At 64.0% G+C, this 45,102-nt stretch carries 42 protein-coding genes and 4 pseudogenes (1 of these 46 running past the window's edge); 28 read left to right on the top strand and 18 right to left on the bottom strand.

Going from position 1 to position 45,102, the window contains the following annotated elements:
* Window positions 1–235: the 5' portion of a hypothetical protein gene (locus JGU71_RS18220; RefSeq protein WP_199705680.1), read on the bottom strand. The gene continues 125 nt to the left of window position 1, outside the view; the window shows 235 of its 360 coding nt (coding positions 1–235); the start codon lies at window positions 233–235; its stop codon lies off the left edge, out of view.
* Window positions 236–337: 102 nt separating this feature from the next.
* On the opposite strand from JGU71_RS18220, the gene JGU71_RS18225 reads away from it, so the two are divergent.
* A complete protein-coding gene (locus JGU71_RS18225) occupies window positions 338–760 on the top strand; it encodes an ArsR/SmtB family transcription factor (RefSeq protein WP_199705681.1) in 423 nt (140 codons plus the stop codon).
* Window positions 757–1,881 (top strand): cation diffusion facilitator family transporter, encoded by a 1,125-nt coding sequence (locus JGU71_RS18230; protein WP_199705682.1) that lies wholly within the window; start codon window positions 757–759, stop codon window positions 1,879–1,881. The genes JGU71_RS18225 and JGU71_RS18230 overlap by 4 nt, the downstream gene beginning before the upstream one ends.
* Here the strand turns inward: JGU71_RS18230 and JGU71_RS18235 are convergent.
* Window positions 1,869–2,272, bottom strand: a pseudogene (locus tag JGU71_RS18235) (multicopper oxidase domain-containing protein); the annotation flags it as partial. The gene JGU71_RS18230 and the pseudogene JGU71_RS18235 overlap by 13 nt on opposite strands.
* Window positions 2,273–2,384: 112 nt before the next feature.
* Here JGU71_RS18235 and JGU71_RS30595 point away from each other — a divergent pair.
* A complete protein-coding gene (locus JGU71_RS30595) occupies window positions 2,385–2,570 on the top strand; it encodes an SRPBCC family protein (protein WP_372433199.1) in 186 nt (61 codons plus the stop codon).
* Here the strand turns inward: JGU71_RS30595 and JGU71_RS18245 are convergent.
* Both JGU71_RS18245 and JGU71_RS18250 read right to left on the bottom strand, forming a co-directional pair.
* Window positions 2,567–3,865, bottom strand: a complete 1,299-nt coding sequence (locus JGU71_RS18245) for an MFS transporter (protein ID WP_199705683.1) — start codon at window positions 3,863–3,865, stop codon at window positions 2,567–2,569. The genes JGU71_RS30595 and JGU71_RS18245 overlap by 4 nt on opposite strands.
* Complete coding sequence (locus JGU71_RS18250; protein ID WP_199705684.1) at window positions 3,862–5,223, bottom strand: MBL fold metallo-hydrolase; 1,362 nt, start codon at window positions 5,221–5,223, stop codon at window positions 3,862–3,864. Before JGU71_RS18250 ends, JGU71_RS18245 begins: the two co-directional genes overlap by 4 nt.
* A gap of 86 nt (window positions 5,224–5,309) precedes the next feature.
* Between JGU71_RS18250 and JGU71_RS18255 the strand changes: the two genes are divergently transcribed.
* Window positions 5,310–5,963 (top strand): ArsR/SmtB family transcription factor, encoded by a 654-nt coding sequence (locus JGU71_RS18255; RefSeq protein WP_199705685.1) that lies wholly within the window; start codon window positions 5,310–5,312, stop codon window positions 5,961–5,963.
* A gap of 40 nt (window positions 5,964–6,003) precedes the next feature.
* Here JGU71_RS18255 and JGU71_RS18260 read toward each other — a convergent pair whose 3' ends face one another.
* Window positions 6,004–6,255 carry a hypothetical protein gene (locus JGU71_RS18260; RefSeq protein ID WP_199705686.1) on the bottom strand — a complete coding sequence of 84 codons (252 nt, stop codon included), beginning with the start codon at window positions 6,253–6,255 and terminating at the stop codon, window positions 6,004–6,006.
* 286 nt (window positions 6,256–6,541) lie between these two features.
* Between JGU71_RS18260 and JGU71_RS18265 the strand changes: the two genes are divergently transcribed.
* From JGU71_RS18265 to JGU71_RS18280, 4 genes are all read left to right on the top strand, one after another.
* Entirely contained in the window at window positions 6,542–6,748 is a 207-nt protein-coding gene (locus JGU71_RS18265) for a heavy-metal-associated domain-containing protein (protein WP_199705687.1), read from the top strand.
* A 78-nt stretch (window positions 6,749–6,826) separates the two neighbouring features.
* Entirely contained in the window at window positions 6,827–7,762 is a 936-nt protein-coding gene (locus JGU71_RS18270; protein ID WP_199705688.1) for a DUF8832 domain-containing protein, read from the top strand.
* Between the two features lie 30 nt (window positions 7,763–7,792).
* On the top strand, window positions 7,793–10,063 hold the full coding sequence (locus tag JGU71_RS18275; RefSeq protein ID WP_199705689.1) for a heavy metal translocating P-type ATPase: 2,271 nt from the start codon (window positions 7,793–7,795) through the stop codon (window positions 10,061–10,063).
* Between the two features lie 103 nt (window positions 10,064–10,166).
* Window positions 10,167–12,374 carry a heavy metal translocating P-type ATPase gene (locus tag JGU71_RS18280; protein ID WP_233529569.1) on the top strand — a complete coding sequence of 736 codons (2,208 nt, stop codon included), beginning with the start codon at window positions 10,167–10,169 and terminating at the stop codon, window positions 12,372–12,374.
* 65 nt (window positions 12,375–12,439) lie between these two features.
* On the opposite strand, the pseudogene JGU71_RS30600 reads toward JGU71_RS18280, so the two are convergent.
* Window positions 12,440–12,563, bottom strand: a pseudogene (locus JGU71_RS30600) (DUF305 domain-containing protein); the annotation flags it as partial.
* A 102-nt stretch (window positions 12,564–12,665) separates the two neighbouring features.
* Here JGU71_RS30600 and JGU71_RS29935 point away from each other — a divergent pair.
* Both JGU71_RS29935 and JGU71_RS18290 read left to right on the top strand, forming a co-directional pair.
* The gene (locus tag JGU71_RS29935; RefSeq protein ID WP_307829710.1) at window positions 12,666–13,085 is read left to right on the top strand and encodes a DUF6153 family protein; all 420 of its coding nucleotides are present in this window, start codon (window positions 12,666–12,668) and stop codon (window positions 13,083–13,085) included.
* Between the two features lie 345 nt (window positions 13,086–13,430).
* Window positions 13,431–14,132, top strand: coding sequence for a GNAT family N-acetyltransferase (locus tag JGU71_RS18290; protein WP_199705690.1), 702 nt, complete (start codon window positions 13,431–13,433; stop codon window positions 14,130–14,132).
* 211 nt (window positions 14,133–14,343) lie between these two features.
* Here the strand turns inward: JGU71_RS18290 and JGU71_RS18295 are convergent, their stop codons facing one another.
* The 5 genes from JGU71_RS18295 to JGU71_RS18315 form a co-directional block, all read right to left on the bottom strand.
* Window positions 14,344–16,272: a copper resistance CopC/CopD family protein gene (locus JGU71_RS18295; protein WP_199705691.1), complete on the bottom strand. Its 1,929-nt coding sequence runs from the start codon at window positions 16,270–16,272 to the stop codon at window positions 14,344–14,346.
* Window positions 16,273–16,277: 5 nt separating this feature from the next.
* Window positions 16,278–17,108, bottom strand: a complete 831-nt coding sequence (locus JGU71_RS18300; RefSeq protein ID WP_199705692.1) for a F510_1955 family glycosylhydrolase — start codon at window positions 17,106–17,108, stop codon at window positions 16,278–16,280.
* Between the two features lie 56 nt (window positions 17,109–17,164).
* Entirely contained in the window at window positions 17,165–18,394 is a 1,230-nt protein-coding gene (locus tag JGU71_RS18305; protein ID WP_199705693.1) for a L,D-transpeptidase, read from the bottom strand.
* Between the two features lie 91 nt (window positions 18,395–18,485).
* Entirely contained in the window at window positions 18,486–19,115 is a 630-nt protein-coding gene (locus tag JGU71_RS18310) for a DUF305 domain-containing protein (RefSeq protein ID WP_199705694.1), read from the bottom strand.
* A 90-nt stretch (window positions 19,116–19,205) separates the two neighbouring features.
* Window positions 19,206–19,652, bottom strand: a complete 447-nt coding sequence (locus tag JGU71_RS18315; RefSeq protein WP_199705695.1) for a DUF6153 family protein — start codon at window positions 19,650–19,652, stop codon at window positions 19,206–19,208.
* Window positions 19,653–19,984: 332 nt separating this feature from the next.
* On the opposite strand from JGU71_RS18315, the gene JGU71_RS18320 reads away from it, so the two are divergent.
* The 13 genes from JGU71_RS18320 to JGU71_RS18370 all read left to right on the top strand — a co-directional run bounded on the left by JGU71_RS18320 (window position 19,985) and on the right by JGU71_RS18370 (window position 32,246).
* Window positions 19,985–20,986: a M23 family metallopeptidase gene (locus tag JGU71_RS18320; RefSeq protein WP_199705696.1), complete on the top strand. Its 1,002-nt coding sequence runs from the start codon at window positions 19,985–19,987 to the stop codon at window positions 20,984–20,986.
* A gap of 560 nt (window positions 20,987–21,546) precedes the next feature.
* Window positions 21,547–21,957: a putative copper homeostasis (lipo)protein LpqS gene (gene lpqS / locus JGU71_RS30715; RefSeq protein WP_504739554.1), complete on the top strand. Its 411-nt coding sequence runs from the start codon at window positions 21,547–21,549 to the stop codon at window positions 21,955–21,957.
* A gap of 91 nt (window positions 21,958–22,048) precedes the next feature.
* The gene (locus JGU71_RS18325) at window positions 22,049–23,170 is read left to right on the top strand and encodes a PLP-dependent cysteine synthase family protein (protein ID WP_199705697.1); all 1,122 of its coding nucleotides are present in this window, start codon (window positions 22,049–22,051) and stop codon (window positions 23,168–23,170) included.
* Window positions 23,167–24,438 (top strand): MFS transporter, encoded by a 1,272-nt coding sequence (locus tag JGU71_RS18330; RefSeq protein ID WP_199705698.1) that lies wholly within the window; start codon window positions 23,167–23,169, stop codon window positions 24,436–24,438. The genes JGU71_RS18325 and JGU71_RS18330 overlap by 4 nt, the downstream gene beginning before the upstream one ends.
* 131 nt (window positions 24,439–24,569) lie before the next feature.
* Window positions 24,570–25,220, top strand: coding sequence for a YcnI family copper-binding membrane protein (locus tag JGU71_RS18335; RefSeq protein WP_199705699.1), 651 nt, complete (start codon window positions 24,570–24,572; stop codon window positions 25,218–25,220).
* A 2-nt stretch (window positions 25,221–25,222) separates the two neighbouring features.
* Window positions 25,223–26,026 carry an alpha/beta fold hydrolase gene (locus JGU71_RS18340; RefSeq protein WP_233529571.1) on the top strand — a complete coding sequence of 268 codons (804 nt, stop codon included), beginning with the start codon at window positions 25,223–25,225 and terminating at the stop codon, window positions 26,024–26,026.
* Between the two features lie 396 nt (window positions 26,027–26,422).
* Window positions 26,423–26,701 (top strand): DUF8730 family Cys-rich protein, encoded by a 279-nt coding sequence (locus JGU71_RS30720; protein ID WP_504739555.1) that lies wholly within the window; start codon window positions 26,423–26,425, stop codon window positions 26,699–26,701.
* Window positions 26,702–26,781: 80 nt separating this feature from the next.
* Complete coding sequence (locus JGU71_RS18345; protein ID WP_199705700.1) at window positions 26,782–28,938, top strand: MMPL family transporter; 2,157 nt, start codon at window positions 26,782–26,784, stop codon at window positions 28,936–28,938.
* 25 nt (window positions 28,939–28,963) lie between these two features.
* Complete coding sequence (locus JGU71_RS18350) at window positions 28,964–29,215, top strand: YgaP-like transmembrane domain (RefSeq protein ID WP_199705701.1); 252 nt, start codon at window positions 28,964–28,966, stop codon at window positions 29,213–29,215.
* A 70-nt stretch (window positions 29,216–29,285) separates the two neighbouring features.
* Window positions 29,286–29,702 carry a DUF302 domain-containing protein gene (locus JGU71_RS18355; RefSeq protein ID WP_199705702.1) on the top strand — a complete coding sequence of 139 codons (417 nt, stop codon included), beginning with the start codon at window positions 29,286–29,288 and terminating at the stop codon, window positions 29,700–29,702.
* Window positions 29,702–30,475: a sulfite exporter TauE/SafE family protein gene (locus JGU71_RS18360; RefSeq protein ID WP_199705703.1), complete on the top strand. Its 774-nt coding sequence runs from the start codon at window positions 29,702–29,704 to the stop codon at window positions 30,473–30,475. The genes JGU71_RS18355 and JGU71_RS18360 overlap by 1 nt, the downstream gene beginning before the upstream one ends.
* A 76-nt stretch (window positions 30,476–30,551) precedes the next feature.
* Window positions 30,552–30,821, top strand: a complete 270-nt coding sequence (locus JGU71_RS18365; protein ID WP_199705704.1) for a metal-sensitive transcriptional regulator — start codon at window positions 30,552–30,554, stop codon at window positions 30,819–30,821.
* Window positions 30,822–30,878: 57 nt separating this feature from the next.
* A complete protein-coding gene (locus JGU71_RS18370) occupies window positions 30,879–32,246 on the top strand; it encodes an MBL fold metallo-hydrolase (RefSeq protein ID WP_199705705.1) in 1,368 nt (455 codons plus the stop codon).
* A gap of 759 nt (window positions 32,247–33,005) precedes the next feature.
* On the opposite strand, the pseudogene JGU71_RS29945 reads toward JGU71_RS18370, so the two are convergent.
* Window positions 33,006–33,329: pseudogene (locus JGU71_RS29945) on the bottom strand (site-specific integrase); the annotation flags it as partial.
* Window positions 33,330–33,411: 82 nt separating this feature from the next.
* Here JGU71_RS29945 and JGU71_RS18380 point away from each other — a divergent pair.
* Together JGU71_RS18380 and JGU71_RS18385 are read left to right on the top strand one after the other, a co-directional pair.
* Complete coding sequence (locus JGU71_RS18380; RefSeq protein ID WP_199705706.1) at window positions 33,412–33,819, top strand: hypothetical protein; 408 nt, start codon at window positions 33,412–33,414, stop codon at window positions 33,817–33,819.
* Window positions 33,816–34,358, top strand: coding sequence for a DNA helicase (locus JGU71_RS18385; protein WP_199705707.1), 543 nt, complete (start codon window positions 33,816–33,818; stop codon window positions 34,356–34,358). Before JGU71_RS18380 ends, JGU71_RS18385 begins: the two co-directional genes overlap by 4 nt.
* A 464-nt stretch (window positions 34,359–34,822) precedes the next feature.
* Here the strand turns inward: JGU71_RS18385 and JGU71_RS18390 are convergent, their stop codons facing one another.
* Entirely contained in the window at window positions 34,823–37,180 is a 2,358-nt protein-coding gene (locus JGU71_RS18390; protein ID WP_199705708.1) for a putative bifunctional diguanylate cyclase/phosphodiesterase, read from the bottom strand.
* 402 nt (window positions 37,181–37,582) lie between these two features.
* On the opposite strand from JGU71_RS18390, the gene JGU71_RS18395 reads away from it, so the two are divergent.
* Entirely contained in the window at window positions 37,583–38,044 is a 462-nt protein-coding gene (locus JGU71_RS18395; protein WP_307829711.1) for an FHA domain-containing protein, read from the top strand.
* A gap of 904 nt (window positions 38,045–38,948) precedes the next feature.
* Here the strand turns inward: JGU71_RS18395 and istB are convergent.
* From istB to JGU71_RS18410, 3 genes are all read right to left on the bottom strand, one after another.
* Window positions 38,949–39,743, bottom strand: a complete 795-nt coding sequence (istB, locus tag JGU71_RS18400) for an IS21-like element helper ATPase IstB (RefSeq protein ID WP_199705709.1) — start codon at window positions 39,741–39,743, stop codon at window positions 38,949–38,951.
* Entirely contained in the window at window positions 39,740–41,410 is a 1,671-nt protein-coding gene (gene istA, locus JGU71_RS18405) for an IS21 family transposase (RefSeq protein WP_199705710.1), read from the bottom strand. Before istA ends, istB begins: the two co-directional genes overlap by 4 nt.
* 225 nt (window positions 41,411–41,635) lie before the next feature.
* The gene (locus JGU71_RS18410; protein ID WP_233529736.1) at window positions 41,636–42,421 is read right to left on the bottom strand and encodes an alpha/beta fold hydrolase; all 786 of its coding nucleotides are present in this window, start codon (window positions 42,419–42,421) and stop codon (window positions 41,636–41,638) included.
* Window positions 42,422–42,616: 195 nt separating this feature from the next.
* Between JGU71_RS18410 and JGU71_RS18415 the strand changes: the two genes are divergently transcribed.
* The gene (locus JGU71_RS18415; RefSeq protein WP_199705712.1) at window positions 42,617–43,270 is read left to right on the top strand and encodes a winged helix-turn-helix transcriptional regulator; all 654 of its coding nucleotides are present in this window, start codon (window positions 42,617–42,619) and stop codon (window positions 43,268–43,270) included.
* Window positions 43,271–43,450: 180 nt separating this feature from the next.
* Window positions 43,451–43,894 (top strand): hypothetical protein, encoded by a 444-nt coding sequence (locus tag JGU71_RS18420; RefSeq protein WP_199705713.1) that lies wholly within the window; start codon window positions 43,451–43,453, stop codon window positions 43,892–43,894.
* Window positions 43,895–44,125: 231 nt separating this feature from the next.
* Here JGU71_RS18420 and JGU71_RS18425 read toward each other — a convergent pair whose 3' ends face one another.
* Window positions 44,126–44,533: a DUF6262 family protein gene (locus tag JGU71_RS18425; protein ID WP_199705714.1), complete on the bottom strand. Its 408-nt coding sequence runs from the start codon at window positions 44,531–44,533 to the stop codon at window positions 44,126–44,128.
* Window positions 44,530–45,102, bottom strand: a pseudogene (locus JGU71_RS18430) (tyrosine-type recombinase/integrase); the annotation flags it as partial. The gene JGU71_RS18425 and the pseudogene JGU71_RS18430, both read right to left, overlap by 4 nt.

Raw genomic sequence — 45,102 nt, forward strand, 5'->3', positions numbered from 1 at the left:
CGAATGCAAACGTGAAGAACGAGCAGCACCGCGTCTCCCGGTCGGCGAGATCACGAGCAGCCGCCTCGGCATCAGCGGAGATGATCAGACTCAACCGTGTCCCGAACGGGCGGGCAAACCGCTGCACTGCGTCCCGGAACAGCAAGTCGAACTCCGCAACCCGCAGCGGCTGGTCGACCGTCGGCAACGTGCACGCCTGCGGAACCCACTCGTCACTCGCTCTCGCTATCGTCATAAGACAACGGTAAACCCGGACCTTGGTACGGAATGCAACCTCCAATCCCTGCCCACACACTCAGAATTTCGTATCCCATCGTCAGTACTTTAGTATCTACGTATGAATGCGGATAGTAAGTCCCGCCGGCGACCATTGCCCGACGATCAGGTGAATCTGGTGGTCGAGGTGTTCCGGATGCTCGCCGACGTCACCCGGGTGCAGGTGTTGTGGGCACTTGTCGGCCGGGAGATGTCGGTCAACGACCTCGCCGAACACATCGGCAAACCGGCGGCGTCGGTGTCACAACATCTAGCAAAGCTGCGGATGGCGAGACTGGTCCGCACCCGCCGCGAAGCCACCACCATCTTCTACAGTCTGGAAAACGACCACGTGGCCCAGTTGGTCACCGACGCCGTCCACAATGCCGAACACGCCGGCCCCGGCGTCCCAGGCCACCACCGCAGCACAGATCAGCTGCGAGAACTGCACGCCGACAACGATGTTGACGTAGTGCCCGAGCCCACGACCGGATCAGGCGCATGAGCCACCACGATCACGACCATGCCCCGAATGGGCACGGCCATGGACACGGACATAAAGACATTGGTTGGGGCCGAAGGTTCGGTGCCGCAATTCGGGAGGTGTTCGCGCCGCACAGCCACGACGCTGCCGACAGCATCGACGGCGCGCTGGAATCCAGCGCTGCCGGGATCCGTGCGGTCAAGATCAGCCTCGTCGCCCTCGGCGCCACCGCGATCGCACAACTGGTGATCGTGTTGATCTCGGGCTCGGTCGCGTTGCTCGCCGACACAGTCCACAACGTCTCCGACGCAATGACTGCGATCCCGCTCTGGATTGCGTTCGTGCTCGGCCGTCGCACCGCTACCCGCCGTTACACCTACGGGTTCGGCCGCGCCGAAGACCTCGCCGGCTTGTTCGTCGTCGCGATGATCACGCTATCTGCCATCGTCGCGGCGATCGAGTCGGTCCGCCGCTTGATCAATCCGGTTCCGATCGAGCACCTCGCCTGGGTCGCCGCCGCCGGGTTCGTCGGATTCGTCGGCAACGAACTTGTCGCCGTCTACCGAATCCGCGTCGGTCGTCAGATCGGTTCCGCAGCACTCGTCGCCGACGGACTGCACGCTCGCACAGACGGATTCACCTCGCTCGCCGTCCTCGTCGGCGCTGCTGGTGTAGCGCTCGGCTACCCGATCGCGGACCCGATCATCGGACTACTCATCACGATCGCGATCCTGGCTGTACTCCGCACCGCGGCCCGGGACGTGTTCCGACGTTTGATGGACGGAGTCGACCCCGAACTAGTCGATACAGCCGAAAAGACCCTGGCGGACGAACCCCTGGTGCGAGGCGTGCGCAGCGTGAAAATGCGCTGGATCGGACATCGCCTGCACGTGGACGCCGAACTCGACATCGACCCCGCCACCAGCCTCACCGACGCCCACCGCATCGCACACGACGCCGAACACAGCCTCACCCATGCGGTGCCCAAACTCGACAGCGCGCTCATCCACGCTTACCCCGCACGCGACGGAGAATCTGATCATCCCGAAAGATCACAGGCGATGCGACCACACGTTTCACTCCCACACCAGACGAGTGCAATCACGGCCAAACAGGAAAGCAATCCGGGTCAAGTGGTGTAGTCGAGCTGAGTCATCATGCCCGCGTCCATGTGGTACCCGTTGTGGCAGTGCAGCATCCAGTCACGGGGGGTGTCCGCGACGAGGTCTACGGCGACGGCTCGCATGGGCAGGACGATGACGGTGTCCTTGCGTGGACCCGGGGACCCGTCGGGTTTGATCACTGGAAGGTGTGCCCGTGCAGGTGCATTGGATGCCACATCATTGTCTTGTTGTCGTACGTCAGGCGGGCGCGCGCCCCTTGCCGGATCGTCAGCGGTTCGGTGTTGTCGAAGGTGCGACCGTTGATAGTCCAGTTGTAGCTCATCTTGTCCGCGCCGAGATCGGCATTCAGGTTCACGTCGGGCCGGCGTCGTGGCAGCATCACCGTCTCGGTGGCCACAAAGTCGTCGACGGCCGGCGTATCGGGGTCGCTGAGCGGCGGGCTGTTTCCGAACTCACGCATCGACGCGCCCCGAACCTGGGGCGTACGTGGCACCGACGGCCCGATCCGCGCCATCGTGAATGTGACCGTCGACCCGCTCGACTCCGGCACCCGCTCGAAGGTGACGATCGACGTCGACTTCCAAGGCCCCGGAATCGGAAAGCTGCTCGTACCGCTCGCTGTGCGCCCGCAGGCCCGCAAAGAGATGCCGACCAACCTCGCGATACTCAAACAACAACTGGAAGCCCAACCAACACAGCCGATTTAGACGCCGGTCTTCGAGGTCGGTTGCGGGGCGGGCCGCGATGAGTGGGTTTCATACATGCGTGCGGCGACGACAAACCCGGAGGTGGCGGTGAGGGCGGCGACGATCCAGATGGCGGCGCGCAGACCCCACAGGTCAGCGGTGATGCCGGCAAGCAGGGCACCGACAGCGAATCCAGCGTCACGCCAGAGCCGGTAGACCCCGACGGCCCGTGCCCGCCACGCCGGATGGGCAACATCGCCGATGGTCGCGAGCAGGGTGGGATACACCATCGCGGTGCCGGCGCCGAGCCCCACCGCCGCCACCGCCCACAGGGTGAAGGTGTCGGCGGAGGCGAACAGGCCGAGTGCGGCGGCTTGGGTCAGCATGCCCGCGGTGATGAGATGTTTACGGCCCCACCGGTCGGAGAGTTGGCCGGTGATCAGTTGCCCGAAGCCCCACACCGCCAGGATGAGCGAGGCCAGGACCCCGATCTGCCCGACCGCCAGGCCGGCGCTGGCGAACAGGATCGGGAACAACCCCCAGGCAAGGCCGTCGTTGAGGTTGTTGACCATCCCCGCCTGGCTCGCGGCGGACAGCGCGGGTTCGCGGAAGCTGGTGTGGATGAACACTTCTCGGTTGCTCAGGTCTGCGTGCAGGTGATCGTGTCGCCCATCCTCGCGGACGGTGTGGGTGTCAGCTTCCAGTCGTGCGTAGTCCCGGGTTTCGCGGACGAAGAACAGTGACAGTCCGAGACCGAGTGCCACATAGGACAGTCCGAGCAGGAACGGTGCCGGTCGCAGCCCGTAGCGGGCGGCGAGGTATCCGGTGGCCAGCGCGGTCGCGGCGGCGGCAACGTAGCCGGCGGCTTCGTTGAGGCCCATCGCGAGTCCGCGACGCTTCGGACCGGCGAGGTCGATCTTCATGATCACGGTAGTGGACCAGGTCAGGCCCTGGTTCATCCCGAGCAGCACGTTTGCGGCGACGACCCAGCTCCAGGTCGGTGCCCAGATCAGCAGCAGCGGCACGGGGATCGCGATCAGCCAGCCGACGAGCAGGACCGGTTTGCGGCCGTAGCGGTCCGACCAGGTGCCGGCGAAATAGTTGGTCGCCGCCTTGGTGACACCGAACGCCAGGATGTAGGTCAACGCGGAGGTGCAGGCAGCGAGATGGAACTCGCGTTCGGCCAACAGAGGCAGCACGGTGCGCTCCTGGCCCAGGACGCCACCGACGAGGGCGTTGACCGCGACGAGCAGGCTGAACTGGGCGATGTTGGGGCGCAACCCGAGTCGCATCGGTCGGGCGCTGGAGGTCTTCATCGGCCCGTGTCCAACGATCGACCGGTGGCGTGCACCCAGTCGTCGGGGCCGCCCGCGAGGACGGACACATCTCGGTGCCCGGCCTGTTCCAGCAGGCTGGCCGCACCCATCGCCCGCTCGCCGTGCCCGCACATCACCACCGTGGGCTCGTGCGGCAGATCCTCGGCGCGGGCAGCAATATCGCCGAGTTCGATGTGCACAGCGCCCGGCACATGGCCGGACACGAATTCCGGTGTCTGGCGAATGTCGAGGACACGGACACCGTCGACCTGGTCGGGACCGACCAGGTTGGTGCGGGTCAGTTCGAGACCGGCGGCCGACCACGCGTCCACGCCGCCGGCGAGCTCCCCGATCAGGTTGTCGTAGCCGATCTTCGCGGCCTGCCACACGATCTCGGTGAGGTCCTGCTCGGTGTCGCGGACGATGATGATCGGGCGATCGGCCGGTGCGAGCCAGCCCAGCCAGGTCGCGAAGACAGGCCGTAGCGGGATCGACAGTGATCCGGGAATGTGGCCGGCCGCGAACCGAGCGAGGGGCCGCACATCGATGAGCACCGCCCCGTCATCCACGTGCCGGTGTGTGGCTTCGCCGTCCAGCGCCGCGATCCCAGCGATGTCGGGAAGCAGTGCCGGACCGCGTCGGTTGAGTTCACCGAGCCGTAGAAAATAGGGTGGAAAGCTACCGAGGGAACCGAGCAGCGCGGTGACGAACGCGTCCTCGTCCGCGGCGGCGAGCAACGGGTTGCTCGCGCGCTCGCGGGCGATGGTGCTCGTGCGTTCGGCTCCCGGCGGGGCCGAGCAGAACGAACCAGCACCGTGGGTCGGCCACACCTCGACCTCACCGGGCAGTGCGGCCAGACGATGCAACGACGCGTACTGGGAACGGGCCAGGGCCTCCGTGCGGTCCGGGGCCACCAGGTCGGTGCGGGCAGCCGAGCCGACCAGCAACGAGCCCCCGGTGAACACCCCCACCTCTCGCTCGCCGTCGAGCAGCAGGAACGCGAGGTGCTCGTGGGTGTGGCCCGGTGTGGTCAACGCCCGCAGCCGCAGACCACCCAGATCGACCTCGTCGCCGTCGGACAGCCCGGTGTGGGTGAATTCGCGGCCCCCGTTCGCCGACGCCAACACCCGCGCCCCGACAGTCGCGCCGAGTTGATGTGCGCCGGACAGGAAGTCGGCGTGCAGATGGGTATCGGCAGCAAAGGCCACCGTGAGCCCGCGTTTGTTCGCGGCGGCGTGCACCGCACGCAGGTCCCGGCTGACATCGACCACCAGCGCGCGGCCATCGCCCAGGTCGACCAGGTAGGCCGAATTTCCCAACCCCTCGTCGACCAATGGAACAAGATCGATCCCGGTCATCAGCTGACTCCTCACACCAAAGGGGCTGTGGTACCACCGCCCGACGAATCTGTTCTACACTATTCCAAAGATGATTGGAGAATGCGATGGGTGATCGGATCGCGAAGACCGAGATGTTCGACCAGTTCGCGCGGGTGGGCAAGGCGTTGAGCAACGGCAAACGACTGGAACTACTCGACCTGCTCGCCCAGGGAGAACGACCGGTCGAGGCGCTGGCTCAGGCGTGCGAGCTCGGACTGACAACAGCCTCCGCGCATCTGCAGACCCTCAAGCAGGCCAACCTCGTCGCGACCAGACGGGACGGCACGAAGGTGTTCTACCGGCTCGCCGGCGCCGACATCGCCGCCCTCTTCGCCCTGATGCGCACAGTCGCATACACCCATCTACCCGACGTCGAGGCCGCGGCGGCCGCCTATCTCGGACCGGATACCGCGCACATCAGCCGCGACGAACTGCTGTCTCGGATAAAGGCGGGGACGGTCACCATCCTGGACGTGCGGCCCCGCACGGAATACGACGCCGGACACATTCCCGGAGCACTGTCGATCCCCCTCGAGGAACTCGAAGACCGCCTCGCCGAACTACCAGCAGGCAATCAGATCGTCGCTTACTGTCGCGGCGCGTACTGCGTGCTGGCCCACGACGCGGTCCGACTGCTCACCGACCACGAACGACCCTCAGCCCGGCTCGCCGACGGCATGCTCGAGTGGCGCCTGGCCGACCTAGCGGTGGCCGGCTGAGGAAAACCACGCAATACACACTGCAGCAGAATGCAGCCCATCAGCCCGCGGGATCTGCAGCTTTCGTCAAAATGCGTGACGACGACCCAGAAGCCGCCACCAGGGTGTCCACCTCCCCGAAGGAAGAATTGCGGTCGGACTCTTCGGTCCGGCCTCGATCCCCGGCGGTCACGCGGCTGGCGATGGCAATCACAACCTCTGTTTCCACAGGTTTCGATGTATGCATTGCAGCGGCGGCGATGACCGCACCCGCCATCGCGAATTCGGCGGTGATCGATCCGCTCGAGGCCATGAGGTCAGGTTCTTTACGTGTACGGGGTATGGGAGGACCGGACGGACGGTGACATACCTGTGACCGCCGCCCGGTCGGGCTCGCCGTCTCCTGCTCGATCACTCCTCGCAGGTGGCGAACCATATTCGGTCGACTACACGGTGCACATGTCGTCCTCCTGACCCTGGGCTCGGTTGCCAACTCTTGCATACCCTAGGGGGGTATGGTAAATATTGCAATGGGTTCGAACGATGAACCCGAGCACCGCGATCCGCGAGATCTACCGCCCCGAGAAGAGGAACTCCCTATGAGCACAGCCACCGTCACCGTCGTCGGAATGACCTGCGGCCACTGCGTGTCCTCGGTACGCGAGGAGGTCGGCACCATTGACGGCGTCACGTCCGTGGACGTCGATCTCGCCAGCGGCCGGGTCGTGATCGACAGCACCGAACCTGTCGACCGCGACGTCATCAAGGGCGCAGTCCACGAGGCCGGATTCCGACTAGCCGACTGATCGTCGGTCCCCACGACCCCTTCCGGCCGGACTTGATTCAGCGGGTTCGGCCGGGAGGCCACCAGGAGCACATCGACCATGAACACGGCACAGAAAATTGCCGGCTTCACCGCCGGACTCGCGGTGATCTTCGCCGCCGCACTCGGGACCGGCGCGGTCGTCGGTCCCACCGACAGCCCCGCCCCGGCACACACCCCCGGCACACACCCCGAGGAACTGCCCGCCGAGGCGGCAAGCCCGGATTCAGCACCTGGAGGACTGATGGTCACCGACAGCCGATACACGTTGCAGCTCGAGACACCGCAGACGCCCACGGGGACCGACGTGTCGCTGCGATTCCGAATCGTCGACCCCGCCGGAACACCGCTGACGCGATACGCCGCGAGCCACGGCAAACAACTACACCTCATCGTCGTGCGTCGCGACATGGTCGGCTATCAGCACGTGCACCCCGTGCTCGACCCGGCCGGAATTTGGAGTGTCCCACTGGATCTCACCCGCGCCGGAACTTATCGCGTCTTTGCCGACTTCACCCCCGAAGGCGGCGAAGGTCTCACCTTGGGCGCAGACCTTCACGTCGCCGGCACTTTCGACCCGCAACCGCTACCGGCCGCGACCGGCACCATCGAGATCGACGGCTACACCGTCACCCTGCACGGCAACCTGGTTCCGGGACAGGCCTCCAAACTCACCCTGTCTGTCACCAAGGACGGCCGACCGGTCACCGATCTACAGCCGTATCTCGGTGCCTACGGCCATCTCGTCGCCCTGCGCAGCGCCGACCTCGCCTACCTGCACGTGCATCCCGACGGGCATCCGGGCGACGGGGTGACAGCCGCTGGTCCAACCATCGATTTCTACGCCACCACACCCAGCGTCGGTGACTACCGCCTGTTCTTGGACTTCCAGCACGCGGGGGTGGTGCGCACCGCCGAATTCACCCTCAGCGCCGCCGGGCTCTCGGCCGAGGGCAGTCCGGCGCCCGAACCGGCCATGGCCGGTCACGGCCACTGACCGCGTACCGTCACCGCGAAAGGACCAGCCATGAATTCCACCACCGCGTTACCCACACAGTCCGACGAGCAGGTCGAGTTGCTGATCGGAGGGATGACCTGCGCGTCGTGCGCCAATCGGATCGAGCGCAAACTCAACAAACTCGACGGCGTGACCGCGACGGTGAACTATGCCACCGAAAAGGCCCGCGTCACCTACCACGGCGGTGTCTCCCCCGACGAGCTGATCGCCACGGTCGAGCAGACCGGCTACACCGCACACCTGCCCGCCCCGAAATCGACATCACCTGACTCCGTAACCGAGGAATCGAGTGCACCGGATCCGACCGCGTCATTGCGACAGCGGTTGTTCGTGTCGCTGGTGCTGAGCGCGCCCGTGATCGCGATGGCCATGGTCCCGGCGCTGCAGTTCACCAACTGGCAGTGGATGTCGTTGACCCTGGCCGCGCCGGTCGTCGTCTGGGGGGCATGGCCGTTCCACAAGGCAGCATGGACCAACCTGCGCCACGGCACGGCCACGATGGACACTCTTGTGTCGATCGGTACCCTCGCCGCGCTGGGCTGGTCGCTGTACGCACTGTTGTGGGGCACCGCCGGGATCGCCGGCCTGACCCATCCGTTCGAACTGACAATCTCGCGGACCGACGGCGCGGGAAACATTTATCTCGAGGCCGCCGCCGGAGTGACCACGTTCATCCTTGCCGGCCGCTATTTCGAAGCGCGCTCCAAGCGGCGCGCGGGTGCAGCGTTGCGCGCCCTACTGGAGCTCGGTGCAAAAGAAGTCTCGGTGCTACGTAACGGCGTCGAGGAGCGGATCAGTGTTGACCAGCTCGCAGTCGGCGACGAGTTCGTCGTCCGGCCGGGTGAGAAGATCGCCACCGACGGTGTCGTCACCGAGGGCTCCTCCGCTATCGACGCGTCGATGCTGACCGGTGAGTCCGTACCGGTCGAGGTCGGTTCGGGCGATCAGGTGGTCGGCGCGACCGTCAACGTCGGCGGCCGACTCGTGGTGCGCGCCGACCGGATCGGGACCGACACCCAGCTCGCGCAGATGGCGAAGCTCGTCGAAGACGCGCAAACAGGAAAAGCCCAGGCGCAGCGACTGGCAGACAGGATCTCCGGCATCTTCGTTCCCATCGTGATCACACTCTCGGTGGCCACACTCGGGTTCTGGATCGGCACCGGCGGTCCGATTGCCGCCGCGTTCACCGCAGCGGTCGCGGTGCTGATCATCGCCTGCCCCTGCGCACTCGGCCTGGCGACACCGACCGCACTGATGGTCGGCACCGGACGCGGCGCACAGCTCGGGATTCTGATCAAGGGACCCGAAGTGCTCGAATCCACCCGTCGCGTGGACACCGTCGTACTCGACAAAACCGGCACCATCACCACCGGCAAGATGACACTGCTCGACGTCGTCACCGCCGACGGAGAAGATCGAGACCAGGTGTTACGGCTCGCGGGTGCGCTCGAAGACTATTCCGAGCACCCCATCGCCCAAGCGATCGCCACGGGTGCGCGTGACCGGGTCGGTGTCCTGCCTGTCGTGGAAGATTTCACCAACATCGAGGGTCTCGGTGTCCACGGCGTCATCGAAGGACACGCCGTGATCGTCGGTCGAACACGACTGCTCGACGACTGGGCCCAGCACCTGCCCGCCGACCTCGACACCTCGCTGCGCGCCGCGGAATCTGAGGGCAAGACCGCCGTCGCGGTCGGATGGGACGGGAAGGCGCGCGCGGTCCTGGTGGTTGCCGACGCGGTCAAAGCGACCTCCAGGCAAGCGATTACGCAGCTGCGGGCACTGGGTCTGACGCCGATCATGCTCACCGGCGACAACGCCGCCGCTGCCGCGACGATCGCCGACCAGGTCGGTATCGACCAGGTGATCGCCGAAGTCTTGCCTGCGGACAAGGTCGAGACCGTGAAACGGTTGCAGGCCGAGGGCAAGGTTGTGGCGATGGTCGGCGACGGGGTCAACGACGCCGCCGCCCTCGCCCAAGCCGACCTCGGATTGGCGATGGGCACCGGCACCGACGTCGCCATCGAGGCCAGCGACCTGACCCTGGTGCGCGGAGACCTCCGCGCCGCCGCCGACGCGATCCGGTTGTCACGCGCGACACTGCGCACGATCAAGGTCAACCTGTTCTGGGCATTCGCCTACAACGTGGCCGCCATCCCTCTCGCCGCCGCGGGCCTGCTCAACCCGATGCTCGCCGGTGCAGCGATGGCGTTCTCGTCGGTGTTCGTAGTGAGCAACAGCCTGCGCTTGCGCCGATTCCGTTCCACTGCAACCGGATAATCAACCGACACCCCGAGGGAACGATGACGACACCCCGAACCGGACCTCGCAGATTCTCAGTACTGCGTAGCCATCGAACTCGATGGATGGAAGGACGTTCAGAATGAACAACCACACGCACGGCGATGCCGGATCGAAACACGCGAATACGCCAGGTCCGATACCACACAGCAATCACGATGCAGCCGCCTCCGGAATGCACACCGCCGGCACCTCACCCGCGCATCCGGCCCACGCCAGGTCCGAGCACATCCCTTCGCCATCCGACCAGTCGGAGCACACGGGCCACGGTGGTCATGCGGGGCACAGCGATCACGTCGCCATGTTCCGTCGCTTGTTCTGGATCATGTTCGCCCTCGCCGTTCCGGTGGTATTCGCCTCCGACATGTTCGCGATGCTCGTCGGCTACTCGCTGCCCGACGCGACGTGGATCGCATGGATCTCCCCCGTACTTGGCACCGTGATGTTCGCCTGGGGCGGATCACCGTTTCTGACCGGAGCGGTCAGTGAAATACGTTCGCGTGCACCGGGAATGATGCTTCTCATCGCATTGGCGATCACAGTCGCGTTCGTCGCGTCGATGGGAGCCAGCCTCGGCGTGCTCGACCATCAGCTCGATTTCTGGTGGGAACTGGCGTTGCTGATCGTGATCATGTTGCTCGGGCACTGGGTCGAGATGCGCTCGCTCGCGCAGACCACGTCCGCCCTGGATTCACTGGCCGCTCTGCTACCCGATACGGCCGAACGTGTCGAGGGTGACGGCGTCGTTTCGGTGGCTCCGGACCAGCTGCAACTCGGGGACGTCGTCATCGTTCGTCCCGGAGGACGGGTCCCGGCCGACGGCACGATCGTCGCAGGCTCGGCGAGTATGGACGAATCCATGATCACCGGAGAATCCCGCACCGTCCGCCGCGGCGATGGCGAGCAGGTCGTCGCGGGGACCGTGGCAACCGACTCCGGCATCCGGGTCCAAGTCACAGCAGTTGGACAGGACACCGCCCTCGCCGGCATCGGCCGGTTGGTCGCCGACGCCCAGAACTCGACGTCACGCGCACAGCGCATCGCCGACACCGCAGCAGGATGGTTGTTCTGGTTCGCACTCGGAGCAGCAGTCATCACGGCCGTGGTGTGGACCCAGTTCGGGATGGGTGACGACGCCGTCATCCGCACGATCACGGTGCTGGTCATCGCCTGCCCGCACGCACTCGGCCTTGCCATCCCGCTGGTGGTCTCCATCGCCACCGAACGAGCGGCCCGAGGTGGGGTCCTCGTGAAGGACCGTCTTGCGCTCGAAACCATGCGGACCGTGGACACCGTGCTCTTCGACAAGACCGGCACCCTGACCAAGGGCGAACCGACCGTCACCGCTGTCGAGGTGACCGGCAATCGCACTCCCGACGAAGTCCTCGCTCTCGCCGCAGCAGCGGAAACAGATTCCGAGCACCCACTTGCACGCGCTATCGTCACCGCAGCACAGCTCCGGAACCTGACAGTCCCCGCCGCCACCGACTTTCGATCGTCCCCAGCCATCGGGGTGTCGGTCGACGTCAACGGAACGCGAATCCAGGTCGGCGGGCCCGCCCTCCTCGAACAGGAACACGCGACCGAGCTCCCGATCGCAGACCGTTGGCGCCGCGACGGAGCGATCATCCTGCACGTCCTCGCGGACGGTGTGGTGATCGGCGCGCTCGGGCTGGCCGACGAGATCCGCGCGGAGTCTCGTGCTGCGATCGACGCGCTCCACGACCGCGGAATCACGGTAGTGATGATCACCGGTGACGCCGACGCCGTCGCAAAGTCCGTTGCCACCGAACTCGGTGTGGACCGCTACTTCGCCGGGGTCAAACCGGAAGACAAGTCGCACAGCGTCGCTGACCTGCAACAGGAAGGCCGAACCGTGGCGATGGTCGGGGACGGAGTCAACGACGCACCCGCACTCGCCCAAGCCGACGTCGGCATCGCGATCGGCGCAGGGACCGACGTCGCCATCGCATCGGCCGGAGTGATCCTGGCCAGCGACGACCCGCGATCGGTCCTGTCGGTGATCGAACTCTCGCGAGCGTCCTACCGGAAGATGAAGCAAAACCTCTGGTGGGCAGCGGGATACAACCTCATCTCCGTTCCCCTCGCAGCAGGAGTGCTTGCGCCGGTCGGGTTCGTGCTCCCCATGTCCGTCGGTGCCATCCTGATGTCGCTGTCGACGATCATCGTCGCAGCCAACGCCCAGTTGTTGCGTCGACTCGACCTCACGCCGGATGCCAGCACGGGCGCTCTGGGCGACGGCAGCCGGGACCCCGTATCAACTAGCTGAACGTCGCAGGAGAAGGCCGCACCCCCAAACAGAGGGTGCGGCCTTCTCCTCTGAAGCGGATCAGGTCAGCCGAGTAGCTGTCGCATTACGTCGATCTCCTGCTGCTGCGTTTCGATGATCGTGCGAGCCATCTGCTTCGCATCGGGATTGGAAACCGTCCGCGATCTCGGCCGTCGCCAACTTGATCGCGCTGAAGACACCTACAGCGCCGATCTGATCACCGTTTGTGTCGTCGGCGCTAGCTCGCTTGTCGCGCCGCGGCTTGCAGGTCCTTGAAGTATCGTTGGAGGGGTGAGTGCGCTGATGCGGGCGAGGATGCTGCACGCGGCGCGAGCGAGTGTGGTCGTGACAGTGCTGGTTGGCATTCTGCTGATGCACTCGATCTCGGTCGAACACTCCGCGGAGGGACACCCCCCGAATACCATTCATACCGCGAGCGACAGTCCTGCGCTGTTCTACCCAGCAGCGGTGGACAATCCATTTTCGGATGAAGCCGAGTGCGGCAGCCCGTGTCCAGTGCACTCGGGTATGCATAGTTCGCTCGTCGTGATGACGGTCGTAGTTGCGCTCGCCGGTGCCCGCATGCTGCTCGATCAGACTGCGTGGGCTCGCTGGCCCGACCGGGTGCAGCGGCAGTCGATCATATGGAAGGGCTCCACTCGACCGCAGACCACGTTGAGTCTCGAACAGCTATCGGTGTTGAGAGTGTGATGGGTAGGCCCGCCGCCAGCGTCGACAATTCGAGGCGTTGGCCGCTCGCACTGCACTGAAGTCCTGACGTTCTTTCATCAGGTGTACTGCCGCATGATGTTTCTCGGCTACGCCCGGTGAGGAGCGGACACCAACATTTGCCGACCGCACCAGCCAATGCTCAGCATCTGACCATGGCTACAGGCGGTGTCACTCCGACTGTGCATCAACACCTTTGTCACTGATGTGCACAGCGTTGTTTGCACCGTCGCCGGTCGGTACGAGCTGAACGGATCTGTCCCGGGCCCATCGGAGACCTCGAAGGGTCGTGATCCGGACCGGGCGGACGACCTCGGAGGTCTCCCCATGCACAAAAAGTCGATAACAGAAACAGTTGCCAGGTTCTACGCCGGACGCGTCCGCGACCGCTTCACCGCCTGGCAGCCGAAACGCCGCAAACTCACGATCACAGGAACCAGTCCCACCGATAGCACGGTCACTCTGCGGTGTCCCCGCATCTCGGATGCCCCCGCATGGCGCCAGTCGCGGCTACGAAATCAGGCCGTCATCGAACCGTTCTGGACGTCGTCGGATACGTGTTGGGAGCAGCGCCACACCGAGACGGTGTGGATTCGCGAATGTCTGCACAGCCGAGCCGTCACAACGGCAGGCCACGCACTGCCCATGGTGATCGAAGTGGGTGGACGATTTGCTGGCCAGTGCAACTTCGAATGGATCGACATGCACAACGGGACCGCCGAGGTTGGGATCTGGGTGGATTCAGCGCTTGGACGGTCAGGCATCGGGATCACCGCAGCCACATTGATACTCGAGCACGGCTTCGCCGAACTCGGATTGCATCGCATCTCGGCGCCGATCAGTATCACCAATGTCGCAGCCAAAAGACTGGTCACCCGCATCGGGCTGATATACGAAGGCACGATGAGCGGCTACCTCGACGTCGGTGGACGACGAACAGATCATGAATTGTGGGCGATCACCGCCGACCGATTCGCACGTATTCGTGCTGCCGAACAACGCACTGTCGATAGCTGGAAACCCCAATAATGAACACTCACGCAGGTTTTCTGCGATGACCAAACCGCTGCAATCGGTGGCCATGGCCCGGCTCGAAGACCACATCGGCCGATGCGTGGTCGATTGCAGCTGTTGCGGGCAGCCCCGAAGCGCAGGCGAAGGTCAAAGAGGCAACCGGTGCGACTGCGCGCCTCCTCCCGGTCCTAGCTACGCGACTTCAGCGCCGGATCTGTCATCCCCGTCAGGGATACACGAATCGGCGGGTGACGAGATGTTTGGCGTCGGTGAATATTTCCTCGCTGATCCTGCCTGATTCGTCGAGCGTCAGTAAGACATTCATCCCAGCAGCGGGGTAGCCGAGCGCCAGACGAACGGGTCTGGCGTCGTTCGGAAGACGGACGGCAAGCGGAGCGGTGCCGTCCGCGTAGGGTTCCTGCGCGAGGAAGAAGGCCGCGGGAATGTCCAGCTGCTCGGGGTCGCGGGCTGCAGCGGTGGCGTCGCTGGTGACGGTTTCGTAGACGGTGAGATCACCGGAGGCCCGTGTCGCCGCAACGGCTCGTGCAAGGTCGTCGCCGACAGGTTCGACCGGCCAGGGTACGGGCAGGCTTACGGTGGCGCCGTGCCAGCCGTCTGCCTCGACCCGCAGGGTCAGGATGTTGGTGCCGTCATGCCAGTCGGCCGGCGCAACGAAACATCCTCGCCCGCACTGTCGGAACGAGAGCTCGGCGCCGACTCTCTGTTCGCCGTCCAGGCGTGCTGCAAGCCCGTAGTGCTGGTCCGGATCCGGCGCGTAGTAATCCCCGCGCCGCGGCGTGGACAGTCGCACCACCAGTTGTTCTTCGCTGGCGGCGACACTGACCCCGACCTGTCCGGCCAGCGTTGCCAGAGGTAGCACGACGCCGATAGACGACGGCGGAGGCGCCGACTCTTGCGCGCTGCCACCGACAGGCGGCGGCGTCGATACCCGTACGGCACTGGCCGCCAGCACGACAACCAGCACGATGTTTTCGGCCCGAAGCACCGTGGGCGCCTTGTCGGTTCGTTGCCCGCTCCGCAGAGCCAGTCTGGCCACAAATGCCAACCCGGAGGCTACTGCGACGAGGCCGAGCTTGATCAGCAGCACCCGGCCGTAGCTGGTGGTGACGACGTCCGCGATCGGGATCAGTAGCAGCGCCGTGACTGCTCCGGTCGTGATCACGACGACGAAGGTCCACATCGCCAATGCGATGTATCCGGCCAGTACCCATCGCACCGCAGCCCGTTGATGTCGCCAGGCGACGACGGCTCGGACTGTGTGCAGTAGTGCACCGACCCAGATCGCCGCCGCAGCCAGATGGATACCGGTGAGGACCGCCCCCCAGCCCGGTGCGGCGAGGTTGGCGTGCGAGCGCACTCCTTCCGCGGCAACAACGATGAGAAGCGCCGCAGCGGGCCAGGTCCGACCGCGGATCGAGGTAAGAGTGATTGCCAGCACGAATCCGATTGCTTCGACGATCAACACGAGACCTGATCGGCCTTGCCATAACGCTGCCACGGTGCCCGCATATACGACGAGCGCGAAAGCCAGTCCTGCCACACCGGCAAGTCCGATCAGTGCTCCGGCCACGGTCCAGGAGCGCACAGTCGGTAGCGCCGAATTCTCCGCACGGGCAGAACTGGTGAATCGCGCCGCGAGCAGGCCACCGAGCGACACGGCTACTCCGGTGAACAGCAACCAGCGCAGCACGGCGTCTCTCCAGGACGTGGCCGAGTTGTCGGGCTGTGCTCTGTCACCGGTGAGGGCAATCCCGACGGCAAAGCGGAAGTCCTGCTCGAGAAGGTCTCCGTCTGCGCCGGTGACCCGCCATCGCACCGTGTATGTGCCCGGATTCAGGGTGCCGGTGGGGCTGGCGGTGACGAAGCGACCGTCCCTGAGGGTCACCGTCGTGCCCATCGGCACCTCGTCGCCGTTTATGTCGAAAACGACAAGTGCGGCCGGCCCCGCGGTGACCGCCTCGTTGAACAGCACGGTGATCGACTCGGGCGAGTCGGGGACAGCACTGTCGGAGCCGGGCTCGGTGAACAGCAGCGTCGGATGCGCATTCACCGGTCCGGCAGTGCCGATGGCGAGCCCCGCTAGTACAAGGAGAAGGGTGCAACCGCGGATCACCCCGCGGACAGCCGCAATCATGCTGCCTAGTCCAACGTGTAGAGCGATCGCGTCGTCGCGGCGTACGCCGTGTCGTAATTCGCGGCGGTCAGCGCCTCGACCGAGCCGACGTAGGAGTGCACCTGCCAGTCCTGTCCCTCGCGGCTGCGCCACGCGTTGCCCTCGACGTCGATTCCCCACAGCGCATCGCCGGCGCCGGCAAGAATCACCAGGCTGGGGGCGTCGGGTTCGACGGAGAACGACCGAGCGCCATCAGTGCTGTGTTGCAGGCCATCGTCAGTCACCGCCCACACGCCCGACTCCGTGATCGCGAGCGACGCGACACGCATCGCTGCACCGGATGCCCAAGTCGTGCCGGCATCTGCGGAGACCAGAATCGTGGTGCCGTCCGAACCGGCCACAACAACACCATCGGTGACGAGCGCGTGAAAGTCCACGTCCCCGACCAAAGACTTGTCGACCCAGGTCTGCCCACCGTCCGCACTGTGTCGCAGACCCAACGGGTTGGGTGTCGAACTGGACTCCCCCGGATGTCCCGACGCGAAGACCAGGTCGCTACCAGGGACGCCGGTCAACCCCATGAAGTCGTCGTCGGATCCGCCCACTCGACTGGTCACTCCGGACGGATCGATCGCAAAGAGACCGGAATGCGTCCCTGCCACTATGGTTCCCGCGGCGCCGATGTGGAGGCCATGCAGGTGGTCGAGTTCAGGATTCAACTCGACCACCTTCACGGCCGGAACCGGTGGAACTTTGGGCGCACTAGCGTGATCGGATGCCGACGAGCAGCCGGACACGATCAGCACGACCGCCGTGAAGGTTAGCGCCGCGGCGCGAGCAATTCGATGGTGTGACATACAGGGAATACCTCGGTGTCGGGTCGGTGAATCGATATCGGCATCAGCTTCCGCCATCACCGCTGGGCACTACCGGCTTGCCATTGGCCCCAGGGCACACTCCAGTCACCGTTCTGCCACTGTTGCAACGGAGCTCCACCGGTGTTGCGCACTTCCACGACGTCACCGGGACGGGAGAACTCGTAAAACCATTGGGCGTTGGCGGGGCTGAGGTTCAGACACCCGTGCGAGACGTTGGTGTTTCCCTGGGCCCAGATCGTGTCCGCAAGTTCGTGCAGGTAAATCCCGTCGTTGCTGATGCGGGTGGCGTAGTTGATCGTTTCCTTGTATCCGAGACGGGAATTCACTGGCAGACCGTACGTCGAGGAATCCATGATCACCGGGTTCGCTTTGTCCAGGACGGTGTAGATGCCGGGCTGGGTCCAGAACGAGAGTGTCTGCCCGTTGACGATCTCGGTTCCGCCCATGCCCATCGACGTCGGCATGGTGCGCACGACCTCACCGTTATTGGTCACGGTCACCTGTTTGGTGGTGTCGTCGGCGACGGAAATGTGTGCGTCGCCGATGGTGAACGAGGTCATCGCATCTTCCTGCCCGAACAGACCCTCACCCAAATCGACGCCGTACACGTCCGCCCGCACCGTGACGGTAGTGCCGGGGGCGTAGTAGCTCTGCGGACGCCAATGCACGTTCTGGGCATCGGCCCAGTACCACGATCCCTCCACAGTCGGTGTCGTGTCGACCCGCAGTTGTCTCTCGGCTGCGGCGCGGTCGGTGATCGGTTCGTCGAAATGGGTGACGACCACGATTCCGACACCGTAGGTCGCACCATCGACGAGGAGATTGCCGCCGCTGGTGACATGGGACGGTGTGGTCTGGTTATCCGGCGTCACAGTCGAAAACGAGGTCATTCGCTGCGAACGAGTCCCGTCGGCGTCCACCGCAGAGACCGCGATCTCGTACGTCCTGCCGTACCCCAACGGCACTGCCGGCTTCCATGCCGCGCGATCGGGAGTGAAAATGCCCTCGACAACTTTCCCCCCGTCGTTGGTCATGGTCACCGATTGCAGAGTGCCGCCGTCTATTTCGACTGCGACAGGGTCGAGCGGGTTGACCGCCGCGGCGCCGTCATCCGGTCGGACGATGACGGCCGGGGCGGGCCTGTCCTTTGGAGATTCGGCGCTGCTCGAAGGGCTCGTCGAGTCCTGAGAGCAGGCGGCTCCGATGACGACGAGTACCGCGATTGTGAGGAGGGTGAGAATTCTGCGGGATCGGTGGGTGCACATGGTTCTCCCGGTCAACGCGAAATGAAGCTTTGGGCGACGCGGCGTCGGCGGGGCGGGAACCGCAGTGCTGGTTCCCGCCCCCTCGACGGGGTTATTTCTGCAGCAGCCCGTTCATCGTGGCGATTTCAGCTTCTTGAGCAGCAATGATGTTGCCGGCCAACGCTTTCGCTTCGCCGTTCTTGCCGTCCGCGAGCTCGGTCCGCGCCATTTCGATGGCACCGTTGTGATGGTCGATCATCATCGTCAACCACGCCGTGTCGAATTCTTCGCCGGTCTTTGCCGCGAGATCGGCCATCTGCCCCGGGGGCATCATCCCGCTCATACCGCCGCCGTGGTTCGTACCGCCCATGTCCGACGGTGCGGGTTTACCCCACGCCGCGAGCATGCGCGTCATCTGCTCCATCTCCGGGGCCTGGGCGCCTTCGATGGAATCCGCCAGCTCGATCACCTGGGGATTGCTGGTGCGACCGTCCACCAGTTTGGCCATCTCTACGGCCTGCGCGTGGTGGGGGTACATCATTTGCGTGAACGTCACATCGGCGTCGTTGAATTCGGCCGAGGCTTCCGCGGTGGCGGAGGGGGCCGAGGTGCCCATTGCGGCGCTGTTCGACATCTGGCCCATATCGTGGTTGCCGTCGCTGTCATCACTACAGCCGGCCAGGACAAGCGCTGCCGCTGCCACGGTGGCGGAAGCGGCGATTTTGATCGTGGTGGAACGCATCAGAGAACTCCTCTAACTATCGGTGTGCGAAAAGGGTGAGGCAGGCGCAGCGACGCGCCTGGGTAGGTGACCCACTCGGTGGGTCACCTGTCACACCCGCAACACCGACAGTTGCGCAAGAGTCGGAACAGTCCACGGCGGCGCACGCCCCGAATGAGTGCGAAACCAGGACGCCACGCTGTGATGGTGGTGATCGGAGGTCGAGGTGGGCGACATCGACTTCACGACAATCAGTGCGGCCGCGATCGTGAGAACCGCCAAACACAGGTGTTGCATGCCACTGTGACACGAGCAGTCACCCGTGCACAGGCCCGACTGCAGCGAAGGAACGCCCCCAGTGGACGCGATGGCAGCGGAGACGTCGTGGGAATGTGCATGGCCGTCGGCAACCGGCTCCGCTGACGCCACTTTGGCACGTATGGGGTGCGAAAGTGGGAGCGAATGCATGAACAGCACGCCGAACAGCACCGCCAGAACAGCGGCGACGCGCAACAGGTGCCTCGCCTTCACCGCCGCACCGCACGCTTTCACACCCACGATGCTACCGATATGCGGGCACCGAGAGGCAGACGACGCGACAACACACCGCCGATCGCAGTTGCATCGCCCACACGACTGATCGCCATCGCCGCCGGGTGGTTTCTGATGCACGACCCGATCGCACAGAACACGTTAATCGGCATTCGCGCGGGGTGTCAGAACGTTCTGAGTAACCTGCTGGGGTTGGTGTGTTTCAAGTTGTTATCGAGTTTCCTGGTGCAGATGATGCAGAAGTGCAATAGTGAGCGGCGTGTCGGCTTGACTTCGAGGCCACGCACTCACGCTGATCTACCGGGCGTCACGTCCATGTAGGTCGAGGAGGAATTAGAATGCGTCGCTCACCGGCCCACAAGGGCTCCACCGGCCATCGACCGAGATCGGCCGTTCAGGCTGTCCTCGGCCTCGGGATGCTCGGCGGACTGGTGGCATTTGCGCCGGCCGTGTCGGCCGCACCCGGCGACAGCCCGGCTCGTGAGGCCCATCTGCGTGGCGAAGTGGCCGACATCCTCATCGAATCTCTGCGCGCGATCGGTTCCAGCGGCGCACTCGACGAACTGGCCGGACCAACTGGTCGAATCACGTCGTGCCTGGTCGACGTGACCACATCGCCATCCACAACGCCAACCGAAAGACCGGGCGCGTTGGCCACGATCACGCCGTGCATCGGCGCAGTGAACGACGTCGACCCCACCGTGCTGACTGGCCTGCTCACAACTCTCCCTGTCGGCAAACTGGTGTCGACACTTGCCGCCGCAAAGACGCCACACGATCCATCGCTGGAACACGGGCCAGATTCCGACGCCACGACTCCCCCACTTACGGCCGATCCTCGCGCGAGCCGCGTCGTCCCGTCCGACGAATCGACATCGGAACCGGCGCAACGGACCCGACCAGACCGCACTCGCCCGAATCCCACCCTGCCCGGCTCCGCAAAATTCGTCGCGCCAACCTCGGGTGAGATCACCTCACCCTTCGGAGACGGGCGCAACCACGAGGGCATCGACATCGCCAACTCCGTAGGCACTCCGATAGTGGCGGTTGCGGACGGGAAAGTTATCAGCGCAGGACCTGCACAGGGATTCGGGCTCTGGGTGCGAATACGCCACGACGACGGCACCGTGACTACCTATGGACACAACAACAACAATGGCGTCGCGGTCGGCCAACGCGTTCGCGCAGGACAGCAAATTGCTACCGTCGGAAACCGCGGAATCTCGTCCGGTCCCCACCTCCACTTCGAAGTAGCCTCACCCACCGGCGAGAAGGTCGATCCCGTCGACTGGTTGGACGAGCGCGACGCCGGCATATCAGACGCCGATATCGATTCCTGACTTGCTGTGATGTCGAATCCTTGGGCCGATACTGCGGCTACTCCCGGTGTATGGGCGGGCGCATTCCCGCCAAAGTGACGTCCACCAGCCGACAGACTGCGGCCACCGAGTCAAGGGGCCGGCAGCGGTGAGCGCACGCAGGCAGTAAGAGGCGAGCTCATCGCATCCCAGGGTGAGATCCCAACGGCAAACCGGTATCGAAGGCTGAGAGCACCCTTCCAGATTGGTTCACGTTCAGCATCGTCTTCTTAGCGCGGCGTTGGACCCCGAGCGCCCTAACACCGCCGATCGGCCAGGCATTACTGTCCTAACCGTGTGCCAACATCTCGGGTGACGGAGCCCACCTTTAGCTACGCCGCGTCTCAAAACGTGGGCGCCGTGAACCACGCTCGACACGGCAGAGAACAGCCTCTGATCTGCCGGTTTTGGCCACCAGCCACTCGGTTCAGGCATTCGTACGGGACATACGACACGTCACCTGCGGCCGCAGCACCAGCCCGGATACATGTTTCCGCACTGTTACGGTGGGGAGCATTATGGAGGTCACCGCGGTCCGTCCCATGCGTCTGCATGTGCTCGTCGCTGTGTCCGCGGTCCTGTGCTTGCTCGGCCTGACCGTCGTTCAATGTGCGCTTTTCAGCGATGACAAGTCGCTGCCGCCACACTCTCACGACCTGACAGCGACAAGTCAGACGACTCCCGATGAGATGGATCAATCGTCCCCAGACTCAGGTGCGCACCCCCACATACAAGACGGGTCGGCCCGGGACGTTCACGAACTGCAGCCTGCCCTCCAACGGGTCCGCACCGACAACCCGCTACGACCACTGGCGGTGATTGCCGCTGCGGTCACCACGCTGGTCGCCGCCGTGCTGTCCCTCGTTGTGTCGGCTCGCGGACCTCCACGATCGCCCATCCCCGCTCGTAGCGGGCGCGCGATATTGCAAGACCTCTGTATCGCCAGGTGCTGAGCACCAGCTGACAGGCCACCGAGTTCGACTCTGTGGTCCGTCTACTGCTGCCCATCTCACCTGACCACTAGTACAGGGATGAATCACCATCATGGACACTGCGTATTCCGACGTACCCGATTCACCAACCTCAGCTCCGCACGACAAGCCCGCCATCGATAGCGCACGCGATCGGGGTCCCGGCACCCTGGTCGGTGACACGCCTGTTCTCTGGGTCGGGGAACCCTTCGCCGACGACGGCAAAGGGTTCTGGGCCAAACTCGAGGGATGCAATCCCGGCGGGATGAAAGATCGCCCCGCGCTGCACATGGTCGAGCGCGCCAAAGCGCGTGGCGAACTTGCCGACGGGGCGATGATCATCGAATCCACCAGCGGAACCCTCGGACTCGGACTCGCGCTCGCCGGCACAGTTCACCAACACCCGGTCACCCTGGTCACCGATCCCGGAATGGAACCGATCGTGCATCGGATGCTCGCCGCCTACGGCGCGAAGGTCGAGCTCGTCACCGAGCCACACCCCACCGGCGGCTGGCAACAAGCCCGCCTGGACAAAGTCCGTGAACTACTCGACGCCAATTCCGGCTCCTGGAGTCCCGACCAGTACGCAAACCCTGACAATGTCGATGCCTACCAGTCGCTGGCGGTAGAGCTGATTGCCCAACTCGGCCGTATCGACGTGCTCGTCTGCTCGGTCGGGACCGGGGGCCACTCGGCGGGAGTCGCGCGAGTCCTGCGCCGACATTTTCCCGATCTGAAATTGGTCGGCGTCGACACGATCGGATCGACCATCTTCGGTCAACCCGCGGACACACGCATCATGCGTGGTCTGGGGTCGAGCATCTTCCCCGGCAACATCGACTATCCCGCCTTCGACGAAATTCATTGGATCGCACCACAAGAAGCAGTCTGGTCATGCCGAACATTGACCGCTGAATATCACGCGAGCGGAGGCTGGAGTGTGGGTGCCGTCGCGTTGGTAGCGGGCTGGATTGCCCGCACCAGCGGTGCCGGCACCAAGATCGCTGCCGTCTTCCCCGACGGTCCCCAACGATATTTCGACACCATCTACAACGACGACTTCTGCCGCGAACGCGGGCTGCTCGACACCGCTCCCCCTACCGAACCGGTCACGATCGACCATCCCACCGACCATATCGTGCAGCAGTGGACTCGATGCGCCACTGTGGTGAATCCAGGTGAGCACCGAGCATGACCAAACTGATCACTCAATTCCGCAGCTTCGACCGGCCCAGTCAAGTGCTGATGGTCAATCAGTTCTCCATCAACATGGGCTTCTACATGCTGATGCCGTTCCTGGCGGGTTACCTCGCGGGACCGCTCGGGCTGGCGGCCTGGACAGTCGGACTGGTCCTCGGAATCCGGAACTTCTCCCAACAGGGCATGTTCCTGCTCGGCGGCACCCTCGCCGACCGCCTCGGATACAAACCTCTGATCATTGCCGGATGCCTGTTACGCACGGCCGGTTTCGTCCTGTTGGCAGGAGTCGACTCGCTGCCCGCGATCCTGGTGGCCTCTGCTGCCACCGGTTTCGCGGGTGCCTTGTTCAACCCCGCGGTTCGCGCTTACCTCGCCGCGGACGCTGGTCCCCGGCGGGTCGAAGCCTTCGCCGTGTTCAACGTGTTCTATCAAGCAGGAATCCTGCTGGGCCCACTGGTGGGACTTGCGCTGACCGCGTTCGACTTTCGGGTGACCGCCCTTGTCGCTGCGGCAGTATTCGGCATCCTCACCGTGGTCCAGATCTGGGCGCTCCCAGCCCATGAAGCCGAGACCGAGACGGATCGTCCAACGGTCCGCGAAGACTGGCGCACAGTCATGTCCAATCGACCGTTCGTGCTGTTCTCACTGGCGATGATCGGTTCCTACGTGCTCTCCTTCCAGGTCTACTTGGCCTTGCCGTTGCAGGCCGACGTCATTGCCGGAGGCGGTATGTCCGCAACCACCTTGGTCACGTCGGTCTTCGTCATCTCCGGGTTGGTGGCGATCGCCGGCCAACTCCGCATCACCGCCTGGTTCGCTGCACGGTGGGGCTCGGGCCGGAGCCTGGTTATCGGCATGGCCGCGCTATCGGTGGCATTCGTCCCGCTGGTTGTCGTGCCGACCAACGACGTGTTCGGCAGTTGGGCGGGTGCGACCGCCTTGCTACTGACCGCCGCACTTCTCGCGGTCGGCACCGCGGCGGTCTTCCCTTTCGAAATGGACACCGTGGTCGCCCTGGCCGGCGGCAGAATCGTGGCCACCCACTACGGCTTCTACAACACGATCGTGGGAATCGGCATCCTCGCGGGCAACCTTGGTACCGGTGCGGTATTCGGAGTGGTTCACGACGCAGGACTCGACGCATTGATCTGGATCGCGCTGACCGTAGTCGGATTGGGATGCGTGTCCGCACTGCATCTGCTCGAGCGGACCGGCAGCCTAGATCCCCGCACCACAAAAATGCCTGTCACCTCGCTGGAATGAGCCCAACACCGGTTTGACAAGCTCGCGCACCTTCCGGCCCGTCACAGATCACAGGCGATGCGGACAAACGTTTTGCTCCCACCAGACAAATCGTCTCGAAACCCACCCGGCCTCAGAATAAGGAACACCACATGCCGCATTCGATCACCCGGGCTTTCATCACCGTAGGTGCCGTTACCACGGCCCTCGCACTCTCCGCCGGCACTGCATCGGCACACCTCACAGTCGAGTCACCAGGCGCCAGGCAAGGCGCTTCGACCGTGCTCACCTTCAAAGTGTCGACCGAATCCGATACCGCCAACACAACCAAACTGTCGATCCAACTTCCAGGCTTCAAATCCGCGCGCACGGAGCCGCTACCCGGATGGACCGCGGCCGTGGAGAAGGACTCGTCCCAGCTCGTGACCTCGGTGACATGGACCGCCGACCCCGGTGCAGGTGTCGGCCCCGGCCAATTCCGGCGGTTCGTCCTGTCGGCCAGCCCCCTGCCGGAGGAGAATGAAGTTTCGTTCACCGCCGCGCAGACCTACAGCGACGGAAAGGTAGTCAATTGGGACCAGCCGACGCCTGACCGCGGCGAGGAGCCGGAATTTCCGGCACCGGTACTCACCCTCACCGAGGGCTCGGACGCCCATGCGCACGGCGATGAAACATCCAGTGCCGCCGCCGAAGGTAGTACGACCGACACCCTCGCCCGAGGGCTCGGCGCCGGCGGACTGGCACTCGGAGCCCTCGGTGCAGCACTAGGACTGGGTGCCGCTATTCGCAGCCGACGGCAATAGCGATGCGTGAAATCAACTACCGCGGCGGCGACGGGACCCTTCTGTTCGCCGCAGCAGATGGCGACGGTCCCGTCGTCGTCCTGCTACACGGCGGTGGCCCGGATCATCACAGCTTGCTGCCGATGGCGAATCGTCTCGCGGACCGTTTCACGGTTGTAGTCCCGGATGTGCGGGGATACGGCCGCTCGGTGTGCCAGGATCCGGATCTGCATACGTGGAGTCGCTATGCCGACGACGTGATCGCCCTACTCGACCATCTCGACGTGCCGGATGCGGTGGTCGGCGGGACCGGCTTGGGCGGCACCATCGCCTTGCGCGTCGGTCTGGCCTTCCCTGCACGAGTTCGTTCGATCGTGGTGATCAGTGCCGAGGATATCGAGGACGACGAAGCGAAAATAGCCGAAACCGCGTTGATGGACCGTTTCGCCGACCGGGTGCGAGCGGAGGGCATCGAGGCGGCGTGGGAGTTGTTCCTTCCTCACCTGCAACCACTGATCGGGAACCTGGTGCGCTCTGCGATACCGCGCGCCGACCCGGGGAGCGTCGCCGCCGCTGCCGCCATTGGGCGTGACCGCTCGTTCCGCACGCTTGACGAGCTCAGCGCGATCGAGGCTCCGGTGCTCATCGTCCCCGGCGCTGACGAGCGCCATCCGGTCGAGGTCACCGAACGCGTGAGCGCCACAATCCCGAATGCGACACTCGCACAGAACGTGTCGTTCGACGCGCTACGGACAGCAGACGATCTCGCCGACGCCGTAATCCCCGAAATCCGCCGCTTCCTCGACAACTGCGGCGAACTGTCGTGAAACCAATAGCCCAGTGTCCTGGATACCGCCCAGCGTCTCGATCCGCCGGGCGCTGAATATTCCGGACCGTCTACGCGCCAAGCGCGATCACTCCGACGGAACACCTTTGCCAGCCGGCGTTCCGCGCGAAACGGACGACCCATCCGGATATTGCTTGCAGGGCGTGCCCGCGGAGGTGCTTATCGTGTACCCAAACGGCCGTGCGCGGTTCGTTGTCCAAGGCTCGCCAATCGATAAAGCTCCCCCTCCATGGCCCTAAAGGGGGAGCGTTAGCGAGCGGTCGTATTCGCAAAAGTATTCTGCCCGGCTCGGTTTGGTCGGCCTTCCTCCTGGTGAGACGTCAGTGACGTTTACGTCGTCGATCGTTGCACCGCCCGCCAGTCCTGCTTGGACGTCATGTTATTCAGATGCTATCCGAGCAGCTCAACATACCCTGGGGGGTACTTGCATACCCCCCTCGGTATATGCAACAGTGGAGTGGATCCCGCCCAGAGAGGACTGACCGTGTGTCATCCCGTGATCTGTTCGCGCTGCAGTAAGACCACCTGGACCGGTTGCGGTCGACACGTGAACGACTTCATGAGCAAAGTTCCTCAGTCTCAGCAGTGTTCTTGCTCGCTCGATACTGCTGCGCCCGAGAGGAACAGCGTTTTTCGCTCGTTGTTTCGACGCTAGTTTCGCCCTTCAATCGCACGTCATCATCCGCTTCGCCGAGTCGGTCCAACCGAATACCCCCACCCGTATAAGGAGGAGTCATGGCCCTGCCCGACACCGTTCCAGCTACCGGCCGCGACCCAGACCGCCATGTCTCTGCGCCCGGCATCCTCGGACGGCTTGTCGGCGCGATGGTCACCCGCCGCCGATGGGTGTTCGGGGTGTGGCTGATCGCCCTCGTTGCCCTCGGATCAGCTGCACCCTCGGTGTTCACCTCACTCGCTGGTGCGGGATGGCAGGCCAACGGTTCGGAGTCGGTCCAGGTCCGCGAGCTCGCACAGCAGCACTTCGGCGGGAACTCCTCGGCAGCAGTGCAGGTCGTCGTTCACTCCGACACCGCCTCGATCGACGACCCCGCCATGCAGCAGACACTCACCGAGGTTGCCGCTGTGTTCGACGCGGATGCCCGATTCGGCGACATCGTTGAGCCGGCGCCAGGGATGACGATCAGCCCAGACGGGCACACCGGAATCCTCATCGCGGGTGCTAACGCGAGCACCGACGACATGGTCAAAGCCGTCGACGACGTCAAAGCCGAGCTGACCGCATTGTCCAGCGATGGTATCGAGGTCTACCCCACCGGCTCGTCGGCACTGTGGTCCGATTTCAACAAAGCCAACCACGACGCGATGATCCAAGCCGAACTGTTCTCCTGGCCACTCACTCTGGCGATCATGGTGCTCGCATTCGGCTCACTCGTCGCTGCCGGCCTGCCGCTGTTGCTCACTGTCGCCGGGCTCGTCGCATCTGCAGGCGGCCTCGTACTGCTCAATCAGGTCACACCGATCTCGGTGTGGGCGATGAACTTCGCGATGATGTTCGCCCTCGCCCTCGGCATCGACTACGCCCTGTTTATCGTCTCCCGCTTCCGGGACGCATTGCGCAACGCCGACCCACGTTCCGCGGTCACCGAAACTATGGACACCGCAGGCAAAGCCGTCCTGCTCTCCGGACTCACTGTGCTGGTCAGCCTCTCGGCCGTCCTCCTTGTTCCCGCACCAGCAGTACGCACGATGGCCGTGGGCATCATGCTGGCCGTCACCTTCGTCCTGATCGCCACGATGACGTTGCTCCCGGCCACGCTGGGGGCACTCGGCACCAAGGTCAACGCCGCATCCCTGCCCTACGCCAAACGCCAGCAGCATCGCTCCCCCAAATTCGCCGCCTGGGGCGAACTGCTCCACAAGCACCCCTGGCCGTTCGCCGTCATATCCGTCGGCGTCCTCATCGCCCTGGCCCTCCCCGTTCTCGGACTCAAGGTCGCCATGCCCTCGATCGCGGTCGTCCCCGAGGATGCACCCGTCCGCCAGGGCTACGAGCTGGTCCAGGCTCAGTTCGGTGACGGCGCACCCGGGGCACTGCAGATCATCGTTCCGTCTTCGGACGCCGCCGCGACCGCCACAGCCGCAAGCAACATCGATGGCGTTTCTATGGTCACCCCACCGCAACCAGCTGCAGACGGTTCGAACTACGCCCTGCTGCAGGCACTTCCCGCCGTGGATCCGTCCGACGAGACCATGGACACGATCCTCGGCGACCTCCGCGCACAGCTTCCGGAATCCGCGCTCGTCGGCGGCGCACCGGCAGAAAACCTGGATCTGCAGCAAGCCCTGAACGACTACCTACCGCTGGTGATCGGCATCATCCTCGTCCTCGGCTTCCTCCTGCTCCTCGTCGCGTTGCAGGCACCGTTGATCGCGATCCTCGGCACCGCCGTCAGCCTGCTCTCCACCGCCGCCGCGTTCGGCGTCGCGAAACTGATCTTCCAGGACGGACACGGCGCGTCGCTGCTCGGTTTCACCCCACAGGGCTTCCTCGACGGCTGGGGACCGGTGTTCTTTTTCGCCATGATCTTCGCCATCGCGATGGACTACACCGTGTTCCTCCTCGCCACCGCGAAAGAACACTACGAGAAAACCGGAGACCCGAAAACCGCCCAGGTCGATGGGCTCGCCCATTCGGGGCGCGTCATCTTCGCCGCAGCCGCGGTTATGGTCGCGGTGTTCTTCACCTTCGCACTCTCCGATCCACTCCCACCGAAGGAGATGGGCATCATCCTCGGCGTCGCCGTCCTACTCGATGCATTCCTGATCAGGTTGATTCTGCTGCCGGTCCTGCTCCGGCTGACCGGACACGCCGCATGGTGGTCACCGGCTTGGCTACGGAAGGTATTGCCGTCGATCAGCTTCTCGCACTGACAATTTCGCATCGAACGGAGACATCATGACGGACGCGCGCACCACCTGTCCGAGTCGGTTCACGTGGTGGCCGATCGAGCGGATCGTGCCCGCCCTCGCGGCAGCGGTGACCGCCACCGCCCAGCTCTCGGGGAAACTCCACGCGCCGCAGTGGCGGCCGCTCAGCGGCTTCGCCGCCGCGAACCTCGCCCTCTACGCCGCGGCCGGCTGGTGCCCGGCCAGCGCGCTCCTCACCGGAGTCGGCGTGCCGAGTCTTCGCCACCCGGAAAACGGGTAGGCCCACATAACGCTCGACACAGCCAATGAAGCGCCACCGTAGTTCGACGAGCCGGAAGGATCCACACGCTATGAACATCGCACTCTCGACCACGCTGACCGACACCGACTTCGACTCGGCAGTCGATTCCGTCAAAGCCGCTCTCTCCGAGCAAGGTTTCGGCGTGCTGACCGAAATCGATATGCAGGCCACGCTCAAAGCCAAACTCGGCGAGGACATGGAGCCGTACCTGATCCTCGGCGCCTGCAATCCCACCCTCGCGCACCGCGCAGTCGGGGTCATGCGCCAGATCGGGCTGCTGCTGCCCTGCAACGTCGTCGTCCGCGCCGACACCAGCACACCGGGGTCGGTGATCGTGGAAGCGATGAACCCCGACCTCATGGTGGAGGCAACCGGCGAACCGGGACTCTCCGACGTTGCCGCCGAGGCCACCACCAAACTGCAGGCCGCCATCGACGCACTCGGCCAGGGCGCACCGGATAGCTGATGGCACTGACCCTGGCGTTGACACTCGGCGTTGCCGTCGGAATCCTGCTCGGCCTCCTCGGGGGCGGTGGGTCGATCCTCGCCGTCCCGGTCCTCGTCTACGCTCTCGGACTCCCACTGTCGGAGGCGATCCCGACGTCACTGTTGGTGATCGGCGTCGCCTCCGCGACCGGGGCCATCCCGAAGGTGCGGGCGCGGCTCATCGAATGGCGGCTGGCCGGCATCTTCGCGGCCACCGGAATCATCGGCACCCTGGCCGGGACTGCCCTGGGCAGACATCTACCCGACACCGCCGTGATGATCGGCTTCGCAATCGTCATGATCATCGCCGGAACGCGCATGCTACGAAGCAACGACGACGTCGGAACTGCCTGCAGAACCGGCAATTCCGGGATCAACTGGCGGCGATGCGCACCCCGGTCCATACCGACCGGATTCGGCGTCGGTGTCCTCACCGGACTGTTCGGCGTCGGCGGAGGATTCCTCATCATTCCCGCACTGGTGCTGCTGTTGGGTATCGAGATGAGCGTCGCAGTCGGAACGTCGCTGGTTATCATCGTCGCCAACTCCGCCGCAGGACTGATCGCTCAAGCCGATGGGCTCGGCGGCAACTGGGCTCTCACCTCTGCGTTCGCCGGGGCCGCAATCGCAGGGTCGCTGGCGGCGGGACAATTCAGCAACCGAGTCGACACCGACAGGCTTCGGCAGTGGTTCGCCTACCTGGTGTTCGCTGTCGCCGGTTACGTGCTCCTCGACACCCTCGTCCTCTCGTAACACCTCGCACCACCACTACCTCTATGCCCCCAGGGGTAATCTGACATCACTTTCACTGCACACTCGAGGAGACCCCATGATCGGCGACGAAGACAGCATCGCACTGGTACTCAACCGCCTGCGACGAGCACACGGCCAACTGGCCGGAGTGATCGGCATGATCGAAAACGGACGCGACTGCAAAGACGTCGTCACCCAACTCGCCGCCGTCTCACGGGCCCTCGATAAAGCCGGATTCAAGATCGTCGCCACCGGCCTGCGCGAATGCATGACCGACGAGACCGCCGACAACAAGGCGCCCATGACCGAAGCAGAACTCGAAAAACTCTTCCTCGCACTGGCCTGAGCACCCTGCTCGCACGCCAGAAACGAGGCGAACCGACACCTCCCTAGGAGCACCCGTATGAGCACGACCGACCCGGACATCGCCATCATCGAAACCTCCAGCCTCGGCGACCGCAGCTACCTGATCAGCAAGGACGGTGTTGCAGTGGTCATCGATCCGCAACGCGACACCGACCGTGTCCAGGCGCTGGCTGCGGAGAAGAACGCCACGATCACGCGCGTGCTGGAAACTCACATCCACAACGACTACGTCACCGGCGGACTCGAACTCGCTCGCAGCACAGGCGCGCAGTACGTCGTCCCGGATGGCGATCCCGTGGACTACGAGCGTAGAGCCGTCGTCGACGGAGACGTCATCGATGCGGGCCGAATGAGTTTCCAGGTCATGCACACACCAGGCCACACTCATCACCACGTCAGCTACGTTCTGCGCCACGGCGGTGAGCCGATCGCGATCTTCACCGGCGGCTCGATGCTCTACGGATCCACCGGACGCACCGACCTGCTCGGCGCCGAGCACACCGACGAATTGACCCACGCGCAGTTCCATTCGGTCCGCCGCATCGCCGCCGAACTCCCCTCCGGTGCCGAGGTCTACCCCACGCACGGCTTCGGTAGCTTCTGCTCCGCGACACCGACCAGTGGCGATTCCTCCACCATCGGAGAGCAGCAGCAGAGCAATCCCGCACTGACCCAGAACGAACAATCCTATGTCGACGAGTTGATCGCGGGTCTGTCCGCATATCCCGCGTACTACGCCCACATGGGCGTCATCAACACCGAAGGGCCAGCCCCGATCGACCTGTCCATGCCCGAACCTGTCGACCCGGACGAACTACGTCGCCGCATCGACGCCGGAGAGTGGGTCGTCGACCTACGGGCCCGCACCGCCTTCGCCGCCGGACACGTCGACGGGACCCTTAGCTTCGAACTGTCCACCACCTTCGTCACCTACCTCGGATGGCTCTACCAGTGGGGTGCGCCGCTGACACTGATCGGCGACAACTCAGATCAGATTGCGCAGGCCACCCGCGAGCTCGCGCGTATCGGCATCGACAGCCCCTCCGGTTCCATCGTCGGGGAGATTGATTCGCTCGTCGGTGACGGGGAATTGCGGTCGTACCGGGTGTCCGATTTCGCCGAGCTCGCCGCAACCACCAGCCAATCCGACGTCGTCGTGCTCGATACTCGCCAAGAGTCCGAATACGCAGACGGCCACATTCCTGGTGTTCTCAACATCCCCCTCCACGAACTCCCGCATCGACTCGCCGACGTTCCCGCCGGTCAAGTGTGGGTGCACTGTGCATCCGGGTATCGATCCTCGATCGCAGCATCGCTCCTCGACCGCGCGGACCGCACCGTCGTACTCGTCGACGACGACTATGACCACGCAGTAGAGCTCGGACTCGAAGGACCGCGCGGTTGAATGAACACCGCAGCCGGCGCGAGTGCCTGCCGAGGCCGGAGGAGCAATGGCGGTGCGGAGTTCGTCGGCGTCGACGACGGCAGTTCGGTTCAGGATGACGATGTCGGCGAGATCGTGCGCGCGCGTCGACGGGGTCGCGCCATCGGGACCGAACTTCTGATACATCGCCGCGACCTTGTCCGACAGATGCAAACAGACGGGATATTTACGCGCATAAGGCAATTCGCTCAATGCAGCAAGGTCGACAACAGGAGTGGGGCGCAGCAGGTCAGGCTCGTAGGTGAGGGGCCGGTCCGTCGAAATATCGATCGCGCCGTTGGCGAATCGCGTGTTGGCAAGTCGGTACTCGAAGGTGCCCGAGTACTGACCCGGCCACCTCGTGGGCTTGATGCTGACGACGAAACCGCCAGGTTCACCCGGACGTGATCGAAGCGCACCGGTCAGCGACTCGGTAACTCGGCGGATATCTCCGCGTGTCGCCAGGTCGGCATCCCGATGGGCGGGATCGAGATCGTCGGTGCGTAAGGCACACAATTCTTCACGTCGCAGCGCGGCGTCATAGGCCAGTGCGAGCATGACCCGATTGCGGATCGGCTCGGCAGCGGCGACCTGCAGCAGCGCGGTCCATTGCTCGTCGGTCGGGATCCACGGCAACTTCGTCAGCCGCGGTACCAGCCCGGGGCGGTGTCCACGACCCCACGTTCGCGGTGCATAGTAGCCGCGTCCGACTGGATTGGACTCGCGTAGCCCCTCCTCGACGAGGTAGTCGTAGAACAGGCGGACTGCGACTAGTCGTTGCTGAATTGTGGCGTTCGCCAGGCCGGTGCCCGAATCGATGGAGGCCACGTTCGAGCCACGTCGACTCGCTCGTTCGGTCAATTCCCGGACATAGACGGCGACATCAGCTCGGGTCGCGGTCAGTGGATCGATACCCGACCTTTTACAGACCTCTACGTACTCGGCGAGGCCGCGTGCGTAAGCGTCGATCGTGCGGGGAGCACGGCCGAGGTCGCTCCACACTTGCAACCATTCCAAGCCTCGATCGCAGTCCGCGAGAATGGGCCACTTCGCCGAGATGTCCATACCCACAGGATCTCCTCCTCGGCCATGTCATCGTCTTCTCTTGCGCGGATCCCTCGAATTCCAAATAACTATGCTGTTCACTGTGATTTCACGCCTGGTGACCGAGTCCCGGCCGCACGGTTCGGCGCTGGTGCTTGCCGAGCTGCAGCGCGCCGGCAAAGTCAGCGGGCTGCTCAGTCGCGCACTAACCGACGTCGCCTTGGCTGATGCCCGCGAACACGAGATATCGCACTACGCGCGCGCTGTACTCGCGCAGTCCTACCGCCGCGGATACGCCACCGCAGCTGTCACGTTGGCGCAGCTCGCTGCCGAGGCGAGCGAAGACGAGTTATCTGCATCTTGCCCTCAGTGGGAGCACAAACCTGCATTTTACAACGTAACGGACATGTCTGTCAGCCACTGGTTTGCCAGTCGGAATCGACTCAATTCCGTCGTTGGCGACGAGGACTACGGCTTAGCTGGACATCAGCATGAAAGGGCAATGAGATGACTTCGATACCAAACCTGACGCTTGCTTCTCCTGCGGGCTGGCCGGACGAGGAGTCATACGCTGTTTTGCCCGCCGAGGATGTCGAAGTGCTCGGGCTGTGCGCACTGGTATGGGCGACCCGCGAGGTCGCGCAACGGATCGTTGCGGTGCTGGAACCGTCGGATTTCGAGTGCCCGTGGTACGGGTCGTTGTTCGCCCTCACTGCGGGCCTGGTACAAGCGGGCCATCCGCACGGAGCCCACATGGTCTCCTCGGCCGTGGCAACCGCGGGAACGATCGACGGACATAGCCCAAACCTGTTGAACCGCGCATTGACCGACATCACGACCGCAGGGTCGTTAGGTTACGAAGCCGACTATTACGCCCTGCAGATCCTCACCCAGTCCTATCGCCGCGGTTACGTCACTGCGGCCCAGTCGCTGGCACAGATCGCCGAGGAAGCTCCTACCGACGAATTGTACGAACTCATGTGCAAGCTCGGCCGCGAACAACGAACAGCTAAAGCACGGCTCAACCACGCAATGCAGGAACTGTCGTAAGCAGCGACGAGGTGGCCTGGCCCGCCCACTGAACTTTCCGCAGCGCACCCGCTTGTCTGGACAAAACTGCGGACCAGTGAGTCTGTCAAGTTGGTTTGGCCCCACTCCATCAGATTTGGTTGGCCCCATCGGGGGTCGATCTTGGCGCCGAGTGTGTAGCGGTCACTCCGCTGAGGGGCTCTCGCTGCAAGGTGGCCGAGTGAACATCGAGGAACTGGGGGCGGCCTTCCGCGCCATGGCGGGGCCTGATCGCCGGATTCGGTATAGGGGTCGTCGCGGCCGAATCGTGTCGCGATCACGCCACCGCTTCGGCTACGCCGGTACCGAGACACCCCGATCGTGGATCGGCGCGATACCAGCGACACGCTGGTTTTCTCGGCGGTCGTGCTCAAGTCTCTGCGTCGTCCTCGATCGTGCGGAACACGCTTCGGCGTCAACGCGGTGTGGCGGGCCTTGCTGATCGATCACGTTCGGGTGAGCTTGTCGAGCAGTTGACTGCTGGCGACGGGTGTGCCGAAATAGTGGCCTTGGGCGGCGTCGCAGCCGTAGCTGCTGAGAACTGTTGCGGTGGCAGCATCTTCGACACCTTCGGCCACAGTCGACAGCCCGAGAGTGTGTGCGAGGTCGATGATCGAACGCGTAATCGCTGCGGCCTGTGGGTCGTGGGCGATCGGCGCGATCAGGGTGCGGTCGAGTTTGACTGCGTCGATCGGCAACTCCTCGAGCAGGGGCAGATGGGTGGTTTCGGCGCCGAAGTCGTCGATCGCGACCCGCACACCCAGCTCTCGCAGACCCTGCAACACGGGTGCGACCAGGTCAGGGTCGGCCTGCAGATGCTTTTCGGTGATATCGACGGTGAGCGTGCTCGCCGCCAGATCGTGCTGGGCCAGGGCTCGTGACACCCGGGTCGGCAAGGTGACGTCACGAACTTCGTTGGCGAACACGTTGATCGTGACCGGGACGGAATATCCTCGCGACTTCCACGTCACCGCGTCGGAGATCGCGGTCTCGAGCACGAACTGCGTCAATAGCGTGGTGAGGCCGTGATCGCGGACCACGTCGAGAAACTCGGCCGGATACAGCAGGCCGCGTTGCGGGTGCGGCCACCGCACAAGTGCTTCCGCGCCGGCCAGGTGGCCGGACCGCAGGTCGATCGTAGGTTGATAATGTACGACGAGCCGACCCTGGTCGATCGCGTCGCGCAGCTGCCGGGCCCGGAGCGCCGCGGGTGTTTCCGGATCAGTCGCTATCGACCCCGCATCCAGGACAACGAGGCGGTCCGACCCCGGAGATCGGCTCGCCCGTGACCGAAGCCCCAGATGCAGACCCGGCTGAGCCAGCGGCATGTCAGCGGTGAACGTGTGCACCCGCCCGTCGCCCGCACGTTTGGCCGAATACATCGCGATGTCAGCCTGTTTGAGCAACCGTTCCGAAGAGGTGTCGGTGTCCTCAGCAGGCAGCACCGCCAGCCCGATACTCGGACGGATACGCAGGTCGGTGCCGTCGATGCGAAACGCAGTGTCGAACGCTTCGGCGACGCGATGCGCGATCAGTCCGGGATGTCCGCAACCCTCCTCGACCAGGATCGCGAACTCGTCACCACCGAGGCGAGACACGGTATCCACCGAGCGCACCGCGCCGAGCAACCGCTCCGACACCCGGACGAGCAACGCGTCTCCAGCCGCATGGCCCAGGCTGTCGTTGATCAGTTTGAAATCGTCGAGGTCCACCAACACGATCGCTACCGGCCGCGTGAGACGCGCCCGCAAGGCGACGGCACGATCGAGACGATCCAGGAACAGCACCCGGTTCGCCAACCCGGTCAACGGGTCCCGCACTGCCTGCTCAGCGACGGTGACCAGCAGTCGGCGGTCTTCGCGGACGACGACGAACTGCCGCACCAGCACTGCGAGCACCAACGCCGCCGCGACAGCCGGCACCGGTCCGCTGCGCATATACGGTGCGCTCTGCCAGAGTGCGATGCCAGCTGCCACCGACACCGGGATATAAGGCAGCCAGTTTCGCGGTCGCAGCGAAGTTCGCGTGATGATGGGATCGGCGTGCGGTTCCCAGGTGCTAACCAACCCGGCGAATCCGAGGATCAGCAGACCCGCCATCCACCCTAGATCGATCAGGTCGCCACTGACGTAGTCGTCATGGGCAATGAGATACACATATGCGCTGTCGGCAAGACCCATCAGCACGATGCCGGCGGTGGCCAGTGCCAGGGTGAGCCGTTGCGCGGCGCGGTCCCGGCTCAGCACCAGGATGGCGATGGTGAGGATCACGATGTCGCCGACCGGGTAGGCGATCGACACCGCCAATTCGAACGGACCGATTCCGCCGATTCGGTAGATGTCCTCGAGCACGCTGACCCAGGACAGCACGAACATCGACCCCCCGACGATGAATCCGTCGAGCACCAGCCGAGTGCGTGACGCCGCGGTATGCCCGGTCGGCAACAGCACCAACGCGACCCCAGCACCTACGGGCAGCAGCAGAAACCCGGCATCGGCCAACGACGGGAACGGCACCGGCGAGCGACCTTGCCACAGTTCGTAATACGACCAAATTGTTTCACCGATCGACCACGACGTCAGGCCTACCGCCATGGCAACCCAGGAGACCCGTTGTCGACCTCGACCATGCCAGGCGCCGACCATCGCACATCCGGCCCCGAACACCGCGAACCCGACCAGACCGAGGTCGTCGACCGCACGGACCACCGAATCCCCACCCCAGCCCGCCAACAACCAGACGGTGAACACCACCCCGGCAATCACACCAAGGCCAATAATCGACAAAATCCGTCGCACCGTCATGCTCGGTCACCGATTCCCCATCTCGGGCCATGCCTCAAGAGGGACAGCACCGCGCATCCAGCCGACGATGAATATTCCGTCCGACGTCGGTCGTAGAGCACTCACCGGAACTAATGGCGGCAATCGTAGACTCGGCATCGAGAAAATATGGGGCATCTGCCCAGACCGCCTTCGGCTCGCACCGGCGGCCGAGATACCCGGTCGGCCCAAAACACCGGAACGGCCCGGAATCAAACTCATCGCATTTCGACTCGATCGCCCTAGAACCCAGCGGGTTTGCGACGCGGATGCGTTGGTGCTTTGTGGTGGGCGTTCGTGCGAGGTCGAGGCGGTGCCTCACAGCCGATGGAACCTTGTCGTTGGGGGGTTTGGCGGTAACCTGTGTTTTGAAGGGAGTGATCGGTGAGTGCACGTGACACCGGATCTGGCGACGGGGCTACGCCATCTTCGGACACCGACATGTTCTCCCCCTCCCGTGTCGAGTTGTCCGTGGACACCGCTCCGACGCGGCAGGACCGTGTCGAGGTCGGTGGTCTGCCGTTGGGTGCGGGTGTGCTGGTGGTGACTCGTGGTCCGAGTCGTGGCGCGCGGTTCCTGCTTGATCAGCCGGTGACTTCGGCGGGCCGGTATGCCGACAGCGACATCTTTCTCGACGATGCGACGGTCAGCCGTTTTCACGCCGAGCTTCGGCGCGACGGCGAGGTGTTCGTGGTGGTGGACGTCGGGAGTCTGAACGGCACCTTTCTCAACCGGGTACCGGTGGTCAACACCGCGGTGCTTGCCGACCGTGACGAGATCCAGCTAGGCAAGTTCCGGCTGGTGTTTCTGACCGCCCCGCTGGGCGGGGCTATCGATCACCGGTGACCGAGGGTGCAGTCCCAGGCAGGTGAACGGTGCGGGACCAGACTTACTGCCTGCACGCACGCCTTCGCCGAGTTGTTCCTCTGCAGTTCGTCGAGGCGACGTTGTCCCGACACCAGTGCTGGCTGTCCGCAGTGCGCGTCAGCGCTGAGGCAGGTGCGGACGGTCGTCGCGCCCATCAAGGAGCGGCGAACACTATCGAGTGCTCTACCCATACGGGAAGGGGCAGACTGATCTATGCTTGGGTCGACGCTGGATGCAGCGCAGCGTCGGCAGCACGGACCTCGACTGGCAGCGATAGCCAACACCCCCGCAATGGCGAGCATCGGTAGAGGGGGCGTGGAATCGCATACGAGAAATGTGGCGCATATGTGGGACACCGACGGTACACATTTCGAACATGACGGACTCTCGTCGTTGACCGACGATGAACTGCTCGGTGCCTTCTTCAGGTGCTCAGCAATTGTGAAAGAACGCCGACACGCGCGCAACGGCCTGCAGATCGATGAGACATGTGACTACATGTTCGCCCTGTTCGAGGAACTTCGGCGCCGGGCACGAACTACACAACTGTCGCCAACAACTCGTTCGGCCCCGCTGGCTGGTCAGGCCGGCTCGTTCCCAGCCATCGCATTGGCCCATGAAGTGTCTTAGGTTCGTTTTGACGAGCCGAAACCTGAATGGGTCACGCCGCAAGCGATCGGGCACATCTGTGGTATCGCCGACTCCGTCGGAGGCGGATGCGCGAATCGATCGCGCCACGGAGACTGCTCGGAGACGGGTCACACGGCCCGAAAAGTCCCAGCGCCACATGAGCTGCCATCCGAAGTAACGGACTCACCGGCGCCGACCCGATCGTCGACGCCACCTCACATCTTCGACGTAACCACCGGCCACGAGCGGTGCTCTACCGCGCCCCGATTGTCTGATGAGCTTTGGTGTGGGCGAGGCGGTAGCTGTCGGTGCCGGTCTCGATGATGTTGCCGCCGAACGTGAGTCGGTCGACGATGGCCGCGCACAGGCGCGCGTCGGAGAAGGTCTTCGTCCAGCCCGAGAAACTGTCGTTGGACGCGATCGCCACCGAATTCTTCTCCTCTCGCTCGGTCAACACCTGAAACAAGAGCTCTGCGCCGCGTTTGTCGAGTTCCATGTATCCGAGTTCATCGATGCACAGCAGATCCACTCGCCCGTAGCGGGCGATGGTTCTGGCCAGAATTTTGTCGTCGGCGGCCTCGACGAGTTCGTTGACTAGTTTGGCAGCGAGGGTGTATTTCACTCGGAACCCGTTCTCCGCGGCGGCTGTTCCGAGCCCGATGAGTAGATGACTTTTGCCGGTGCCGGAATCGCCGATCAGGCACAGCGGTTGCCCGGCGCGGATCCAGCTGCAGTCGGCGAGGGTGTGGATGGTGGCCGGGTTGATATTGGGGTTCGCCTCGAAATCGAAGTCGGCCAACCACTTGTCTCGTGGAAAACCGGCCGCTTTGACCCGTCGGACCGACCGGCGGCGAGCTCGGTCGTCACACTCACCCAGCAGCAGTTCCGCAAGAAAACCCTGATAGGTCAGTTGTTCTTTCTCCGCAACGACGACCATGTCGGTGACCAGGCCGCGGACGGTCGGCAACCGCAGTTGACGGCACGCGGTGTCGATCGCCGCCGCAGCAGCTTGCTCGGTCAACCCGCGACGCCGTCGTGGTTGGCTCATGACACATTCCCTCTCGCCTCGTCGGTTGCATCGGGTCCGGGCTTGCGGCGACTGAGCAGCTCGTCGTACTGGGTGACCGATGGGAGTGGTCGCGTGTCTGCAGGCAGCCCGGCGATCACCGCGGTCGGGTCCGCCAGTCGCCGTTGGGTGAGGCTGACAATTGTGTGTTCGGACGTGTCACTGCGATCGACGGGACGTGCGGGTTGGCCGGCGTCATGCTGTTGTTGTTTGCGAGCTTCGACAGCGACGACATCGGCAGAGGTGGCCCCGACGGTCAGCGCTGCTCGTAGTCCGGCGACGACGTCGGCGGTCGCCATGTGTCGGTGCAGCAGCAGGACATCAATGAGTTCGCGGGTGCCGCCCGAGTCGCCATGGGCTTTGCGGGCAGCAGCCCAGAACGCGTCGTGGGCTGGGGTGAACGCGCCGCCAGCACGGGCTTGGACCAGCGCGGTCGCTCCAGGTAGTGCACCGGGTTTGTATTTCAGCACTTCCAGATAGTGATCGAGGTCCAAAATTTGGGCGCCTTTGCCGTTGGAGCGCTCATGGGCAGCGATGACGGTGCGACCGTCGAGCACGATCACTTCCCCAGCCCGCAGATGCACCCGCACCCGGCGGCCGATGAACCTGGCCGGCACGGAGTATTGGCAATTGCGGACCATCACCCGGGCGTGGCGATCCACTCGGGGGTTCAACAACAAACCTGGCTCGAACGTCTCCGTCGGCAGCGGGCGCAGCAACAGTTTTTCGATGCCGAACATAGCCCCGACCGTCGTGACCCGACCGCTGATACGGCGATGATCATCGGCCCGGTCCGCCTTTGCGAGACGAAGGTTCAACTCCGCTAACGACTTAACCTTCGGCACCGGCACGAGATGGTTGCGGCGGAACCGCCCACCCTCGCCTTCGACACCACCCTTCTCGTGGGCGCCCTCGATCCCCGGCATGCAATAGAACGCATCGAAGCCGTAGTGCGAACGAAACAACACCCAGCGTTCGTTCTCCGTTCTGCGGCGGTCGGTACCGAACAGGACTTGGGTGACTGCCGACTTCAAGTTGTCGTACTTGATCTGCAGGGTCGGCACACCGCCCAGCTCGGTGAACGCGGCGATATGGCCCTCCAGGAACGCCTCCTGAGACTGGGTCGGATAAACCCGGTGCACGGCACGGCCGCTGAAGCACAACCGCATCGTGAACAGGTAACACTTCGTGCGACCGGTGGGCAGATCGACGAAGAGTTCGGCGAAGTCGACCTCGGCTTCGGCACCGGGTTGGTGGGTTTGGGCGATGAACACGTCCGCCATCGGCCGGCCGGTCTCGGCCCAGATCTCTTGTCGCCGTTCGTTGACATAGCTGCGGACAGTCGAATACGACAGGTCGCGGGCGTCGTGCTCGGCTACCAGGCGGGCCAGGATGCGTACCGTCGTGTGACGTTGTTTTTTGGGGGCGGTCAGGTCCGACCGCAACATGGCGTCGATTGCGTCGGCGAAGGGGTCGATCTTCTTCGATTGCCACCGCCGTCTGACGGGTTCGGGTGGCATCGCAGACGCTAACGCCTGGCGAACCGTTCGCCGGTGCACCTGGTGGCGTTTGGCCAATGCCCGCACCGACAGACCCTCCACCCGGGAATCCCGTCGGATCTGTTCGAACAGCATGATCTTGGACCTCACATCTCCTCCTGAAAGTCGTCGATGTGACGAACCTTCAGGTGGGGCCACTCAAACCTGACAGAAGCTGCCCGGCGAGTCGCAGGTGGGGCCACTCAAACTTGCGAATCCTGCATCAAGTGGGGCCATCCGAACCTGTCATACCCAGACCAGATACTCCGCAAAGCAAACCGCCCAAGAACATCAGACACAGACCACTCGACAAGCATCAGCGACTCGCCCACTATGTCAGTGATCGTGAATTTCGGAGTCATCTACGCGGCGGCTGTGCGTCTGCCAATCGCGGATCGCCGCCGCGAATTCTTCTGGTGCGTCGGACATCGGGTAGTGACCAACGCCCTCGAGCACAGTCGTCGAATGGTTTGGGAAGGTCCGTTCCAACCGCTTGCGATATTTGTCGGTGAAGATCAAATCCGTGTCGCCCCACACGATCAAGGTCGGCAACTTGGCTACCGGGCCAAGGCGATCGACGAGGTCGACGAAAAATGCGCGAGCGCCAACCAGGTCTCCTGGCTGTATTGCTGATGCACGGCGCTGCTCGGGTGTGGATGTCGTGTTGCGGTAATGCACCATCTCGGCCGCTGACACTTTGCGACGTTTATGCGCCGTGGGGATGAAATAGTTGACGAGCGGGTTGAATTGCCTCATCAGTGCGCGCCCGACGGGGTTCCCCATGCCGCGCGAAGCCACCTCGCTGAACAAGTCGCCGTTGAGCGGCCACGCCCACGTGTTGGTCAGGATCAGTCGGTCGAACAGGCCTGGCCGTTGTTCCGCGGCGTAGAGGCCAAGCGGGCCACCCCAGCCATGGGCGATCAGCGTTACTTCTGACAGGTTCAGGTGGTCGAGGAAGGATACGAGCAGCTCAGCGTGTTCGTCTGCGTGGTGCCGATAGTCAGGGGCGCCGGTTGACAGCCCAAACCCGGGAAAGTCCAGTGCGATACACCGGAACTGAGTCCGGAGCGCGGTGATGACGTCGCGGTAAACGAAGGACCAAACGGGATTGCTGTGCAGCATCAACAGGACCGGTCCCGAGCCCTCGTCCACGTAGTGCACGACGTTTCCGTCCAGTTCCACGAAGCAGCTCTCGAACGGAAACAACGTGTCGTCGACCCAGGTGGGCCTCTCGGTGACAGTCATGACGAACCCCTTCCACAGGTACTACACTGGATATAAACAAGCGCGCTTTAACTTATCAAGTGGTGGTAGCAAATGGGTCGAAACTACGGTCAATACTGTGGACTCGCCAGGGCACTCGATGTCATTGGTGACCGATGGAATCTTCTCATCGTTCGCCAGCTGCTCGTCTCACCTGCGCGCTACCGACAACTCGTCGAGGGGCTTCCAGGCATCGCGACTAATCTGCTCGCAAACCGGCTCCGCGACCTCGAAACAGCCGGGGTGGTCGAACGCCGTCTGACCGACGACGACGGGCACGTCGTGTATGCACTCACTCAATGGGGAACCGAGCTGCGTGCACCTATCGAGGGTTTGATCCGTTGGTCCACGCCAATGATGGTGCGCGGGCCTGCTGGCGATCGATTCCGTTCCGAATGGCTACTGGTTGCCCTGCCCGCCCTGATTGCGGGGCGCGTCCCAGTGCAGTGGCCGGCGACCATCGGAATTAGCGTGGGCGGTGCTGTGATTCAAGTGCATGCGATGCACTCAGGGATCGCAGTGAGGCCTCATGATGGCCGAGAACTCGATGCCGTTATCAGTGCCGATGCCCACGTAGTGCTGGGTCTCGCGGTGGGCATGCTTACCCTCGATCAGGTCCGCGGGATGGTCGTCATCGACGGCGATGAGGCTGCAGTGCGAGCCGTCCTCGGTGGCGTCGAATCGGCCGCCGGCGTTAGCCATATGTGACCGGCGTAGGCGCTGATCAGCTCCGCGGCCGATTCCGCGCCAGCATCACCTAAACACCTCGAATTGGCTACCCCGCGAACGAATCGACGGGAACCTGCTGCCGACCTCGAACAGAGTGATTGGGGATATGCCGCCCGGGCGACGACGTAACAATCGAACGGTCCGAACCGACCTGTCGGCATGACCCTTTCCCGGCCAGCCCGCTATCTCCCGTTCGTCGCAGCTTTGTGCGTAGCAGTAACTGTCGGGTGGGCGCCATCGGCGGCAGCCGACGTTGTCGACGTCACTGTCGTGCCCGGGCTCAGCAGTGGTCCGACCACCTCCTACGGGGTTGGCTGTACATACCTCGTCGTGGCCAGGACAAGCGCTCCGGTCGAGGCAGGAGTCTCATTCGTCGATTACAACCTGGCTTCGACCTTCTTCCCTGCAGACGTAATCTGGAACACCGTCAACCCCTACTACGTGTCGCCAGTAATGCTGGGACACGCGTTTTCGCTCTGGACACCGACGGCACCCGGCGAACACACCCTGATGGCATACCAAACATCCGCCGGCGGACCGACCGCCACAGTCACGGTCAATCCTGGCGTCCCAATCGGGCCTGGCTGCATCGTCGCACCCTGATACTCCCGGTGACCGTGAATGGCACCCTGGTCGACCAGCTAGATCGCCCGACGGCGAAAGCGTTGGTGCATGCGCACGTCTATACAGGTAACCATCGACGCCTCAACCGAGGGACAGACGATCAGCGTTGCGATCAACGACTGGACGACCAACTGAAGATTGGCTATCCGTTGCTTGATATCGGGTCACGCCGGCCACCGCCCGGTACGAGAGAACGACTTTCGAGTCTGATCATGTTGCGGGCAAGTAGTCCGAGGGCGGCTGGGCTCGGCGTAGCGTCAAGTTCTCACCGTGCGCCACGGCGAGTGCTGCGTGCAAGCGGGCGATTTCAGCTTTGGCGTCTCGTAGCTGTCGGGTGAGGCTAAGCACGATCGTGCTCTGAGAATTCGGTTCGATCGGCATGGCGCGCGCGGGTTGATTGCGGCTCCGAAGACGGATGATCTTTTCGCGCAGTTCGGTGTTGCGGTAGAGAAAGTCGAGGCTGACGTTTCCCTCCTGCGCCACCTTACGAAAATTCACCGCCGCACCTCGCTTCTGCAGCGCGGCAATCGCTTTCGATGCCTTCTCGATCGCGGCGGCAGTACGGGCTTGCGCGGATCGACGGAGCAACTCAGCGCGTTGTTCGGCGGTGAGCGTCATGGCCGGTGTCCTTTCCTGCTAGGTGCGAGCGGCAGGTCTACCGGCGTTCTCGGCTGCGATGCCTTGCGGATCGATTCCCGCCCGGCGACCCCGGCTCCTTGCACGGTGTCGGACCTGTCGCCATCGGCGAGGGCGTCGATGATCAGATGCAGGGCGGCAACCTCGGTGCGCCGGGTCGTGAGCCAGATATTGTCCTCGGTCATGTCCTGGCCGGTGCGCTGGACGTGTTGTGCCCGTCGGGTTTCGATCAACCGCAGGGTGGAGTCCCGCTGCTCCTCGAGTTCGGACAGGTAGGAGGCGTTGGTTGCGAATTCACCGCACGTCAGGCACGCGTTGCCCCTCTCACAAGATTTGGGGCGCGGCAGCAGACAGTAGCCGTTGGGCAGGATCCGGTCGGTGCGCTGATCTAGTTGCAGGACATCGAGCAGCGCGTGCTGGTCGACGTCATGGTCACGCCCGTCGGTGCCGATGAGTGCGAGCCGCAAGAATTCTCGTTCATGGGTGGACGCAAGAGTTTTGGCATAACGCAGCGTCATCTCCGGAGAGACGTGCCCCAAATAGCGTTGGAC

The sequence above is a fragment of the Antrihabitans stalagmiti genome, assembly GCF_016482825.1.
Classification (GTDB): domain Bacteria; phylum Actinomycetota; class Actinomycetes; order Mycobacteriales; family Mycobacteriaceae; genus Antrihabitans; species Antrihabitans stalagmiti.

What these genes read in the sequence shown, in the direction of transcription:
- JGU71_RS18255 (WP_199705685.1), top strand. Translation starts at nt 5,310, where the DNA reads ATGGGTGATCGGATCGCGAAGACCGAGATGTTCGACCAGTTCGCGCGG.
- JGU71_RS18230 (WP_199705682.1), top strand. Translation starts at nt 757, where the DNA reads ATGAGCCACCACGATCACGACCATGCCCCGAATGGGCACGGCCATGGA.
- JGU71_RS18355 (WP_199705702.1), top strand. Translation starts at nt 29,286, where the DNA reads ATGAACATCGCACTCTCGACCACGCTGACCGACACCGACTTCGACTCG.
- JGU71_RS18270 (WP_199705688.1), top strand. Translation starts at nt 6,827, where the DNA reads ATGAACACGGCACAGAAAATTGCCGGCTTCACCGCCGGACTCGCGGTG.
- JGU71_RS18360 (WP_199705703.1), top strand. Translation starts at nt 29,702, where the DNA reads ATGGCACTGACCCTGGCGTTGACACTCGGCGTTGCCGTCGGAATCCTG.
- JGU71_RS18425 (WP_199705714.1), bottom strand. Translation starts at nt 44,533, where the DNA reads ATGACGCTCACCGCCGAACAACGCGCTGAGTTGCTCCGTCGATCCGCG.
- JGU71_RS18385 (WP_199705707.1), top strand. Translation starts at nt 33,816, where the DNA reads ATGACTTCGATACCAAACCTGACGCTTGCTTCTCCTGCGGGCTGGCCG.
- JGU71_RS18325 (WP_199705697.1), top strand. Translation starts at nt 22,049, where the DNA reads ATGGACACTGCGTATTCCGACGTACCCGATTCACCAACCTCAGCTCCG.
- JGU71_RS18370 (WP_199705705.1), top strand. Translation starts at nt 30,879, where the DNA reads ATGAGCACGACCGACCCGGACATCGCCATCATCGAAACCTCCAGCCTC.
- JGU71_RS18310 (WP_199705694.1), bottom strand. Translation starts at nt 19,115, where the DNA reads ATGCGTTCCACCACGATCAAAATCGCCGCTTCCGCCACCGTGGCAGCG.
- JGU71_RS18390 (WP_199705708.1), bottom strand. Translation starts at nt 37,180, where the DNA reads ATGACGGTGCGACGGATTTTGTCGATTATTGGCCTTGGTGTGATTGCC.
- JGU71_RS18365 (WP_199705704.1), top strand. Translation starts at nt 30,552, where the DNA reads ATGATCGGCGACGAAGACAGCATCGCACTGGTACTCAACCGCCTGCGA.
- JGU71_RS18265 (WP_199705687.1), top strand. Translation starts at nt 6,542, where the DNA reads ATGAGCACAGCCACCGTCACCGTCGTCGGAATGACCTGCGGCCACTGC.
- JGU71_RS30720 (WP_504739555.1), top strand. Translation starts at nt 26,423, where the DNA reads ATGTTATTCAGATGCTATCCGAGCAGCTCAACATACCCTGGGGGGTAC.
- JGU71_RS18280 (WP_233529569.1), top strand. Translation starts at nt 10,167, where the DNA reads ATGAACAACCACACGCACGGCGATGCCGGATCGAAACACGCGAATACG.
- JGU71_RS18300 (WP_199705692.1), bottom strand. Translation starts at nt 17,108, where the DNA reads ATGTCACACCATCGAATTGCTCGCGCCGCGGCGCTAACCTTCACGGCG.
- JGU71_RS18225 (WP_199705681.1), top strand. Translation starts at nt 338, where the DNA reads ATGAATGCGGATAGTAAGTCCCGCCGGCGACCATTGCCCGACGATCAG.
- JGU71_RS18345 (WP_199705700.1), top strand. Translation starts at nt 26,782, where the DNA reads ATGGCCCTGCCCGACACCGTTCCAGCTACCGGCCGCGACCCAGACCGC.
- JGU71_RS18415 (WP_199705712.1), top strand. Translation starts at nt 42,617, where the DNA reads ATGGGTCGAAACTACGGTCAATACTGTGGACTCGCCAGGGCACTCGAT.
- JGU71_RS18350 (WP_199705701.1), top strand. Translation starts at nt 28,964, where the DNA reads ATGACGGACGCGCGCACCACCTGTCCGAGTCGGTTCACGTGGTGGCCG.
- JGU71_RS18420 (WP_199705713.1), top strand. Translation starts at nt 43,451, where the DNA reads ATGACCCTTTCCCGGCCAGCCCGCTATCTCCCGTTCGTCGCAGCTTTG.
- JGU71_RS18335 (WP_199705699.1), top strand. Translation starts at nt 24,570, where the DNA reads ATGCCGCATTCGATCACCCGGGCTTTCATCACCGTAGGTGCCGTTACC.
- JGU71_RS18410 (WP_233529736.1), bottom strand. Translation starts at nt 42,421, where the DNA reads ATGCTGCACAGCAATCCCGTTTGGTCCTTCGTTTACCGCGACGTCATC.
- lpqS (WP_504739554.1), top strand. Translation starts at nt 21,547, where the DNA reads ATGCGTCTGCATGTGCTCGTCGCTGTGTCCGCGGTCCTGTGCTTGCTC.
- JGU71_RS18330 (WP_199705698.1), top strand. Translation starts at nt 23,167, where the DNA reads ATGACCAAACTGATCACTCAATTCCGCAGCTTCGACCGGCCCAGTCAA.
- JGU71_RS18305 (WP_199705693.1), bottom strand. Translation starts at nt 18,394, where the DNA reads ATGTGCACCCACCGATCCCGCAGAATTCTCACCCTCCTCACAATCGCG.
- JGU71_RS18290 (WP_199705690.1), top strand. Translation starts at nt 13,431, where the DNA reads ATGCACAAAAAGTCGATAACAGAAACAGTTGCCAGGTTCTACGCCGGA.
- JGU71_RS18250 (WP_199705684.1), bottom strand. Translation starts at nt 5,223, where the DNA reads ATGACCGGGATCGATCTTGTTCCATTGGTCGACGAGGGGTTGGGAAAT.
- JGU71_RS18295 (WP_199705691.1), bottom strand. Translation starts at nt 16,272, where the DNA reads ATGATTGCGGCTGTCCGCGGGGTGATCCGCGGTTGCACCCTTCTCCTT.
- JGU71_RS18245 (WP_199705683.1), bottom strand. Translation starts at nt 3,865, where the DNA reads ATGAAGACCTCCAGCGCCCGACCGATGCGACTCGGGTTGCGCCCCAAC.
- JGU71_RS18275 (WP_199705689.1), top strand. Translation starts at nt 7,793, where the DNA reads ATGAATTCCACCACCGCGTTACCCACACAGTCCGACGAGCAGGTCGAG.
- JGU71_RS18260 (WP_199705686.1), bottom strand. Translation starts at nt 6,255, where the DNA reads ATGGCCTCGAGCGGATCGATCACCGCCGAATTCGCGATGGCGGGTGCG.
- JGU71_RS18340 (WP_233529571.1), top strand. Translation starts at nt 25,223, where the DNA reads ATGCGTGAAATCAACTACCGCGGCGGCGACGGGACCCTTCTGTTCGCC.
- JGU71_RS18320 (WP_199705696.1), top strand. Translation starts at nt 19,985, where the DNA reads ATGCGTCGCTCACCGGCCCACAAGGGCTCCACCGGCCATCGACCGAGA.
- istB (WP_199705709.1), bottom strand. Translation starts at nt 39,743, where the DNA reads ATGAGCCAACCACGACGGCGTCGCGGGTTGACCGAGCAAGCTGCTGCG.